General features: G+C 37.0%; 58 protein-coding genes, 1 tRNA gene and 1 pseudogene (1 of these 60 running past the window's edge). 34 read left to right on the top strand and 26 right to left on the bottom strand.

Translation table 11 applies throughout. The features are described from left to right. Window positions 1-236, bottom strand: partial view of a glycosyltransferase family 2 protein gene (locus CS842_RS00295; protein WP_103326668.1) — the start only. 598 nt of this gene lie to the left of the window's left edge; only the first 236 of its 834 coding nucleotides appear in the window; the start codon lies at window positions 234-236; its stop codon lies off the left edge, out of view. Window positions 237-492: 256 nt separating this feature from the next. On the opposite strand from CS842_RS00295, the gene CS842_RS00290 reads away from it, so the two are divergent. The 6 genes from CS842_RS00290 to CS842_RS07300 all read left to right on the top strand — a co-directional run bounded on the left by CS842_RS00290 (window position 493) and on the right by CS842_RS07300 (window position 5,256). Next, complete coding sequence (locus CS842_RS00290) at window positions 493-693, top strand: hypothetical protein (protein WP_103326641.1); 201 nt, start codon at window positions 493-495, stop codon at window positions 691-693. A 522-nt stretch (window positions 694-1,215) separates the two neighbouring features. Continuing rightward, window positions 1,216-1,791, top strand: coding sequence for an L-threonylcarbamoyladenylate synthase (locus CS842_RS00285; protein WP_103326639.1), 576 nt, complete (start codon window positions 1,216-1,218; stop codon window positions 1,789-1,791). A 5-nt stretch (window positions 1,792-1,796) separates the two neighbouring features. Further along, the gene (locus CS842_RS00280; RefSeq protein WP_103326637.1) at window positions 1,797-3,215 is read left to right on the top strand and encodes a CCA tRNA nucleotidyltransferase; all 1,419 of its coding nucleotides are present in this window, start codon (window positions 1,797-1,799) and stop codon (window positions 3,213-3,215) included. Window positions 3,216-3,267: 52 nt separating this feature from the next. Next, window positions 3,268-3,798: an IS1096 element passenger TnpR family protein gene (locus CS842_RS00275; protein WP_103326634.1), complete on the top strand. Its 531-nt coding sequence runs from the start codon at window positions 3,268-3,270 to the stop codon at window positions 3,796-3,798. Between the two features lie 53 nt (window positions 3,799-3,851). After that, a complete protein-coding gene (locus CS842_RS00270) occupies window positions 3,852-4,871 on the top strand; it encodes a DHH family phosphoesterase (RefSeq protein ID WP_103326631.1) in 1,020 nt (339 codons plus the stop codon). A gap of 253 nt (window positions 4,872-5,124) precedes the next feature. After that, on the top strand, window positions 5,125-5,256 hold the full coding sequence (locus tag CS842_RS07300; RefSeq protein WP_265614100.1) for a hypothetical protein: 132 nt from the start codon (window positions 5,125-5,127) through the stop codon (window positions 5,254-5,256). A gap of 196 nt (window positions 5,257-5,452) precedes the next feature. Here CS842_RS07300 and CS842_RS06720 read toward each other — a convergent pair whose 3' ends face one another. Next, window positions 5,453-5,590, bottom strand: coding sequence for a hypothetical protein (locus CS842_RS06720; protein WP_195909796.1), 138 nt, complete (start codon window positions 5,588-5,590; stop codon window positions 5,453-5,455). 39 nt (window positions 5,591-5,629) lie between these two features. Between CS842_RS06720 and CS842_RS00265 the strand changes: the two genes are divergently transcribed. From CS842_RS00265 to CS842_RS00260, 3 genes are read left to right on the top strand one after another with little or no spacing between them, the layout of a single operon-like run. Beyond that, window positions 5,630-5,866, top strand: coding sequence for a peptidylprolyl isomerase (locus CS842_RS00265; RefSeq protein ID WP_410468494.1), 237 nt, complete (start codon window positions 5,630-5,632; stop codon window positions 5,864-5,866). 8 nt (window positions 5,867-5,874) lie between these two features. Next, window positions 5,875-6,039, top strand: coding sequence for a hypothetical protein (locus CS842_RS06715; protein WP_195909795.1), 165 nt, complete (start codon window positions 5,875-5,877; stop codon window positions 6,037-6,039). Window positions 6,040-6,068: 29 nt separating this feature from the next. Next, a complete protein-coding gene (locus CS842_RS00260) occupies window positions 6,069-6,254 on the top strand; it encodes an FKBP-type peptidyl-prolyl cis-trans isomerase (RefSeq protein ID WP_103326625.1) in 186 nt (61 codons plus the stop codon). Between the two features lie 269 nt (window positions 6,255-6,523). Here the strand turns inward: CS842_RS00260 and CS842_RS00255 are convergent, their stop codons facing one another. The 6 genes from CS842_RS00255 to CS842_RS00235 form a co-directional block, all read right to left on the bottom strand. Beyond that, window positions 6,524-7,081, bottom strand: coding sequence for a thioredoxin family protein (locus tag CS842_RS00255; protein WP_103326622.1), 558 nt, complete (start codon window positions 7,079-7,081; stop codon window positions 6,524-6,526). A gap of 46 nt (window positions 7,082-7,127) precedes the next feature. After that, the gene (locus CS842_RS00250) at window positions 7,128-7,418 is read right to left on the bottom strand and encodes a CinA family protein (protein WP_103326619.1); all 291 of its coding nucleotides are present in this window, start codon (window positions 7,416-7,418) and stop codon (window positions 7,128-7,130) included. 2,137 nt (window positions 7,419-9,555) lie between these two features. Beyond that, a complete protein-coding gene (locus tag CS842_RS00245; RefSeq protein WP_146037407.1) occupies window positions 9,556-9,774 on the bottom strand; it encodes a hypothetical protein in 219 nt (72 codons plus the stop codon). 915 nt (window positions 9,775-10,689) lie between these two features. Next, complete coding sequence (locus CS842_RS06710) at window positions 10,690-10,866, bottom strand: hypothetical protein (RefSeq protein WP_195909794.1); 177 nt, start codon at window positions 10,864-10,866, stop codon at window positions 10,690-10,692. A gap of 575 nt (window positions 10,867-11,441) precedes the next feature. Continuing rightward, window positions 11,442-11,597 (bottom strand): ankyrin repeat domain-containing protein, encoded by a 156-nt coding sequence (locus CS842_RS00240; RefSeq protein WP_346962744.1) that lies wholly within the window; start codon window positions 11,595-11,597, stop codon window positions 11,442-11,444. A 138-nt stretch (window positions 11,598-11,735) separates the two neighbouring features. Next, window positions 11,736-12,008, bottom strand: coding sequence for a hypothetical protein (locus CS842_RS00235; RefSeq protein WP_103326613.1), 273 nt, complete (start codon window positions 12,006-12,008; stop codon window positions 11,736-11,738). Window positions 12,009-12,626: 618 nt separating this feature from the next. Between CS842_RS00235 and proS the strand changes: the two genes are divergently transcribed. After that, window positions 12,627-14,099, top strand: coding sequence for a proline--tRNA ligase (proS, locus tag CS842_RS00230; protein WP_103326611.1), 1,473 nt, complete (start codon window positions 12,627-12,629; stop codon window positions 14,097-14,099). 6 nt (window positions 14,100-14,105) lie between these two features. On the opposite strand, the gene CS842_RS00225 is transcribed toward proS, so the two are convergent. Continuing rightward, the gene (locus CS842_RS00225; RefSeq protein ID WP_103326609.1) at window positions 14,106-15,044 is read right to left on the bottom strand and encodes a dihydroorotate oxidase; all 939 of its coding nucleotides are present in this window, start codon (window positions 15,042-15,044) and stop codon (window positions 14,106-14,108) included. A 39-nt stretch (window positions 15,045-15,083) separates the two neighbouring features. Between CS842_RS00225 and pyrF the strand changes: the two genes are divergently transcribed. Genes pyrF through nadD form a run of 4 tightly spaced genes read left to right on the top strand, consistent with a single transcriptional unit; the run spans window position 15,084 to window position 18,629 of the window. Next, window positions 15,084-16,463 (top strand): orotidine-5'-phosphate decarboxylase, encoded by a 1,380-nt coding sequence (gene pyrF / locus CS842_RS00220; protein ID WP_241518386.1) that lies wholly within the window; start codon window positions 15,084-15,086, stop codon window positions 16,461-16,463. Next, window positions 16,444-17,034 (top strand): crossover junction endodeoxyribonuclease RuvC, encoded by a 591-nt coding sequence (gene ruvC, locus CS842_RS00215; RefSeq protein ID WP_103326607.1) that lies wholly within the window; start codon window positions 16,444-16,446, stop codon window positions 17,032-17,034. Before pyrF ends, ruvC begins: the two co-directional genes overlap by 20 nt. Before the next feature lie 3 nt (window positions 17,035-17,037). After that, window positions 17,038-18,054, top strand: coding sequence for an NAD-dependent epimerase/dehydratase family protein (locus CS842_RS00210; protein WP_103326605.1), 1,017 nt, complete (start codon window positions 17,038-17,040; stop codon window positions 18,052-18,054). A gap of 2 nt (window positions 18,055-18,056) precedes the next feature. Further along, the gene (gene nadD / locus CS842_RS00205; RefSeq protein ID WP_103326663.1) at window positions 18,057-18,629 is read left to right on the top strand and encodes a nicotinate (nicotinamide) nucleotide adenylyltransferase; all 573 of its coding nucleotides are present in this window, start codon (window positions 18,057-18,059) and stop codon (window positions 18,627-18,629) included. Between the two features lie 16 nt (window positions 18,630-18,645). On the opposite strand, the gene polA is transcribed toward nadD, so the two are convergent. Then, on the bottom strand, window positions 18,646-21,471 hold the full coding sequence (polA, locus tag CS842_RS00200; RefSeq protein ID WP_103326603.1) for a DNA polymerase I: 2,826 nt from the start codon (window positions 21,469-21,471) through the stop codon (window positions 18,646-18,648). Window positions 21,472-21,770: 299 nt separating this feature from the next. Here polA and CS842_RS00195 point away from each other — a divergent pair, with 299 nt between their 5' ends. From CS842_RS00195 to CS842_RS00170, 6 genes are all read left to right on the top strand, one after another. Next, window positions 21,771-22,016: a hypothetical protein gene (locus tag CS842_RS00195; protein WP_103326601.1), complete on the top strand. Its 246-nt coding sequence runs from the start codon at window positions 21,771-21,773 to the stop codon at window positions 22,014-22,016. Between the two features lie 35 nt (window positions 22,017-22,051). Next, on the top strand, window positions 22,052-22,408 hold the full coding sequence (locus CS842_RS00190) for a hypothetical protein (RefSeq protein ID WP_103326599.1): 357 nt from the start codon (window positions 22,052-22,054) through the stop codon (window positions 22,406-22,408). A 336-nt stretch (window positions 22,409-22,744) separates the two neighbouring features. Next, entirely contained in the window at window positions 22,745-22,951 is a 207-nt protein-coding gene (locus tag CS842_RS00185) for a hypothetical protein (RefSeq protein WP_146037405.1), read from the top strand. Between the two features lie 396 nt (window positions 22,952-23,347). Next, on the top strand, window positions 23,348-23,614 hold the full coding sequence (locus CS842_RS00180; RefSeq protein ID WP_146037404.1) for a hypothetical protein: 267 nt from the start codon (window positions 23,348-23,350) through the stop codon (window positions 23,612-23,614). 251 nt (window positions 23,615-23,865) lie between these two features. Next, on the top strand, window positions 23,866-24,648 hold the full coding sequence (locus tag CS842_RS00175) for a type III pantothenate kinase (protein ID WP_103326593.1): 783 nt from the start codon (window positions 23,866-23,868) through the stop codon (window positions 24,646-24,648). Window positions 24,649-24,721: 73 nt separating this feature from the next. Next, window positions 24,722-25,906 (top strand): sensor histidine kinase, encoded by a 1,185-nt coding sequence (locus tag CS842_RS00170; protein WP_103326591.1) that lies wholly within the window; start codon window positions 24,722-24,724, stop codon window positions 25,904-25,906. Here CS842_RS00170 and CS842_RS00165 read toward each other — a convergent pair whose 3' ends face one another. From CS842_RS00165 to CS842_RS00155, 3 genes are all read right to left on the bottom strand, one after another. Then, the gene (locus CS842_RS00165) at window positions 25,907-26,305 is read right to left on the bottom strand and encodes an HIT family protein (protein WP_103326589.1); all 399 of its coding nucleotides are present in this window, start codon (window positions 26,303-26,305) and stop codon (window positions 25,907-25,909) included. A 2-nt stretch (window positions 26,306-26,307) separates the two neighbouring features. After that, complete coding sequence (gene greA / locus CS842_RS00160; RefSeq protein WP_103326587.1) at window positions 26,308-26,784, bottom strand: transcription elongation factor GreA; 477 nt, start codon at window positions 26,782-26,784, stop codon at window positions 26,308-26,310. Between the two features lie 665 nt (window positions 26,785-27,449). Next, window positions 27,450-28,325: a NifU family protein gene (locus CS842_RS00155; protein ID WP_103326584.1), complete on the bottom strand. Its 876-nt coding sequence runs from the start codon at window positions 28,323-28,325 to the stop codon at window positions 27,450-27,452. 282 nt (window positions 28,326-28,607) lie between these two features. On the opposite strand from CS842_RS00155, the gene CS842_RS06705 reads away from it, so the two are divergent. Next, complete coding sequence (locus CS842_RS06705) at window positions 28,608-28,772, top strand: hypothetical protein (RefSeq protein WP_195909793.1); 165 nt, start codon at window positions 28,608-28,610, stop codon at window positions 28,770-28,772. A 321-nt stretch (window positions 28,773-29,093) separates the two neighbouring features. Here CS842_RS06705 and murI read toward each other — a convergent pair whose 3' ends face one another. The 3 genes from murI to CS842_RS06700 form a co-directional block, all read right to left on the bottom strand. Continuing rightward, complete coding sequence (murI, locus tag CS842_RS00150; protein WP_195909792.1) at window positions 29,094-29,906, bottom strand: glutamate racemase; 813 nt, start codon at window positions 29,904-29,906, stop codon at window positions 29,094-29,096. Beyond that, window positions 29,896-31,050 (bottom strand): radical SAM family heme chaperone HemW, encoded by a 1,155-nt coding sequence (gene hemW / locus CS842_RS00145; RefSeq protein ID WP_103326579.1) that lies wholly within the window; start codon window positions 31,048-31,050, stop codon window positions 29,896-29,898. Before hemW ends, murI begins: the two co-directional genes overlap by 11 nt. Window positions 31,051-32,303: 1,253 nt before the next feature. After that, window positions 32,304-32,450 carry a hypothetical protein gene (locus CS842_RS06700; RefSeq protein ID WP_195909791.1) on the bottom strand — a complete coding sequence of 49 codons (147 nt, stop codon included), beginning with the start codon at window positions 32,448-32,450 and terminating at the stop codon, window positions 32,304-32,306. A 312-nt stretch (window positions 32,451-32,762) separates the two neighbouring features. Here CS842_RS06700 and CS842_RS07645 point away from each other — a divergent pair, with 312 nt between their 5' ends. Both CS842_RS07645 and CS842_RS06695 read left to right on the top strand, forming a co-directional pair. Beyond that, on the top strand, window positions 32,763-32,960 hold the full coding sequence (locus tag CS842_RS07645) for a LysE family transporter (RefSeq protein ID WP_146037403.1): 198 nt from the start codon (window positions 32,763-32,765) through the stop codon (window positions 32,958-32,960). A gap of 2,251 nt (window positions 32,961-35,211) precedes the next feature. Further along, on the top strand, window positions 35,212-35,385 hold the full coding sequence (locus CS842_RS06695; RefSeq protein ID WP_195909790.1) for a hypothetical protein: 174 nt from the start codon (window positions 35,212-35,214) through the stop codon (window positions 35,383-35,385). A gap of 386 nt (window positions 35,386-35,771) precedes the next feature. On the opposite strand, the gene CS842_RS00130 is transcribed toward CS842_RS06695, so the two are convergent. The 5 genes and pseudogenes from CS842_RS00130 to CS842_RS07050 form a co-directional block, all read right to left on the bottom strand. Further along, window positions 35,772-36,080 carry a hypothetical protein gene (locus CS842_RS00130; protein ID WP_146037402.1) on the bottom strand — a complete coding sequence of 103 codons (309 nt, stop codon included), beginning with the start codon at window positions 36,078-36,080 and terminating at the stop codon, window positions 35,772-35,774. 251 nt (window positions 36,081-36,331) lie between these two features. After that, window positions 36,332-36,605, bottom strand: a pseudogene (gene rpsT / locus CS842_RS00125) (30S ribosomal protein S20). Between the two features lie 23 nt (window positions 36,606-36,628). After that, a tRNA-Glu gene (locus tag CS842_RS00120) sits at window positions 36,629-36,700 on the bottom strand. A 4-nt stretch (window positions 36,701-36,704) separates the two neighbouring features. Continuing rightward, on the bottom strand, window positions 36,705-36,977 hold the full coding sequence (rpsT, locus tag CS842_RS00115; protein WP_103326570.1) for a 30S ribosomal protein S20: 273 nt from the start codon (window positions 36,975-36,977) through the stop codon (window positions 36,705-36,707). A gap of 394 nt (window positions 36,978-37,371) precedes the next feature. Continuing rightward, complete coding sequence (locus CS842_RS07050) at window positions 37,372-37,449, bottom strand: hypothetical protein (protein WP_241518388.1); 78 nt, start codon at window positions 37,447-37,449, stop codon at window positions 37,372-37,374. A gap of 248 nt (window positions 37,450-37,697) precedes the next feature. Here CS842_RS07050 and CS842_RS00105 point away from each other — a divergent pair, with 248 nt between their 5' ends. Next, complete coding sequence (locus CS842_RS00105; protein WP_103326568.1) at window positions 37,698-38,384, top strand: C40 family peptidase; 687 nt, start codon at window positions 37,698-37,700, stop codon at window positions 38,382-38,384. A 1-nt stretch (window position 38,385) separates the two neighbouring features. On the opposite strand, the gene CS842_RS00100 is transcribed toward CS842_RS00105, so the two are convergent. Continuing rightward, window positions 38,386-39,627, bottom strand: a complete 1,242-nt coding sequence (locus CS842_RS00100; RefSeq protein ID WP_103326566.1) for a 3-phosphoshikimate 1-carboxyvinyltransferase — start codon at window positions 39,625-39,627, stop codon at window positions 38,386-38,388. 3 nt (window positions 39,628-39,630) lie between these two features. Further along, window positions 39,631-39,957, bottom strand: a complete 327-nt coding sequence (locus CS842_RS00095; protein ID WP_103326563.1) for a nucleotide pyrophosphohydrolase — start codon at window positions 39,955-39,957, stop codon at window positions 39,631-39,633. A 133-nt stretch (window positions 39,958-40,090) separates the two neighbouring features. Here CS842_RS00095 and CS842_RS00090 point away from each other — a divergent pair, with 133 nt between their 5' ends. The 7 genes from CS842_RS00090 (at window position 40,091) to CS842_RS00065 (ending at window position 47,346) form a co-directional block, all read left to right on the top strand. Continuing rightward, window positions 40,091-40,990, top strand: a complete 900-nt coding sequence (locus CS842_RS00090) for a carbohydrate kinase family protein (RefSeq protein WP_103326561.1) — start codon at window positions 40,091-40,093, stop codon at window positions 40,988-40,990. Window positions 40,991-41,005: 15 nt separating this feature from the next. After that, the gene (locus CS842_RS00085) at window positions 41,006-42,478 is read left to right on the top strand and encodes a mannitol dehydrogenase family protein (RefSeq protein WP_103326559.1); all 1,473 of its coding nucleotides are present in this window, start codon (window positions 41,006-41,008) and stop codon (window positions 42,476-42,478) included. A gap of 138 nt (window positions 42,479-42,616) precedes the next feature. Next, window positions 42,617-43,558 (top strand): substrate-binding domain-containing protein, encoded by a 942-nt coding sequence (locus CS842_RS00080; protein WP_195909789.1) that lies wholly within the window; start codon window positions 42,617-42,619, stop codon window positions 43,556-43,558. Window positions 43,559-43,570: 12 nt separating this feature from the next. Then, complete coding sequence (locus CS842_RS00075; RefSeq protein WP_103326555.1) at window positions 43,571-45,067, top strand: sugar ABC transporter ATP-binding protein; 1,497 nt, start codon at window positions 43,571-43,573, stop codon at window positions 45,065-45,067. Window positions 45,068-45,141: 74 nt separating this feature from the next. After that, the gene (locus CS842_RS00070; RefSeq protein WP_241518385.1) at window positions 45,142-46,047 is read left to right on the top strand and encodes an ABC transporter permease; all 906 of its coding nucleotides are present in this window, start codon (window positions 45,142-45,144) and stop codon (window positions 46,045-46,047) included. A gap of 693 nt (window positions 46,048-46,740) precedes the next feature. Next, window positions 46,741-46,863, top strand: a complete 123-nt coding sequence (locus CS842_RS07295) for a hypothetical protein (RefSeq protein WP_265614108.1) — start codon at window positions 46,741-46,743, stop codon at window positions 46,861-46,863. 159 nt (window positions 46,864-47,022) lie between these two features. After that, window positions 47,023-47,346, top strand: coding sequence for a hypothetical protein (locus CS842_RS00065; protein WP_195909788.1), 324 nt, complete (start codon window positions 47,023-47,025; stop codon window positions 47,344-47,346). Between the two features lie 895 nt (window positions 47,347-48,241). On the opposite strand, the gene CS842_RS07290 is transcribed toward CS842_RS00065, so the two are convergent. The 3 genes from CS842_RS07290 to CS842_RS00050 all read right to left on the bottom strand — a co-directional run bounded on the left by CS842_RS07290 (window position 48,242) and on the right by CS842_RS00050 (window position 52,660). Next, complete coding sequence (locus tag CS842_RS07290) at window positions 48,242-48,466, bottom strand: insulinase family protein (RefSeq protein WP_265614109.1); 225 nt, start codon at window positions 48,464-48,466, stop codon at window positions 48,242-48,244. 749 nt (window positions 48,467-49,215) lie between these two features. Next, window positions 49,216-51,867 (bottom strand): UvrD-helicase domain-containing protein, encoded by a 2,652-nt coding sequence (locus CS842_RS00055; protein WP_103326547.1) that lies wholly within the window; start codon window positions 51,865-51,867, stop codon window positions 49,216-49,218. Between the two features lie 37 nt (window positions 51,868-51,904). Next, on the bottom strand, window positions 51,905-52,660 hold the full coding sequence (locus tag CS842_RS00050; protein WP_103326545.1) for a TrmH family RNA methyltransferase: 756 nt from the start codon (window positions 52,658-52,660) through the stop codon (window positions 51,905-51,907). Window positions 52,661-52,728: 68 nt separating this feature from the next. On the opposite strand from CS842_RS00050, the gene tamL reads away from it, so the two are divergent. From tamL to accD, 3 genes are read left to right on the top strand one after another with little or no spacing between them, the layout of a single operon-like run. Continuing rightward, complete coding sequence (gene tamL / locus CS842_RS00045) at window positions 52,729-55,287, top strand: translocation and assembly module lipoprotein TamL (RefSeq protein ID WP_103326543.1); 2,559 nt, start codon at window positions 52,729-52,731, stop codon at window positions 55,285-55,287. Window positions 55,288-55,346: 59 nt separating this feature from the next. Then, window positions 55,347-56,417: a class II fructose-bisphosphate aldolase gene (gene fbaA / locus CS842_RS00040; protein WP_103326541.1), complete on the top strand. Its 1,071-nt coding sequence runs from the start codon at window positions 55,347-55,349 to the stop codon at window positions 56,415-56,417. A 39-nt stretch (window positions 56,418-56,456) separates the two neighbouring features. Next, window positions 56,457-57,299, top strand: a complete 843-nt coding sequence (accD, locus tag CS842_RS00035; RefSeq protein WP_103326539.1) for an acetyl-CoA carboxylase, carboxyltransferase subunit beta — start codon at window positions 56,457-56,459, stop codon at window positions 57,297-57,299. The last annotated feature ends 372 nt before the right edge of the window (window positions 57,300-57,671 follow it).

Genomic DNA, 57,671 nt, shown 5'->3' with positions numbered 1-57,671 from the left:
TTATTTAGAATGGTGGTTTTGCGAAAGCCTCTATCAGTTTGCCATAGATGTTGTATAGGATAAAGAACGATGCGTTTCATTTGCGCAATGCATAGCGCTGTATTTTCATCTGATCCGTCATCGGCGATAATGAGCTCAAAAGACCTAAAACTTTGTCTTTGATAACCCCATAATACCTTTTTTAGCCATCCTGTAGAATTGTAAGTGCTGATAATAACTGAAAGTAAAGGCGTCATAATATTAAGTGAAACATAAAAAAGCAAACGTATAACACAATCTTATTTTTAAAATACATACCTCCTTACGTGCTTTTTTAATTAACTTTGTCTCAAGTTTTATGGTTTTTTAGGCGTTTTAAATTCATTCATATCGTAAGAAATTGAAGAAAACTTCTATCAGCGCTTTGGTCATTACTTATAATGAAGAGTCAAATATTGCTGAATTTCTTAAGAGCGTTTCCTTTGCTGATGAAAATTATTATCCTCGATAGTTATGGCACAGATAAAACTTTGGAAAGTTCGATGGAGTGCCAGAAGGTACGTATTTTATCAGCGCTTGTTTGAAGATTTTTCTACTCAAAGAAATCATGCGCTTGATCTTGCTGCTCATCAATGGGTATTATTTATAGATGCCGATGAGCGTTTGAACAAAATCTTAAAGGATGAAAGTTTTAAAAGCTCTCCATATGCCTGATGCCTTTTAGGCTTATTATGTGTACAGGAGATTTTATCCCGTAGGGAAAGCGCTGCGCTATAGCGGATTTCAGAAAGATAAGTTACCTATATTATTTAAGGAAAATTATTGCTTTTATGGACTCTTCCAGGCGTGTACATGAAAAGCTTCATTGTCAGAGCACAATCGCTTATCTAAAAAATAAACTCGATCATTACACCTATTTATCCCGGGAGCAGTATGATGCAAAGCTCAGCTAATATGCTCGTATACAAACTGATAAACTCTTTGAAAAAAATGTTCAACCCCGCCTTCACCATTTTGTATTAAAGCCATTTTGACGATTTTTCAATTATTATTTGCTTAAAGGAGGTATTTTTAATAGCTAGTAAGGATTTTTCAAATCTTGGTTTTGTGACTATTATGTATTTAGACATTATGTTTTTTTGTGGATGAGACATAAAAATCTTCAGTGAGAGTTTTATTATTTAACGTCACTTACAATTTATATGTCTATAAACGTTTAAAAAGAAAAATCATCTGATGTCTGAAAAATTTTCTCAGGAGCTTTTTAGAAGCTTTGAGACTTTAAAGCAAGGAGGAATCCTTTTATATCCTACCGATACAGTATGGGGAATCGGCTGTGACCCCACAAATCTCAAAGCCGTTCAAAAACTTTATGAAATCAAGCGAAGGAGTACTCAGAAACCTATGATTTTATTAGTGAGCTGCGCTCAGATGCTCAGGTGTATAGTAAAAGTTCCTCGGAAAGCCTGGCATCTTATGGCAAAGACTTCTCGTCCGTTAACCATTATATATGACTATCCCACAGCCTTATTTTCTGCTCTCTCCGCAAGCGACGGTGCCTTAGCTGTACGTATTACCAGCGATACTTTTTGTCAAGAACTTATAAAATCCCTTGGAGGGCCTTTAATTTCTACTTCTGCTAATCTTTCAGGAGATCCTACGCCTTTATCTTTTTGTCAAATCAGCTCCGATATTTTGGAAGCGGTAGACTATATTGTAGATTTGCGCCGAAAAGATCAGGCGACTTATGCAAGCTCTTCTCTTATTGTAAGATGCAATGAAGATGAAAGCTGGCAGATATTGCGCAAATAAGAATTATGGATTTGACCCGGGCCATTGAGAAAAATATATTTCATACTATTGGCTGCTCAGCTTCGGAAATTCAACAAGATGTCTATGTTATCGGAGGATATGTTCGTGATTTTCTTCTTAATGAAAGATATTCGAAAGATATAGATGTGGTGACCACCGGCAGCGGTATAGCGCTGGCCAAGCAAGTTTCTCAAAACCTTAAACATCAACCTAGGATTACTGTATTTAAGAGTTTTGGAACGGCTATGCTCAAATACAGAGGTCGAGAGATCGAGTTTGTGGGCGCCCGTAAGGAATCTTATCGCAGCGAAAGCCGAAAACCACTCATCGAAGACGGCTCTATCGTAGAGGATCAGAACCGAAGAGATTTTACCATTAATGCTATGGCTATAAGCCTTAATTCATCTGACTATGGGCGATTGATCGATCCATTCGGTGGTTTGGTCGATCTTCACAAAAAACTTCTCCGTACCCCCTTAGATCCCTTAATCACTTATTCTGACGATCCACTTCGTATGTTACGCGCCGTACGTTTTGCTAGCGAGCTTGACTTTATTATTGAAGAAGCTTCTTTTCAGGCCATATGTAAAAATCGCGAGCGTCTTTCGATTGTTTCTATTGAGCGTATCATGGATGAATTTCAAAAAATTATGCGCTCTCCAAAACCTTCTATTGGTCTAGGACTTCTGTATGAAACAAGTTTGCTTTCTATGATTTTGCCGGAGCTTAATGCTTTAGAAGGTATAGAAGAAAAGGAAGGACATTCTCATAAAGATAATTTTTTTCATACACTTGAAGTGGTGGATAACGTAAGTGAGGTTTCAAATTCTCTATGGCTTCGCTGGGCGGCTTTGTTGCATGATATCGGTAAAGCTGTTACGAAAAAATATATAGCCCGTACAGGTTGGACTTTTCATGCCCACGAGTTTGTAGGCGCCCGTATGATTCCGGCGATATTTCGGCGCCTTAAATTGCCTATGGGATCTACTGTAAAATACGTTCAGAAAATCGTTCAGTATAGCTCCCGGCCTATAGCCTTGGTAAGTGATGAAGCTTCTGATTCGGCTTTGCGTCGGCTATTGTTTGATGTCGGTGAGGATATTGAGGATCTTATGGTGCTTTGCAAGGCAGATATTACTACAAAAAACCCGGAAAAACAGCGTCGTTACCGTAATAATTTTATCCTGGTTGAGAAAAAGCTTCATCAACTCGAAGAAAAAGACCGAATTCGAAACTGGCAGCCCCCAGTTTCAGGAGAAGAAATCATGAAAATATTTAATTTACAGCCTTCTCCAAAAGTTGGAATTATAAAAAATGCCATAAAAGAGGCGATATTGGATGGAGAAATATGCAATGATCGTGAATCTGTATATTGCTTTATGTTGAAAAAAGGTGAAGAGTTAGGTCTGGAGCGGAAAAGTTAAATGGAGCTGTCGTATATTTCCAGCCTCATATTTTTGAAAAAATTATAAATAAATGATTTATAGAATAAGAGTTGCACTGGATACCGAAGAAGAAATTTTTCGAGATATCGATATCAAAGCCAGCCAGACGCTATGGCATCTTCATAAAGGAATTAAAAATGCTTTTAATTTATCGGGTGAAGAATTTGCTTCTTTTTGTTATGTCGATAAAGACATGAATCAAATCAAGGAGATTCCTGTGGAAGATCCTACAGATGATCAATCAGGTATGAGTATGGCTGATGTAAATGTGAAAGAGGCTTTTTCAGACGAAGAAAAAGCGCAACTCGTTTATATTTATGATTTTCTTAATATGTGGCATTTCTTTCTCGAGGTGGTTGAAATTCAAAATAGACCTCCTGCGCTTAACTATCCGCTTACGGTAAATAGCAAGGGAAAAATCCCGTTAAAAAATCTTAAAAAAATATCTAAGATATCTCCTGTTGAAAAAAAACCTGTAATAGAAGATGAGGAAGATATCGATGAAATGTTCAATGATCTTCAAGTAGAAGATAATGAAAGCTATTCCGAGGAAGATTTGTAAACTACAAGCATTATCTTATTTATCTTAAAACTACTTATGTTTTATGAATTTTTATGAGTTATAAAGAAGCCTTGGCGAATTTTAAGAAAAAACTTCATGGGCCAACTGTAAAATTTCTTGTCTTGCCTCATAAAAACCCCGATGGGGATGCTATGGGCTCTTGTTTAGGTTTAGCTCTTTACTTGCGAAAATTTGGACATGAGGTAAATATAATTGCCCCGACGGATTTTCCTTATTTTTTACGTTGGTTACCTAATGTTGATCAGGTGCTGGTATTTTCTGAAAAACAGAATAGCAGGGTAAAGAAAAAAATTCATGAGGCCAATGTGCTTTTTTTTGTGGACTTTAATACCCTTTCAAGGGTTGAACCTTTAGATGTCTTTTTAAAATCCTCACCTGCATTTAAGATTCTTATTGATCATCATCTTGCTCCGGAAACTTTTGATCTGATGTTTTGTGATCCTTTGGCACCCGCTACGGCAGTGCTCGTATTTAGGTTGATAGAGCAAATGGGCCATTTAGATTGCATAGACCGTGATCTGGCTATGTGTTTATACACAGCCTTGGTAAGTGATACGGGTTCTTTTCGTTTTTCATCTGTCACTTCTGAAACTCATATCATAGCGGCGCACCTTATGGACAAAGGTATCAATGCAGGGGAAGTGCAAGATCGTTTATATGCTATCTATACTCAGGGGCGTATGCGATTATTGACAAAAACACTACAGGGAATGAAGATTCTAGCTGAGTATCGGACAGCTTATATGTATGTGACTTCACAAGATATGGAAGACTGTCATTATCAAAAAGGGGATACTGAAGGTTTCGTTAATTATGGGTTGAGTTTAAAAAATGTTCTTTTAGCGGCACTTTTCATTGAAGATTGCACTAAAGGAATTATTAAGATTTCCTTTCGTTCAAAAACTAATTTTGATGTTAATACCTTCGCTCGCGAGCATTTTCAGGGTGGAGGACACAAAAATGCGGCTGGTGGAGTTTCAAGAGAAGATTTGAAAGCTACGCTTGAACATTTCTTAGGGTTTTTACCTTTATATAAAGATCAACTTTCTTAATAAAGATGTTTTATCATGGTAAAACGAATTTCTGGTTTTATTCGTTATACTTTAATTCTTTAGGGATACTCCCTGTAAGCTTCTTTTAAGAAATTTTCAGAAAGGATTTTCATCGATATTTGACTGATTATTCTCAAATAAAATTACCACAAATAAATAATATATCAAAAATTACGTATGTCTTCATCCTAAAGAAAAATTATCAATTTTTTTTATTTCTAGATGGAAAGCATCCTTGGAAAAAAGTAAGTTTATGGAAATTTTCCGAAGCTTTCCTAAACATGCAGATATGGCACGTTTTACTCATGTGGTTTATATCTTTGAAGATCACGTTTACGGTAAAGAGGTCATTAGCATTCAAAATTTTCATATGGAGAAAGCGTAAATCATCAACTGACCTTGCCTTCGTTTTTCGTTTATGCCATTTCAGGAGATGGTAGCAGATCGGTTTGTACCAGCCAATTCTTATTTTCTTGCAATTCATAAAAATCCCATTAATATGATCAGATGATTCCTTACCTCTGCCACCGCTGTTTTTTCGGCAAAAATATATACATCTTCAAAAGTGGTAGATAAAAAATCTATACGATCAGATCGATAATTGCGTGTATGCCTATCTCGAGACGAATAAAGGCGCTATCTTTATTCCCTTTTATGACAGTCAAATCCCCTATGACAGTAGCCAATTTCATTGGCTTGGCTGAATGGAAGGGTTTCAATAGATTTGTTGCGCCTGGTCATCATTTTTATGATGGGCTGTGACTTTTCACCGTATTGTTAAAGACTTTATGATTCATGGAGGTGATCCGAAAGGAGATGGCTCAGGTGGTCTGGGTTATGAATTTCCCAATGAAACTGATCAAGTTCTAAAATATAACAAAAGTAGTGTTTTTTCTATGGTCAACTCTGGTCTTGATACCAATAGCAGTCAGTTTTTTATCACGCAAAAAGCTACCCCTGGATTGATGGGAAATACAGCATTTTTGCAGAGGTAGTCTATAGATTGAGAATTATATCGTTTGGCTTTTTAAAGACCGATACAGCCGATAAACCGCTTGAGAAAGTGCATTTACAAAAGGTAAGTATCCTTAGAAAAGGAAAAGACTATAGAGATTATGATCCCGCAAAAATATTTTATGAGAAAATGGATATCATAAAGAATTCCTAACAAGTTACTTAATCAATCATCAAAAAGAAATGAATGCCAGAGCCTCTGAAATTACTGATAGCCTTAAATATGTTCTTTTGAAGGAAGGCTCTCACAGGCGCCGCTATAAAATCGGGCGATCAGGTAGCTCTGTTCATTATACGCTTTGGCTTGAAAATGGCAGGAAGATAGGCTCTTCTTTGGACAAAAACGAATCTTTCACACACTTATTGTAGGTTCAGGTCACAAGTCATTAAGAGATGGGATAAAGGTGCTTGAGCAACTCAAGAAAGGGGTATATAGGCTTACACTATTCTTCCCTCACACATTGGGCGCTTATGGCACGCAAGGTTCCGGAGGCCGCCTTATCCTTACAAATGCTACGCTTTATTTTGAAATGGAAATATTGGAGTGAAATTCGAATGACTTTGCTTAATAAACTCTTATTTATACTTTTTAACTATAAATAAGAATTTTCAAATTTATCTCAGAAGCAAGCTCTTAATTAAGACTTCCATTTTATATTACATCCAATGCTTGGTTTTTGCTCTTGAAAAACTTTTTGTCCTTTAAGCAGTGTATCTAAGGCTTTTCTAAGATCTTTGCCTGTGACAGGAACTTCATTTCCCGGGCGCGAATCGTCCAGTTGACCTCTGTAAACTAGTTTTCCACGGCCATCGAAGAGAAAAAAATCCGGCGTACAAGCTGCTTTATAAGCCCTTGCCACTTTTTGATCTTCGTCAAATAAATAGGGAAAGGTATAGCCTAAGCTCTCAGCCATTTTTTTCATTTCTTCAGGGGAATCTTCCGGGAAATTTTCTACATCGTTTGAATTAATAGCAATCATCGATGCGCCTTTGGTTTGATAATCTTTACTTAAACGTAACAGTTCTTCATTGATGTTCTTAACAAAAGGACAATGGTTGCACATAAAAACAATCAATGTGGCTTTGTCAGATAATAGCTTCCATAATGATTTTTTACCTCCGGATACAGGATCCGGGAGTTCGAAATCTATAATTGGAGTGCCCAAAGGTATCATTGCAGAAGCAGTACGTGCCATATATCAGATTTTTAAACGGTTGAACTTCTAATAAATCGTTAGCAATTTAGCAAATATGTCGATATAAATATTCCAGCGCCTTTGCACTAGCTTTTTCTATCCAATGCGTGCGCTCGCTGGAGGCCAAATGCAGCTCTTGTGAGTAGATTGTATCACCAACAACCAATCCAATGCAAAGTGTGCCAACATCCTTTAACTCTTTTCCTTTTCCAAGGCTAGCTAATCCAATGGTAACTAATACTAAAGAGGTTTTTAGTTTTTCTTCTGTGCCAAAAGCCATTGCCTTTGCTACTTCTTTGCTTACCGTTCCATGTTTTTGAATAAATACAGGGTCAATACTTAAACACTATTGAAATCATAATAAATGTTATTCTAGTCTTAATTATAACAAATATTATTAAATTTTAATACTAATTAAGGTATTTAATATTAAAATTTACTATCCTGATAAATCCTTCATACGTTTTTTTTTATTATCTTATGTGAATATTGTCACAAAGACGTCGTTTCCAAAGACTAGGTTTGAAGCAAGGAATTCAAAGCACTTTAAGGTATAAGGCAAATGTTTTACCGAATGATAAACTATTTATATTATGAGAAATATTTGTTAAGTGTGAAACTTAGGATTTTTATTGACTATTTGTAGTTTGTCAATCAACATTCTAATGATAAATTAGAAGAGCTTTTTTAAGGATAAAGAAGGTAAAGCGTTCAAAGCTTATCCATACACGGCAAAATAGATAATGCCGGCAGAGCCGGAGCTCTTAAATCTTATTTCAAGCATAATCAAAAATGTGCCATAGATTTCCATAACTATGTTATGGAGAGATTTCCTTTCAGTATACATACGGTGCGCACTGATAACGCACATGAATTTCAAGTCTGGTTTCATTAGCGTCGTGAAGATCTTGGTATAAGAGCTTTCTATCAAAAAAGCTGGTCCCCATCTGGATGGAAAAGCGGAGTATTCGCATTTAAGGGATCAACGAAAATTTTATCAACTTCTCGAATATACTGATGCTATGAATATTGAGAAAAACTTAGATAGTGGGAAATATTCTACAATTATCAATAAACTAAAGGAGCTTTGAAGGGAAACACCCCCTTAGCAAGCGCTTAGGGAGAAACTTCTTCCAAAGGTTTTTTTTAATGAAATTTCCTGTTAATAAACAGGTCTGAAAATATTCATCTTTGTATCTAACTTAATATAAGTCGTGATAAACACATGCTTAAACATATTTAGAGGTAGATTAATTGACGATTTTTAATATATGAAAAAGCTACTTTAAGTTCATGTGAAATTTTACCTTCATTAGCCCTCGATTCATCAGATCCCGATAAATATTTTCTTTGATTAAACCATTTTTTGTCTTTTGAAGACAGATCTCACGAATATGCTCTATCTCCTTTTGGAGGTTTTTCTTATTATAGGCCATTAAGAACATGAAGGGTAAATACTTAAGTGATTATATCGATAGTGATTATATCGATAAAGACACTATATGTTCTGTACAATCTACTGATATACAGTAATCTATATTTCTCATATAAATTTATATCAAAACCTCAAAAAGGACTATAAAGTTCATTTTTTTCATGTAAAATTATCTTCTTAAAGACGAGGGTAGCTCTGAACCTGATAATTTTTACCGCCTTAGGATCCGATGATTTATAAGAGATTTCATCGAGGATGAAATAGTGAAAGGGAATATAAAAGCTTTTCGAGAGCTTTTGTAGTTGCTTAAAGTTAGGATAACGCTCTTTAGAGATCCAAAAGCGTTAATTTTAGGATACTACTTTCTACATCCGGTCAAAATCCAAATCCGTACGCATCTAACCCCTATGGAATGATATCAGGATTGTATTGCTCTACTCTGAGTCTCCTTATGATTTTTATCCATGGTCTTTTCTAAAGAACCTCTTTTTCATTCTATTATACGACATGGCATTACAGTCAAGCAGGATTTTATTCTCATTATTCTTAATTGCTTTATCGGTACGCTTATCCAAAAGAGCTTTGATATCTTACCATGCCGATGAGAGCCGAACCTGTGAGAGATGGGGTGTCGTTAACTCATCTTTTAGCTTCTTTATCAGCGTCTGCATTTATGAGAAGTATCTTATGATCTCTGTTCCGGGAAGCTTAGCAAGTGGCGTGGGTTACCACTGAGAACGGGGGATTTTTTAAGGATATCAACGCTAACCAGCATATATACACGATCTTTTAAAGCTGCGAAGCATTTATAAAATGCTAATATATATTTAAAAAGAACTAGGGCCGCTATATTTCGATCAAGCCATTTTTAGTTTTGTCGGATTTATCACGTGACATAAATAATACCTGCTACAGGTTTCTATAGATTAGAAAATCACATTCTCTGACATCAAATTTTCCAGCATTATGGGCTTGCTGGCGAATCATTTTATCGATATCATCTTTACCTGAACATTCAGACCATTTCTCCGATCCGGGATCAATCTGTCTCTGTAAGATACAAATACCTCAAGCACTGCTTGTTTTGATCAAACATCAAAGATCCCGGAGCAAATTTCCCACGCTGAATATTTTTCACGTTTTCCGATTTATCCGGCGCAGGAAGTGCCAGGGCGGATTGAATACTTTGCTCTTGAGTGTTTTTTGTTTGGGTTTTCATATGTAAAACCCCTTCGAGAGTTTTTGTGCCTATGCCCACTTGTGCCTGCGGGCTCCCATGGTCATGAGAAATGAAGATAAAAATGATTGTAGTTTCATATGTTTTTGATTAAATAAACGATTATACACGTATTACTATATATAATTAAAAATTAATATAAGTATAATTAAATAATATTTATACTATATAAACTATTATTGTTTAGTATATATTGATTTTTTTAATCATTGCTATAGCTAATACAAGAGCCGAAGCGGCTAACGAATCAGGCAAACCTCACCAAATAGATTTTAGCCGTCGTTATTAAATCGCCTTAGGCGTGCTGTTAGGCTTTGTATTTTGAAAAATAGCCCTCTTATCATTTTATAAAATTTCTCAATGTTTTCATCAAGGGAGACCGTTGTAAAAATGAAGTAAAAGGAATAAGAGGTCAAAAAATCCCCTAAACCCACTTATGCAAACCTAGGTCATTACATCTTATTTATTAAATCATTGATTATAAATTGATTTATCGTTTTTGTTCATTAACAAGAGCACATAATAATCCCAGAGGTGCAATAAGAGATAAATAAGTACTTCTCTGAGTTCATGGCAAAGAGAGGTGAAAGCAAGAGCAGACCGCAGGTGAGGAGCAAAAAGCCATATCGACTGCGTTTAAAAACAGTCGCTTCTGAATTTTAAATACTGGAACAAGCGTGAGCGGTAACGCAAGCAGTAGCATGGCTAGTGTAATAACCATAGACGACATTTCCAGCCGTACTGTAAATTATCTAGGGAGAAGACAAAAAGACACTCCAATAGATAATGGAAAAGATCACTGGAAGCAGCAATAAAGTGAGAAATGTCCCATTTTTTTAGCTCTGGAAGTCTTAAAGCTTCGTTCTGATAGCAAATGGAAAAGAACCAGTAATACACATAAAATGATCAAGATATTGACAGTTATCTTCCCATTTACTACCGGTATTCGTTCTTCTTATCTATCGCTACATTGTAATAAGCAATAGCAAGACCGCTGCAAGCAGAGTGCTTATCAGAGATTCCGACTAAACGCGCAGCTATCTGTGCCTTATCTGAGGGATTACCAATAAATGGGATTGTCACCAGTATTTCAAGAGGAATATTAATTAACATAATCCACTGCCATAAGTATAGGTAACAATAACGATTCCTAATGTTGAACTTAACGCAAAAATTAGTCCAAGAAAAAGGGACCAGTATTTAAATACTTTAGGTCTGTCGATCCACCGACAATAAGAGATTCAGCAATCCCATGGTCGCCGGTATTAAGAAATCAGCGGATATTTCTTGAAATAAACGTACTACGGTGAAAGCTTCCATGGAAATACAACAAGTAAAAATTGGAAGTAAGAACAAAAATCAATAACACCATAAATTAGAGTCAGACGAATTCCTGATTTGTCCGTGATAATACCTGCGGGCAATAAAACGCGGAAAACCCAGAAGTATAAGAGATGATTAACCAGGTTCCCTGCTTAATCCCAAAAGCCCAGTTTAGTTGCGATATAGGGGATAGCGACTCCCAGCCCTATGGTGTCGAATTCTATCATGATAGTATCTATCATGATTGATAGAAAAAGTAGTTGTTCCCTCTTATGCCGCAGAGCCTTTATTTTCATAGATCATATAATGTATATCCTAAACTTGGGGCTAAGAATCTACTTTGTTTTTGTATGGAGGAGTATTTTTTAATGAGATAATTTAAGCATCTCTTTAGTTTCTTTGGTTTTGGATAAATCGAAAGGAGTTCTACCATTTTTATCATTAGCGTTAGCATCGGCGCTCTTTTCTAAAAGAAACTTCATAACTTCTATATTGCTACAAAAAGCTGCCACATGAAGCAGATTATCATCTTTAACAATTTACATTTGCACCCTTTTCGATAAGATATTTTATCACTTCTGTACGTTCATTTCCGGACGCTCAATCAAGCGGTATGCTGTCAGAATTATTTATAAATAGAGTGGTGAAGCCTCCTTTGTTTAGTCAAAAGGTAATCTATAGCTCCGCTGCGGATCGCAAAAGCCGTCTAGTAAAAGCGGATTATAACCGAAGTCATCTTTAGCGTTGACATCAGCGCCTTTCTCCAAGCACCTTTCTCCAAAAGAAACTACAGCTGTACTGCTTCCTGCAAAAACTGTCACATGAAGTAGGGCTTGACCATTGAAACCATAAACCATCACCACAAATAGCAAAAGAAGAACAAAATCATAAATTATCGTTCTTATAAGTTCTTCTTGTAATTTAATATTCAAATCTTAATAATTATATACATAGCATTGATAATACCAAATTACTCGTTTCTGTTCTAAATCACTGTTAAATAAGGATTAATTATTACTCACTATTAAGACTGTTTAATACATAAGGCTCACTCTTTTTATTCTGAGAAAAGGGTTTTTGTATAGTAAGCTGATAATTTATTTCCATACCAAACCCTCAAAAATAAGGGGTTTTATAAATTCTCATGATTAAATTCGGAGAAATTTTAATACTTGATACATTAACTGACATCAAGCTTTATTTTTTATAATTTCAGAATTTCAAAAATTCCTCTGTACTGTTATCACGCGATAAATATCAAAATCGATTTCATCATTAGTATGAATCCTCTAAAAACTCATTTGCAACGGAATTGAAACAGATACCATCCTATTCTTTCATCAACTTCTTAGAGTAAACAAGTTGAATAGCTATAAAAGAGCCCTCTCAAATAAAAAATCTCTTTTACACTTCCTTTAAAATAATTCATGACCGTTTCATCTTTATTTAAAAAAAACTAAACTGAAATTTTTTGAGCCTTCCAAAAAGGATCTGTTTGTGATTTTTAATATAAATTTGGAGCCCTTGGTTTTTAACCATAACAACACCTCATGACTTCACTCACTTCACGAAAAGAAGACTACTCAAAATGGTATACCGAACTGGTAATAAAAGCCGATTTAACCGAAAGCTCCGGCGTTCGAGGATGTATGATCATCAAGCCTTACGGATTTGCCATATGGGAAAAAATGCAGGCGGCTCTTGATGAAATGTTTAAGGCTACGGGTCATGAAAACGCCTATTTTCCCCTTTTCATTCCTAAATCCTATCTCTCAAAAGAGGCCAAGCATGTCAAAGGATTTGCCAAAGAATGCGCTGTGGTGACTCATTATCGACTGATAAACACCCCTGACGGTAAGGGTATTATGGTGGATCCGCAGGCAAAACTCGAAGATGAGCTCATTATACGCCCAACCTCTGAGACCATTATCTGGGAGAGCTATCGCCGCTGGATTCAATCTTATCGGGATCTTCCCTTGCTACTCAACCAATGGGCCAATGTGGTACGTTGGGAAATGCGCACGCGCCTATTTCTTCGCACCTCTGAATTCCTATGGCAAGAAGGTCATACCGCTCATGCCAGCAAAGAAGAAGCCATAACCGAGGCTGAGAAAATGCTTGATGTATATGCCGATTTTACAGAAAACTTTATGGCCGTTCCGGTCATTAAGGGAATTAAAAGCCCGAGCGAGCGCTTTGCCGGGGCGGAAGAAACCTACTGTATTGAAGCAATGATGCAAGATGGAAAAGCCTTGCAGGTAGGTACTTCGCATTTTTTAGGGCAAAATTTCTCCAAAGCTTTCGATGTGAAATTCCTTGATAAATCAGGCAAACAACAATACGTATGGGCTACCTCATGGGGAACCTCTACCCGTTTAATGGGTGCCCTTGTCATGACGCATTCGGATGATTATGGTTTGGTACTACCTCCTAAACTCGCGCCTGTTCAGGTGGTGATCATCCCTATTTATAAAAACCAGGAACAACACAAAGTCATAGAGAAAGCCGCCCTGGAAATAAAATCATCCCTTGAATATCAAGGCATCGTCGTAAAATATGATGATAAGGAAAGCCAGACGGCCGGATGGAAATTTAATGAATATGAAATCAAAGGCGTACCGTTGCGCATTACTATCGGACCAAGAGATATCGAAAAACATCAGGCAGAGCTCTTCAGAAGAGATTTGATGGAGAAACAATCAGTTTTACAAAAAGATCTCGAAAGTCAGATCCCGAAACTTCTCGAGGCTATTCAGGAAAATCTTTACAAAAAAGCTCTGAAGCGAAAAAACGCGTGGATTACCCCTGTAGAAGATTATGAAGATTTCAAGAAAATCTTAGATGAAAAAGGCGGTTTTCTCTCCGCGCATTGGGACGGAACGACTCAAAGCGAAGAAAAGATAAAAGAGGAAACCAAAGCCACGATTCGCTGTATACCGCTAAATTCTCCAAAGGAAGAAGGAAAATGCATATACTCGGGTAAAGCCTCCTCTCAACGCGTGCTCTTTGCAAGAGCCTATTGAAAAAGATCACCCAAGAGATTTTAGCTTTCCCCTGAACTCTTCTATGGAAGTATATGATTTTCGATCTAATATTACGCATAATTCCTCTTGCAATCTTTCAAAGACCCCGGGACCTTCTTTCATCAGCTGGGTACCTACCTGTACCAAGGAAGCGCCGCAGAGGATATGCTCGAAAATATCCTGACCTGAGCTCACGCCTCCGCAACCGATCAACTGTATATCGGATTTGAGCAGCTTAAAAAACTTGTTCACATTAGCCAATGCGATAGGCTTAATACAAGGACCCCCTATTCCTCCAAAACCTTCTTTTGGTTTGATCACCACAGACTCGGTTTGAGGATCTACAAAAAGCGCGTTTCCTGGACTGTTAATGCAGGTGACGAATTTTAGAGGAAAGCAATTTAAAAGCTCCGCCATTTCTTCAAAATGTATCGTATCGAAATACGGAGGAAGCTTAACCCCAAGAGGAAACTCATAAAAGTCAAAAACCTTCTTTAAAATTTCCTCTACACAGGAAAAATCATAGGCCAATTGAGGTTTCCCGATGAGGTTAGGACAAGAAAGATTCAGCTCGGTCACCACTGGAAAATCAAGTTTTCTGAGACGTTGTAACAACTTGGAAAGTTCCTCAGGGTTCATGGCCGCGAGCGAAAGAAAAATGGGTTTTTTAGCGCCCTGTGATCGTATAAAATCCAGATAAAAATCTATGCCTAAATTCGGAAGACCCATAGAATTAATGCTACCATACGTCCACTGAAAATAACGCGGCTCTAAATTTCCCTTCCTTGGGTATAAGGTGGCGCTTTTGGTAAGCACAGCCCCCGATGTACTCTCTGTTAAATCCATAAGCTCTGCAAAGGTACTACACCAGGCTCCCGAGGCGTTTACTATACAGGATGATAAAGAAACACCCGCCCAGTGAGTAGAAAGATCAGCCTGCGTCATATAGGTTTTTTCGAGCTTCGAAAGTATAAAATTTTACCTTTGTCAAAAATTAGAGGCGTGCTGGAGAAAAATTCTTTCTTTCTGGAATTATATCAATTAGGGATCATAAAATTTGGCGATTTTACCCTTAAAAGTTCTCTTAAATCGCCTTTTTATATAGATTTCCGCCCTATCGCTTCGAGTCCGGAACTCCTGAAAAAACTCGCCAAAATTCTTCAAAAAGAAGCCCGAAAGAAGCCCACCGATCTCATCTGCGGCGTGCCTTACGCCGCCCTTCCCATGGCCACAGCCCTGTCTCTGGAGAGCGATATTCCGATGATCATCAAAAGAAAAGAAAACAAAGATTATGGCACTCAACGCCTTATCGAAGGTTTATATGACAAAGGCCAGAGCTGCCTGCTCATTGAAGATGTGATTACCAGCGGCGAGAGTCTGCTCGAGACCATAGAGAGCCTTGAAAAAGAAGAAATTCAGGTAAGCACCATTCTCGTGGTGCTCGACAGAGAGCAGGGAGGCATGGAACGATTGTGCGATAAAGGTTATCACATACAAGCCTTATTTCACATTCATGAAGTATTGGATTTACTCGATGAGAAAAAACTACTCGAATCACAAACTTTAGAGGATGTTCGCGCTTTTCTTAAAGAGACCCTACAGATGCAAAATCTGCAAAGGATATCTTACGAAAAGAAACGAGAAAAAATCACCCATCCCACAGGAAGAAAACTTCTTGATATCGCGCTGAAGAAAAAAAGCAATCTTATACTCTCGGCAGACTTAACTAAAAGTCAGTCTATTTTACAACTGGCAAGCTCCACCGGTTCGCATCTATGCGCACTTAAACTTCACGCGGATATCATCGAAGATTTTTCAGCAGAATTTATCGGCGAGCTCAAAACAATCGCACAAAAAAACCATTTCCTCTTAATAGAAGATCGCAAATTCGGTGATATTAGAAATAGCACGGCTTTGCAATTTTATAAAGGGATCTTTCGCATAGCCCACTGGGCCGATATGGTCACAGTGCACCTCATAGCCGGAAGCAAAAGCCTTAGCGCCTTTGAAAAATCCTCTTCGGGTTTGATTTCCATTGCTAAAATGTCTTCAGAGGGCCAGTTAATGGACGCTAACTATACTAAAAAAGTATTAAATATATCACGGAAGCATCCTCAAATCATCGGTTCGGTATGTCAGCAAAGGATCCCTGAGGATTTATTGCTTTTTACCCCAGGCGTACATCTTGAGGATATAAGCGATGGTAAGGGTCAGAAATATTTAACCCCTCAACGTGCTTTTAATGAACAACATACTGATTTTATTATAGTCGGCAGAGGCGTATACCAAGGGAATGATCCGGTAGCATCAGCCAAAGCTTATCGCAAACACAGCTGGATTGCTTATGAAGAATCTCTTAATTAAAGAACTCGATGCCCAAGAGCATATCATATTGGGAGTAGACCCGGGCACAAGAATTATGGGTTTCGGTCTGATCAAAAGCAAGAGATCCGATATGGAATTTATAGGAATGGATGAGCTACTTTTAGAGAAAACTTCCGGTCATAACCTCAGGTTAAAGAAAATCTTTAAAAAAACCCTCTCACTTATCGATGAGTTCCTGCCCGATGAGTTAGCTATAGAAGCGCCTTTTCTTGGCAAGAACGTGCAATCCATGCTTAAACTCGGACGCGCGCAAGGGGTAACCATGGCGGCAGGTCTTCACAGAGAAATACCCATTACCGAGTATTCAGCTCGAAAAATTAAAATGTCCATCACAGGAAATGGAAACGCCTCGAAAGAGCAAGTAGCGGGGATGTTAAGACATCTTTTAAGCTTGCAAAAGGAACCTTCTATACATCTAGACGCCAGCGACGGACTTGCCGCGGCGGTTTGTCATCATTTGAACAAAAGCATGGTAAAAGGTATGAAAAGATCCTCTTATCAGGGATGGACTTCTTTTGTTAAGGAAAATACTGAACGCCTTAGTGGATAATGTATGAAAAAAATCTTGGTAACTGGTGCTACAGGCTTATTAGGCAGTCATTTATTATTATATCTTTTGCAAGGAACTCAAGAAGTTCGCGCGCTGAAAAGGAAAGGCAGCATATTTGAAAATATCCAGTGTCTATTGCGCTATTATGAGCCTGAAAACTCAGAGGCTCTGTTTAAAAAAATAGAATGGGCGGAGGCGGATTTACTAGATATTCCAGCCCTAGATGAGGCGCTCAAGGGGGTTTGTGAGGTATACCACGCAGCTGGAATGGTCGATTTTAACAGAAAGAAAAAAAAAGCGCTCATGCGAACCAACGTTGAAGGCACGACGGCTCTGGTGAACGCTTGCCTTGAAGAGGGAGTGGAAAGATTTTGTCATATCAGCAGCATAGCTACTTTAGGGGAAGGAAAAAAACATGAGCAAATCACCGAAAAATCTGACTTCCAAAAACGCGCGAAACCTTCTGCCTATGCGCAATCGAAATATTTAGGAGAAATGGAAGTATACAGGGCGATTCAAGAGGGGCTAAAGGCAGTTATCGTCCATCCCGGCATAATTTTGGCTTCCACTTTTTGGGAGAGCAGCAGTGGAGCCCTCTTTAGAGAGATTCAAAAACGATGGTATTTCTATCCCACAGGATCGAGTGCTTATATAGACGCACGAGATCTCGCCAAATGCTGTATAGCACTTATGAGGGATGAATTTATGAACCAAAATTATATTCTTATCGATGAGAATTGCTCTCATAAAGAGATCATTACAAAAATACGAAAAGACTTAAACCTTTCCTCGCCCCGAGGGATTATCGAAAGAAATCTGCGTAATTTTTCTAAATTAAACGCATTATGGGCTTTTCTCAGCGGACGTGACCATCCTCTTTCATCAGGTATGGTCGAATCCTTAACCAGCTGTAATTATTATTCTAATGAAAAAATACGAAAAACCTTGGGTTATCAGTTTATGGGGATCGATTCAGCTTTAAATGAGCATCTTGAGCGTTATAAGAAAGCATTCTTATGATTATGAAAATCGGGCTTTTTTTTGGTTCATTCAATCCTTTTCATATAGGACACCTCATCATGGCAAACCATATACTCGAACATACCGATATACAAAAAATTTGGTTCATCGTATCACCTCAGAGTCCATTTAAAAATCCATCGGATCTTCTAGAGGGACAAGATCGACTGGCCATGACCAAACTCGCCATTGAAGGCTATAAAAACATGAGGGTATCCGATATTGAATTTCAGCTACCTCGACCTTCCTGTACCATAGATACGCTTAATATACTTCAGGAGAAGTATCCTAAAGAACGCTTCCGATTGATTATGGGAGAAGATTTGATGAGAGATTTCCACAAATGGAAAGAGGCAAATATACTGAGTGAGCGCTACAAACCTTATGTATATCCACGTCTTCCTTTTCGGCCCCTTAAGGAAAAGAGTTCAAAAATCCGCTACGTAAAAGCCCCCCTTGTGGGGATCTCCGCTTCCTTTATACGCTCTTGTATTAAAGAGGGCAAAAATATACGTCCACTTGTACCCATAAGGGTATGGGAGTATCTTATAAGTCATCATCTATACAAAAAATAGCCTATTTCATCTTTCATCAATGGGCTTCCAGCCAGTTGCAACCCGTACCTGTCTTCACTAAAAGTGGAATGCGCGTTTTTACGGCCGTTTGCATCTGCGCGCGCACGAGTGGCTCAACGGTATCTATCTCCTGTTTTGGCACGTCGAACACCAGTTCATCGTGCACCTGCAAAAGCATCCTGCTCTGAAGATTATTTTCTTTAAAACATTTATCGATACCGATCATGGCGAGCTTGATGATATCGGCGGCGCTTCCCTGTACGGGAGTGTTAATGGCATCGCGCTCAGCATGTCCGCGCACCAAGCTATTAGTTGAATTGATATCGGGAAGGTAACGACGGCGCCCTAAAATGGTTTCCACAAAACCGCGATCGCGAGCCTGAGTAATTTGCTCGGACATATAAGCTTTCAACACTGGATAGGTGTCATAATAAGCATCGATGAGTTTTTTAGCCTCGGAGCGAGAAAGACCGGTTTGCTCACTTAAACCAAAAGCGGATACCCCGTAGATAATTCCAAAATTAACCGTCTTGGCTTGACTGCGTTGCTCGCGTGTGACCGATTCTAAGGGAATATTGAATACCTTAGAAGCTGTGCAGGCGTGAATATCTTCTCCATTAGTGAAAGCCTTGCGCATTTTCGGATCACCGCTCAATTCAGCGATAATACGCAACTCAATTTGCGAATAGTCAGCCGATAAAATCAGATGATTCTCATCACGCGCTACAAAGGCCTTGCGCACTTGTTGTCCGCGCACGCTGCGCATGGGAATATTTTGAAGGTTCGGATTGGTAGAGTTTAAGCGACCGGTGACGGTAATGGTTTGCCCGAAAATGGTGTGGATACGGTTGCTTTGCCGATCAACTTGTTTAGGAAGCGCATCAACATAGGTAGATTTGAGTTTCTGGAGCGCTCTGTGTTCTAAAAGATCGTTCACTATAGCATGCTCATGGGCTAATTTTATTAAAACATCCTCTGAAGTGGCATATTGACCGGTTTTAGTTTTTTTAGGCCGGTTAACGATTTTGAGTTTTTCAAACAGAACCTCTCCCAGCTGTTTAGGCGAGTTGATATTAAAACTATCACCGGCGAAGCGGTAAATCTTTTGCTCGATAAGGGCCAAATCTTCCTCGAGCTCTTTGGAGAGCACACTCAAAACGGACTCATCTAAGCGAATGCCCTCGATTTCCATGGCAGCTAATACAGGCATTAAGAGCATTTCCACCTCATAAAAAAGCTTTTCAGATTTATAGCGGGTAATCTCAGGATCAAAAACTTCTTTAAGCTGAAAAGTGACATCGGCGTCTTCCGCGGCGTACTCGGTCTGTAGCGATAATTCCACCGCGCGCATGCTTAGTTGATTTCTTCCTTTTTTACCAATAAGCCTCTCAATGGAAATGGGTTTGTATTGCAGGAAATTCTCCGAGAGTGCATCTATATTATGACGCACGTCAGGTCGAAGAAGATAATGGGCAATCATCGTATCATAGAAAGGACCCTTGGGATAAAAACCATATTTATAAAGCACCTTAAGATCATACTTAAGATTATGGCCGACTTTTAAAATACGCTCGTCTTCAAAAAAAGGTCTGAATATTTCAAGAAGAGCAAGGCTCTGGTCAAAATCTTCCGGAAAGCTCACATAATAGCCCGTTCCCTTTTCATAGCTAAAAGCCATGCCCACAAGGAATGCATTAAGGGCATCTAATCCGGTGGCTTTAGTATCAAAAGCCACCGTTTTTCGTTTCATAAGCTTTTCAAGCAATATTTTACAGGCAGCTTGCGTATCGATAAGCTGGTAAAAATGATCGGTAGTATCCAGGGTGGCAAAGCTCGAGTGGGTGATGACGGGCTTGATCTGCTCCTGAGGAAAATGATCGAAAAGTTGGGTTTGTTGACCTGTGGAAAAAATCTCCAAAGAGGAAACCTCAGGGGTTTTCGATAGAGAGGGTTCAGAGAAAATTCGATGAAACTGATCCAAAAGCCTTCTGAATTCCAGATCTTCAAAGATTCGTTGGATTTCCTGCCTATCGGGCGCTTCTATCAGAAGTTTTTCTTCATCCCATTCCACCGGAGCGTCGGTAATAATGGTAGCTAACTTTTTAGAAAGCAAGCCCAATTCTTTATTTTCTTCTACTCGCTCTTTTAGTTTTCCACTGATTTCATGGCTATGATTCAATAGATTCTCTAAACTTCCATATTGCTGAATAAACTTTTTAGCGGTCTTCCCCCCTACACCGGGTAAACCCGGAATGTTATCCACCGCATCGCCCATCATTCCGAGAATATCGATCACTTGTTTGGGGGTTTGTACCTCATAACGCTGGCAAACCTCCTGAACACCAATAATCTCCGCGGTATTTCCTTTAGCGGCAGGCTTGTAGATTTTAATACGATCGGTTACCAGCTGCGCAAAGTCTTTATCAGGGGTAACCATATAAGTGGTATAGGAATTTTTCTCAGCTTTTTGAGCTAGAGTTCCGATAACATCATCCGCTTCATATCCTTCAGCGTAGAGAATAGGAATACGAAAGGCCTTTAAGATATCCTGAATATAAGGAACCGCAATGCGAATGGCCTCAGGAGTTTCCTCTCTATGGGCTTTATATTGAGGATACTTCTGTTTTCGAATGCTTGCCGGACCTACATCAAAAACAACAGCCATGTGTGTAGGTCGTTCTTTTATGATCAAGTCGATAAGAGAGTTGGTGAATCCCATGATAGCTGAGGTATTCAAGCCCCTAGAATTGATCCGAGGATTCTTGATAAAAGCATAGTATCCCCTGAAAATCAGAGCGTATGCATCGAGTAAAAAAAGTCTTTTGTCTATTGCGAGCTTCATTAAGCTGTATTCTTGACCATGAAATTAGCTTATTTATAAGAAAACCATAAGCTAAGCGAATTCGTAAAACTTATCTATAATATAATATTATGTTAATATAATATTTTTATATGATAAATAATTTAGTTATATTAGAAATATTAACTGTATTAAGAAATAATACTCCTCATATTTTATAAAAAATAGCCTTCCCGATGACCTTTTATTATTAAAAGAAGAAAACGGATAGGTTGTTCTTAGCAGCGTTCGTTTAAAAGATTATAAGACGACAAAACATCAAATATAAAGCATAAAGGCGCGTGATTTACTGCAACAAGAAATCAATCAGATCTCAGATCTTTAAAGATAAATCTTATGAGCTACCCAAAAACAGAGCTTTAAGCGTAGGCGGATTACCAAGCATTTTGCAAAGGATCTATCAAAAAGAACCGAACGCGAGTGGTAATGAATTCACCCCTAAAGATCCTACGGAAGTTGTCATTCAGATGGCTGTCGCTTTAAAGGCGGCTAAGAAAATTCCAACACAAGACAAGCAAACTTTATAGAGCGTAAAGGACAGGAGCTCTTTATAATAAATTGGATGACGCATCGTCTGAGCATAAAAGAGGTAAAAAATGTCCTTTCAGAGCTCAAAAAAGAGGTCGAGCGAAATAGTTTACGATTTATCGCTTCTATGGAAGAGAAACTAATGCAAGAGATGATCAACAACTTAGATCCGGTGATAAAACCTGTAATTCCTAAAGAAAATTCGCAGGAAGCTTTATTAAAAAACCCATCCGAAAAAGAAATTGGCAATGGAAATTATCCCCTGCTACATAACAATATGTACGGACGTCTCTTTGAGAGCAAGGTGGCAGAAGAGCTCATGAAAAATCCTCCCCGAGAAGTTAAAAAGACCATGGAAACCATAGGGAAAAGATTTTATAAGGTAAAGTGACGCCACTTTTGATTCAAAAATACCAAAGAGTTTTATTAATAATTTAAAAGTAAAGACTAAAGAAGAACCTGTAACCTGGCGCAATAAAATTTCCAGATTGGAAGGGTTATTAAAAAAAAACCTAATGGTTTTTTTTTAATAAAATAGATAAACGTCTGGTATTATGCAAAAAAGAAACCATAAAAGATCAAGAAATCTTTAAAAAATTAATATAAGAACCCGTTCAATCAACTGAACAAGGAATATTTATACCCTATATTTCCATAAATGCTCATTTAGCTTTGCAGAATGAGCGATAAAGACAAAAATCTCAAAATCAAAATCTATGAAAATCCGATGTATCCTAAATTTCAATGGATAGATACCGCAGATGAAAATTATTCATATTTTGACAGAAAAAAAGGTTATTTTCATTTTGAAAGACCGGATGGTTCCGCTAACTTTTTGTGCTCAAGGTTTACCCCAAAGAACCTAAAAACTGATGAAGCTTCCGATTCCGGCATCGATTTACAACATCATCCTGCCTTTATTAAAGATGACTAACTCGTTCAGCGAAAGCGACTCGATGTATTTAATATGCCCGATTTTGATTCTACCACAGGACTTCATAAAAAATGCATGGCGCGGGGCATTCCGTTTGTCAACACAATGGTATTTCAGGTACTACTAATATCATGATGCACCTTACTCATTATCTAAATAGAAGACAGAAAGATAGAAAATAGACCCTAAAGTAGTGCGCTGCTGGGAACTATGATGTTTCTTACCTACGTACGATGTGGACATTCTTTGCATGAGGCGATCTGAACAGCTAATCAGGTGGATAAGAAATTAAAACTTTAAATTCCATCTCTCTGAAAAAAACAGTCACCCGGTAAATATATAGCCGATTATAATCAATTTACGACTATGTATAAAGAGAAAATCCTCACAGAATACATGGCTAGGATCAATGACGCTTTTAAAAACGCTTGGAACCACACTCTGTCTGCTTATGAGCAAATAACTCCTCAGAGTTTATCTGCAAGTCGTCAAAAAAATTCCGCGCATAATAAAGTGGAGAGGCCAACTTTAACAAAGTTTCCAAAGATCTGTAAGATGAAAAAAAACATTGGCAAAAGAATAAGAAAATTGATCCTTCAACACAAAGAAGAGATTCCCATGCCTATTGATTTCACTGTAGAATATAAAGACGGGGAGTGCTGAACTTTATTATATTCCTCTTCGAATGATGCGAGGAGAAAAACCTAATTGAACAGTCGAATCTGAAAAGGACTACACTGGATGCTTGGGGATGGACCAAAAAAAACTATGAGCTTTATCTGCCTTATTCCATAGAACGCATCAAAAGCCTGCGCATTGACGCAAACAGGCGTTTAGCGGATATTGATGAAAAGGACAATATTTGGTCTGGATCTTAATAAACGCTTAATTTGGCTACCTTATCCATATTGTCTATGCTCTTGGTAGTTAACATAGGAAATTCCAGCTTGCGATTTGGAGTTTTTGAAGATGAGAGTCTTGAGTGTCAAAACTCTTGGATTATCAACAGCAAAACTTCTCGAAGCTCTGATGAATACGCTATTCTTTTCGAGAGTCTCTATCGTCGCTATGGCATCGACTGGAAAAAGATCAAAGCCATTGTTATAGGTTCTGTAGTGCCTGCTTTGACGGACTTTATAAGTAATTCATTGACCTCTATGCATAATTTTACTCCATTGGTAGTGAACAGATACTCGGAATCACCTGTAAGACATTATTCCCATCAGCTGGGAACTGATTTATACGCTAATGCCGTTGCAGCCTATAAACTCTATAATAAAACCTCTCTTATAGTAGATTTTGGAACAGCTCTTAGCTTAACTTGTGTAGATAGTAATGCACAATTCAAAGGCGTCATCATAGCACCGGGCGTCAATAGCTCGCTTGGTTCTCTGATACAAGATACAGCTAACCTATCGGGCGTAGAACTTAAAAAGCCGGCCCATGTATTAGGTTTACATACAGAAATTTGTATCCAAAGTGGTATGATTCATGGTTATCTTAGTATGGTAGAGGGATTGATTGAGCGCATTAATTCAGAACTTGGAGAAAAATGTCATGTCATTGCCACAGGTGGCATGGCTCACCTGTATGAGCCTTTAACAAAAAAAATTCATCAAATCGATAAACTTCACACCCTTAAAGGTCTTGCTCTTTTAGCAAGATTCAGTAAAGGGACTATTAAAAAATATAATTAGTCCTTTCTTAAAGAAGGCTATCCTATTACCAGATAGGTAATACGCAATAAGCGAAGACTTTATTTTTATCATTATGGAAGCTTTTTCTATACCTAAATCGTATAATCGCTGGGCAGGATTTTTCATTGCCTTTCTCATTGTAGTGATCATCATATTTACTTCCAAGCATTTAGTGGAGAAATTACGCATGGAAGAAAAAGAAAACGTAAAAATCTATGCGAGAGCTTTGGAGTTATTTATCAACTCCGATACGGATATGTTACCAAAGGCGCATTCTTTTGTTTTTGATATCATCATTTCTAACCACTTCATTCCGGTTGTAGTGGTGGATAAAAATAAAAATTTGATGTTATCGAGAAATATACCCTCCTTCAAAGTAAATCGAAAGAACCTTCCAAAGACGCTTCATCGTATGCAATCGCTCTACAAACCCATCGCTATAGAAGGAGACAGGTATGTCTACTACGAGCATTCTGCTTTTCTTGAACAGCTCAAATTATATCCTGCCATATTGATTTTCATACTGATTCTCATTAGTATTTATAGTTATTGGTATTTATGTTCATTAAAAAGCTCTGAGCAAAACTGCCTTTGGGCGGCTATGGCCAAAGAAACCGCTCATCAAATCGGCACACCACTCACCTCACTTATCGCCTGGATAGAATTGCTAAAAATTGAAAATACCGACCCTTTAGTAATTCAGGAATTAGAAAAAGACACCGAACGTCTCAAGCAGATCGCTGAACGTTTTTCAAAACTGGGATCTAAAACGGAGTTTTCCTTGGAAGATATAGTAAGTATAACCAGACAAAACTGTGAATATTTACAAGGACGAATTTCAAAAAGTATCCAAATTAACTTTCAAAGCAGCAGCGAGTCTATATTACTTCCAATCAACAAAATACTTTACAGCTGGGTAATCGACAATCTCATCAAGAATTCGGCATTCGCTATAGAAAAAAAATGGATACAACTCTTAACTAGTCCTTATGGAAAGGAAAATATAAGCGTTAGAATTAAGGAAAACAAAAATACGGTGGATATTAGTATTACCGATACAGGTTGCGGCATCCCGCCCTGGTTATTTAAGAAAATATTCTATACCGGTTTTTCAACAAAAAAAAGAGGCTGGGGTCTAGGGCTTTCTCTGGCCAAACGCATTATCAAAAAATCTCACAAAGGAAAGATATTCGTAATGCACTCAGAAAGGAATAAGGGAACAACGATAAAAATTTCACTTAGAAAAAATCTTGCGTAGTCAGCTTCTAAAAGCTCTCTGAATAGCTGAAGCCAGCTGCTTAAATTCCTCTATGCTCATGGAGATTCTTGGACGTGAAAAATCAAGATCTGATTCCTGATCTATAGGTATCAGATGAATATGCGCGTGAGGCACCTCAAAACCCAACACAGCCACACCCACCCTATGAGCAAGAATCACCTTCTCAAGAACCTTAGCTACCTGATAAGAAAAACTCATCAAAGCAGCAAACTCACTAGGGGAAAGATCAAAAATTTTATCTGTTTCTTTTTTTGGAATGACTAATACATGGCCTTTTTTAATCGGGGCAATATCTAAAAAAGCTAAATGAGACTCATCTTCAGCTACTTTATAAGCAGAAATCTTACCATGAACGATTTTAGTAAATACCGAGGCCATAGCTAAAAATCTATCTTGAGCACCTCTAAATCCAGTTCATTACCATTTGGTAAAGCAATTCTGGCGGTTTCTCCAATTTTCTTTCCAAGCAATCCCTGAGCAATAGGTGTATTGACAGAAATTTTTCCAGCTTTTAAATCCGCTTCGCTTTCAGGTACCAACGTATAGGATTGATCTAAGCCGTGCGTGATATTTTTAATCTGAACCGTGGAGAGAATTGAAACCTTGGAATGATCCACCTGAGAGCTGTCTATGACACGCGCGTTAATAATTTTTTCCTTCAAACGCGCAATACGCATTTCCATAAGTCCCTGAGCTTCTTTCGCAGCATCATATTCCGCATTCTCCGAGAGATCTCCTTTATCTCTAGCCTCGGCAATTTGCCGCGATATTTTAGGACGCTCTAAAGTCTCCAATTGTTCGAGTTCTTCACGAAGTTTTTTCAATCCTTCTCCGGTAACGTATTGGGCTTTTGCCATAGCGTTGAGTTTTTATATAAATAAAAACAACCCAAGAGCGAGGTACTTAAACCGCTCAGGATTGTTGAACAAATATACTTTTTTTAAACAAACTAAAAAGATTTTTTGCTGGCGCAAATGAGAAATCCTGGAATTTAAACTCTTTTATTTACTCAATTTTTTGCTACAAATAAAGGGGGTGATTATAAATTTATAATAACGATAAATGATATTTTTATTAAAATATTCATTAATAAAAGGAAGGTTTCATTTTCTAATGATGTTTTTAGGTTTATTAATAAGTTGAGATGATCAAAGAAACGTTCCTACGTGTATAGGTCGATCGATAATTCATAAATACCTTGACTTTGCCATCCCTTTATATAATGATATATACAAAGGGATGGATTTAATTAAATGAAATTTGGCGCAGGCATATCAGAGCTGATTATCGTCTCGGATCTAACAACAATAAAGATCTTTGACAGAAACGCTCCCCACATAAATGCCCGGATAAAAACGGGATTTACCTGCTTGAGGTTCGTAATGATAAGATCGTCTCACCCTCTGACGGTTCGAAGTGGTGGTTTACAGGCTATCCTATAAATCATGGTACACCTCTAATAGAATATAATATTTATACATCACTAACAGGAACATGTATCTTGATAACAAGATAAAATAATTTAAGCGTTGTGTGCCTGCACATGTTCTACTTTACCCGGCAGCATGTTTTTCAATAAATTTTCTATGCCATCTTTAAGGGTAACCATAGAAGAAGGACAATCACTACAGGCACCCTGAAGCAACATATTAGCTGTTTTGTGAGCAGGGTCAAAAGAAATTAGTTGAATATGACCTCCGTCCCGAGCTACCATAGGTTCTACGTATTCTTTTAAGATCGATAATATTTCCTCTTCTATAGCTGAGCGAGATTCGTTATGTTTTTGATTAAGGCGAGCTTTTAACATCAGATCGTGAACCACGGGCTTATCCTGTTGAAGATATTTCGCGATATAATCTCTAAGTTGTAGAGATATGTCATCCCAGGGCGTATCTTTATCTTTAGTAACGGAAATATAATTTTCCATAAAAAATAACTGCCTGACAAAGGAGAAACTGAAGAGCTCTTCAGCCAATGGAGATAGATAGGAATCCTTCTTATTTCTGATTTCAAGCATTTCGGAAACCAAAGGATAATTGGTTATAAATTTGATAACTTGTGGATTAGGTGTAAGCTCAATATATACCGATACAGGTTCTTTTTTGGAATTCTCACTTAGAATTGCCGTATGGCCACTACTAAGATAGCGTTCTATAATACCTCTAAGTTCCTCAATAAGATCCGATTCCCAATGAGAATTTTCTATCCTTTCTAGGGCAATAAAATTAGCAGTGATAAATATTTTTTTAACAAAATGGTATTCAAGCAATTGCGTTGAAAGTGGAGAGTCACGGGCAGAGGTTATATCCTCAAACTCATAACTTCCTTGAGTAAGCATCTCATCAGAAACGAACTTTATAATATTAGGTAATGGCGTATTTTCCACATGTATGTTCATCGTAGGTAGATCTGTTGCGGCGGCGAAGGTACATTTTTACATGCCGTAATCCAATAAATATTATTTATTTAAGTTATCATATACCAAAGTGGTATTATGTATGCTTAATAACTCCTCAGAGTTAACATTAAATCTATTAAATGCAGCTTGCATTGTCATTTAGCTTGCATCGTCATATTTCTTTTATAAGAAGATTTTATCTATAGGGTTTATGATAATAAGTTTTCTTTTGAGTGCTTGTAAAAAATATTCAACGATTAAAAAACATGAAAAAATCCAGGTGTGGCAGAACAACACGAACAAGAAGCGGTGGTTAAAAAATATATACTAATTGACTCAAAAAACGGACTGGGTCTAGTTAATAAAGAAACTTTAATTAAGCTGGATGAACCTTTGAAAGCTTTATTAGATTATTATAGCGCCAGCTACGGAAGTATATTGTTTTAATAATCATTAATGTACCTCACCGAAAGGCTTAATTTTTGGGGAGCAAGGTTCTCAAGAGCAAAAGGCGCTTATAGAAAAATGGTTTCCCCAGGGCACGAAACTCGGCAGAAATCCAAATGAACTATATACCTTTAACTCTACCGGTTTTGTAATTTTTGACAATTACCATACGTTATCTTTTGAGTGTTCAGGCGAATTTGTAAAAGTAGAATTTTCCGTACTTTCTTATCTTTACAAATGGGAAAATGGATTATAAAGTAACTCCATCAGGAATTCAAATTATTCAGCAGTAAAAAGAGCCTAAAGAGTATAAGATAGTCCTCAAAACTTTAAATGATGCTCTTTTAGAAAAATTTTACTGCTAAAAAACAACTTAGCGTTATGATTAAAAGTCTCTGTAAGAGCAGAGGCATAAAAAATATCCTCTGTAAGGATATTTGTGTTTGCTAAACATTTTTCTTCTTTCAATGTAGAATGCAATTTCTTAGCCAACAAATCCGGAGCCTGTATTATATCTATTTTTCCATTATAAAAACGATCGATTTCTTCAAAAATAATCGGATAATGGGTACAACCTAATAACAAAGCCTCTATACCATAAAGCGTTTCTTGGTTTAAATAGTACCTTAAAACAGCAGTTGAAATTTTATCATTTACAAAACCCTCTTCCACCATGGGTGCTAGTAAAGGAGTAGCCAAGGAGCATAACTGTACCTCAGGGCGATTGTTTTTAATTACTTTCTCGTACACCTGAGATTTTATCGTAGCTCGCGTAGCGATGAGACCGATCTTCGTATAATTTTTCTCAGAAATATAACTCACTACAGGGTCGATAACATTAAGTACCGGAATCTTATCTCCAAAAGCCTCCTTGAGTGATAAAAAAGTATTAGACGATGCTGAGTTACAAGCGATCACAATGGCTTTACAGCCTTCTTTTATCAAAAAACGACTTATATCTAAGGAATATTTTTCAAGAATCTCGCGAGATTTGTCTCCGTAAGGAAAATGAAGAGTATCGCCAAAATAGATCAAACGCTCATAAGGCATATAGTTTTTAATAGCTTTAGCAATAGTAAGTCCTCCCACTCCTGAATCGAAAATACCTATGGGTGCAGAGCTGTCATTTATCATTATCAATAGTTTTTTGAGTAAAAAACAGATCGGAAGTAATACCGTCTGCATAGAACCAATATTTTTTGGAAAGCAAAAATTGCATTTTCCTACGTTTAAGGATGTCCTGTTGAATAAAATTTTTAGCTTCTTTACAAAGATAGTCATGGTACCTTTGACCACAATTTCGTTTAATTTCAAGTATATTCACTCCCCATAAAGTACGCAAGCCTCTCAAGAGATACTCGTTATAGCGATCCGCGAGGCTAAGCTGTTCCTTCCGAGAAGGAATAAGCCCATCCCCTATAGAATCTATATAGAGTCGATTATTGCGTACATTCCAGCGTCTTTTTTTAAACCCGTCAAAAGAGTGGGCCGATGGACCGATACCTAAATAAGGCAATCCTTTCCAGTAACTCGTGTTGTGTCGGGAAAAACAGCCCTTTCGTCCAAAATTAGAGACTTCATAGTGTATAAAACCTGCATGTTCCAAATATTCTACCAAAAGCTCATACTGCCTCGCCTGAGTTTCCTCCTGAATAATAGGAGCTTTGCGCAAGCGAATCCTGTTAAAAAGGATAGTTTTAGGCTCAATGGTCAAAGCATAGGAGGAGATATGTGAAACACCCGTTTTGAGCGCTATATCTAAATTTTTCAACCACATCCTATCAGTAGTGGTAGGAGATCCGTATATCAAATCCATGCTGATATTTAAAAAACCCACATTCTGAGCCCTCTCAATTGAACCAAGGGCTTCTAAGGCGGTATGGGAACGATTCATAAAATACAGATCCTCATCAAAAAAAGATTGCACCCCTATACTCAGACGGCGAATTCCCAAGGCGTAAAAATCCTTTAATTTTTCTATGGATAAATCATCGGGATTGGCCTCAAGGGTGATTTCAGCTTCTGAGGAAATCGAATAATTTTTATAAATTGTTTTTAAGATTATATTGAGCTCATGGGCACTTAACAATGAAGGAGTACCCCCACCGAAATAAAGCGTTTTTATAGATTCTTCGATAAAATCTTCCCGGGCTAATACTAATTCCTGACACAAAGCGACGATCATCTCTTTCCTATCGTTTAAACGCGTAGAAAAATGAAAATCACAATAATGGCATTTTTTTTTGCAAAATGGAATATGAAGATAAATGCCTGCCATGATTTTTTTGAAGTGTCTGCAAAATTACGGTGATCTTATCAATAGAATAAATATATGATAAACAAGCATATTTTTAAGTTCAATAAATCATTAAAAATATCAAAAATTGGAAACGAAAGGTTTCTGTCAAAAATCCGAAAATATTCTTTAAAAAACTCATTGATAGGCATATAAATTCTACGATTTATCGCCATTCTTCAGGTGATATTTTGGTGGAGTATTTTGATTTTAAGTCTGATAAGAAAAAATATTTTAAAAAAAATTAGATTTTAAGTATAAATTTTCATGAATTTAACGCAAAAAGCGCGCTAAGAGGAATTAGTATTGTTAAGTTTTTAGGAAGATACCCTGACATTCATTTTGAATAATTACATCCCTATTGTTCACACTTGACTTGGATCTTATTTATTGCAATAGAACCTAACTTTCTTCTGATTTAAGAAGCTTAACAGGAAACTATGAGCAAAAAAAATCTTCTTTATATGGGGGAGTATAATTGAAAAATAGAGATTATCAGGATGAGATAGAGAAATTTAGAAGTCGCTCTATCGTCGCTGTGCGCGCTGTGCTTAAAGAAGTTGAGATGAGAGCAAACAAGATCAAGTTTATTTACTTGATGAACTAACACCTACCTGAATTACCAGTGTCAAATTTTTTAAATAGCTTTGATGGCGTACCAAACCGACTGTTACTGGGTGATAGTTTTGATATTGCTAGAAACTTACCAACAAAAAAACGTTCTCAGTAGTATGAGTTATTTTACCGGAAGTTACGAAGGTGTTGACAACATAAATTATATTAAGCAACAGAAATACCTAACTAATATTTAAAGCTTTTCCTGACTTTTCGTATTACATTCCTTTCTTTAAGAGCGAGAATATAAGATAATTTTTGGTGAAATAATAAAAATTTCAAAAAGTTTCTCCGAATGCTCCTATAGGGATGCAGAGAGAAAGTTGTTTAACTAAGCGTAGTTCTTTAAGAGAAACTGAAGAATCTATCGATTCACCCCGATTGCAAAACTATTAGATCCTATGATATTTGATTTTAAGTTTTCTATGAAACTTAAAGTATCTCCATCTTTTAGATAAATATACAGTATTTCGTCCAGACACCACTTTCTGGTATTTCTATTAACCTTTTAAAAGAGTTATTCAGGTATACCGTTATTAAAAGGGTTTTGTTCGTCTTTTTTGTAAACCCCATTTTTAAGGAAACTTTTAATAAGTCTGATAAATATCCTTTACAACCTTTTAGCGCGGCGATCTCCTCATAATTACCGTAGATAAAGGTGTGGTGAGCGCCATTTTTGAAGGTTGTGTAGGGGAATTGTTTGCGCCCTGAGACATTCCTTCTAAAGAATCGCTACGAGAAATAGTAGATAACAGTAAAAATATCATTGAAACGAAGTTTTTCCTCATAATAAATTTGAAATTAAGTTAATAAATAATATATAATTTAATCAATGTGTTAGTTAGGTTTTTTGTCTAAAAAATTTGTCAAATATATGTTAATATTTAACATATAAGTAACTAATTAATAAGTATATATTATTTTTATATGCTAATATTATTTTTACGAAGCTTTTTCATGAACATCTCTTTTTTAGTGATTATTGACAAGTGAAAAAACAAATTTTTATGAGTGAGATGTCTTATTTATAGAATACCATGAATTAATTTTGTTCCATTAAGATAGAATTTTTATCCCCTATGGAAAATATCACTGATTTATCACTTTTTCTGATTTCATCGCTTCTACTAATAATTTCACCCGACCCTGACTTTGTCTATGTGATTAATTCGGGAATTGAACAAGGAAAAATCGGCATATCATCTGTCTTGGGTGTTGCTTTAGGATTATGGATTCATAGTCTATTAACGACCTTTGGTCTTTCGAGTCTTTTATAAACCTCAAAGAACCTTTATTTAATTGTTAAATATATTGGGGCAGCTTACTTGATATATATATCGAACTAAACGCTTTATTAAAATGTCCGAAACATTTTTTAAAAATTAGGTCCTCGAGCAAAAAAAACCAAATCCTTTTTTGGCAAGGCATTTTAGTGAACGTATTTAACCCTAAAGCCATCATTACCTTTATGTTTTTTTGCCACAATTCATTTATCCCTAAAGTTCGCATGACAAGGGAGCTTTTTATTATTTAAGTGGAATATTAGTCTTGCTAGGGACGCTATGATCCGTTTTAGATTGGCCGTTTTTCCGGAACCTTTGGAATAAGCCTGCAAAAATACTCGTGTAAAAAATCCTACACTATGTAAGCGGCACTGTAATGGTAATTTTAGGTTTGAAAATGGCTTTTAAAAATGATTAAATTGATTTTTAATCATTTTCATTCCTAGTAACTTACATTTTAAAGACTAATAGATTAAAGGCGATTCATTATCTACAAATAAAAAAAACATCCTGGGATAATCTCTTGGTTCTTTAGGCTAAAAACAAAAGGATTTCTCCCTGAAATACTACATCTATACGTCAGAGAAAGAGGGCTTTTTTATCAGGTAAAATATAAAATAATCCCTGCTATAAATTTTACCTAAGTCGATGAAATAAATCTCTGTTTAAAAAAATTAATTTTTCTATAGGATTAAAGATTTTTAGATAAAAAGACTTATTAAGTTCATTCTTTTTTTTGCGCCGGAGATCAAATAAAAAATTATGAGTTTATATATTTTTAGAAAATTCGTACAGTGTATTTTCTATAATATGCAAATAAACGGCGCTCAAAAGCTTTCGATAAATAATAAGACCTAAGTTCTGTATAATAAAATTTGGCCAATACATAGCGCAAATATTTGAAGAAAACACAAGCAACTTTGTTAAGTTTTTTGACTTTAAAGGGGTTTGAAATTTCGCTTTGGTTTTTCATTTTAACATAATATTTTTCGTATTTAATAAAAAGATCTATTGCACACATCTCCGAGGGAGCCCGTGTAAAAACAGGCTGAGAGATTATAACCCATAGAACCTGGGAAGGGGGAGTTTATGCGCTAATTAATATAAGCGGAAACGACCCTTTTATTCGTGTTTAATTTCTTTAAACATGAGTATATGTGTCCTTCTTTTTTCGATTTTCTTTTATTTTTTTCTCAAATCCATCCTTAAATGAATAAAACCCTCTACAGGGTAGCGTGAATGATCAAAATGGAACGCCACTGCAAGGCGCGTCGGTCGGTGTAGATGGACACATCGTTTTAAAAGGTGACGCTCAGGGGCTATCTATTATCGATTCTTTAAATAAGGGTCAACTATACTATCAGTTAAGTACAACTATAGTGAACAAGTTCGTAAAATTTTTGTAGAAAAAAAAGAAAGTACAATTGAGTTTCTATTTAAAATAGAAAAACCACTCGATGAGGTTATTATTACCGGAGTGCGCATCGGAGATCGATTTCCTACGGCCAAAATCTATATCTCCTAAAAAGATTTTCAAAAATTCAATAGCTGGAACGTGACCATCAACGGAATTCCTGTAAATGATAGTGAATCTCAGGGAGTGTTTTAGGACAATATGCCGGATCTTTCTTCTTCGGTGCATAACGTACAGATTTAAAGCAGATCAGGAATTTTCACCAACGGAACGGGAGCTTTTGGAGCGAGTTATTCATTTTATAACAGAAACAGAGAAAGACTGGCTTTACAAAAAAGAATTTTGGAAAATACAATTTAGCACAGCCTATAATCAGTATACAGGAAATCATTTTGAAAAGATCATTTTGGTTCGATTTGCCTCTGATTCAGATTAATAACAAAAAATACTATCTTTCCATAGGAAAAAAGAAGAATTTTTAACTTATACGAAAGTCACTTATGGCTTTACAAAGCAAATCTACGGTTTTGCAGATATATAATATAGGTATATAAATTACAAAGCATTTGATATCGATAACCTACATATTCCCCATGCAGGCTATGGCCTGATAAATATTTTCGAGCGATTTTGTTTTCTCAACTCCAAGACAGGTCTGAGCTATCTGTTCAGCAACATAAAGCCTCTATATCTTACGCTTTAGCGTAACGCAAGCCTCAAAGAGATGATCATTATAAAATTAATAAATCTAAAACAGAACGTCTTTATGATTTTGAACTGGGTTAAGAATACAAAAACAACAAATGGTCATGGCAAACAAACACTTATTATATGTTGTATAAAGACCAAATGGTCTTAAGTGGAGCGGTATATATAAGCGGAGTGCCCATTCAAAAAAACTCCGGCAAAAGCTATCGTCTGGGACTAGAATTATATTCTAAATACAATGCCACGGCCAACTGTTCATGGCAAAGTAACATCCCGCTAATTATCAATAAAAATTAAGCTTATTATACAAGCAGGCCTGATGGAAATTTAGGCTATTTGGATATAAGCGATATTTCTTATCCCTCCTTCCGTTATAGCCTTTAATAGTATCTTCTGGCAGATGTTTAAAAAAATTGAAGTCATCTTTGCAATCAAAATATACAGGAAGGCAAAATATGACCAACGAAAATCGACCCGAGGCAAATCTAAAAGCTTTCTTACTGCATGATATTTTTATGAAGTATGACATTTTTTAAAAAAAACCAGAAAAATAGAAAGCTATTTACAAATCAAAAACTTACTTAATACACCCTACGAGAACAATGGTTATTTTTCTAAAAAAGCTTACTATTTTCCACAAGCCGGAACACATTTTCTTGTGGGTATGAGCATATCTGTAAAGATTAAGCAAAAATCTTAGCAAGAGGAACACGTCCGAGCATACATACAAAAGCGATCAAGAGTAAAAAAGCTGCCTTTTTATTATGAGCGCTCTTTTTTAAATAAACATGTGCAATTGTAGATAACGCTATGGCGATGAGCATCATCACCGGATGTTCCAAGGCTTGATAGCGCACCGCCGCGTTTCCCATGACTTCTTTAAAGGAAAAACCCGCATCTGAAAGAGAGAAAAGATATCTAATGGTTAATAAAAGTCCGAAAATCAATTGAAGATGTAAAAGAGAGATCATAACAAGGATAAAATTTCTCATCTTTTCTGTTTTTTGATGTCTATTTAGAGCTATGTAAAAAACATACAAAACTGTAAACACCATAAGGAAAAGTAAGACGAAGGCTATATAGCGATGAATCATCAGGATAAAATTCATAATGTAAAAGATTTAAATTTCAGTTACAAAACTAGAAAAAGATTATCAAAATAAAGCTATAGCCCATAGGGCATCCAACCCCTCTTTTCAGGATGAAAACCTGATGTCCTAAGCGATAGACGAATGGGCCGCTTTTATATCGAAGCTATAGCACGAGCCAGACGACTCTTTAGATGGGCGGCTTTGTTCTTATGGATGATGTTTTTCTTAGCCAATTTGTCAAGCTTCGAACTTAAAACTCCTTGATTTGCCATGAGAGCCTTTTTTTTCTGTCTCTTCCTGAGCTTTGCTCAGTTCCTGACGAAATTGTTTTAAAGCGGTTCGAGCGCTTTTGTGATCATAGCGGTTACACAAGCGACATTCTTCGTCCTGGCGTAGCCTCTTTATCGCTGATGCATGGTTTGCCATTAAATGATTTTAATCCTGTTCCGTAGCCCATAGGGGAATCGAACCCCTCTTTTCAGGATGAAAACCTGATGTCCTAACCGATAGACGAATGGGCCGCTTTTATATCGAAGCTATAGCACGAGCCAGACGACTCTTTAGATGGGCGGCTTTGTTCTTATGGATGATGTTTTTCTTAGCCAATTTGTCAAGCTTCGAACTTAAAACTCCTTGATTTGCCATGAGAGCCTTTTTTTCTGTCTCTTCCTGAGCTTTGCTCAGTTCCTGACGAAATTGTTTTAAAGCGGTTCGAGCGCTTTTGTGATCATAGCGGTTACGCAAGCGACGTTCTTTGTCCTGGCGTAGCCTCTTTATCGCTGATGCATGGTTTGCCATTAAATGATTTTAATCCTGTTCCGTAGCCCATAGGGGCTGTGACTTTCCAGTGCAAAATAAACAAAGAAAGCGGGGAAATCCAAATTTTCATCGCAATAAAGTAAAATAAATAAATAAAAAGTTCGGGATCTGTAAATCTTTGGCTCCTCATCATGTCTTTCGTCAGTACTTTTCTTGAGAATTATCTTGTAAAACAGATTTAGAAGAACTCTTAGTTGAAGTATATTTTCTTCTGGCAGATAATTTCTCTTTACCAACAGTCGCCGGGACTAATTTTGCTTCTTGCATATCGAGATTTACATTCTCTTCAAAAGAAAAAGAACGACAAGCCGAAAGACCTTTGTTATATTTCTTATTAAACTGCTTATCAGACGTTCCTAAAAGGAAAAGCCCTTCAAAAAAAAGCTATGATTCCAAGGATCAAACTCCAGCAAAAGATAAGGTATAAAACGCCTATTTTTGAACATCCCAGGTAAAACTTATGTGCTCCGAAACCTCCAAGAAATATAGTTAGTAAGGTTAGCTACTATTTTATGTTTCATAACATTTAATTAATTACAAATTAATATAAATATTAGAATTTATTCTATATTTATATTAATATTTATTTTTTATTATTATGAAACGAATAGTCCTGGTGCAAAATAAAAATATATTTTTCATATTTTTGTCTTAAGTGCTTTATATTATTCTTGTATAATCTCCAAAACAAGCAAAAGAATGAGAAAATACATCAAACTTCCCTGCCGGACAACGATTGCTTTTACAGTATCGATTATCTTAACTTCATGTGCCGGCAGCTGTAGAATTGATTATCCCCGATTCATCGCCAAAAAGAAATATCGAGAAGCGCTTTCTTATGAAAAAATTAAAAGCATCGAATCCAACGAACTTCCCCCTACTCTTACAGATTTAAACCACAACTGGAGGTTTCCTCTTATTTATATCACAAATAATGTATTGACAGATCATGTCATTGAAAATGCTAAAGAATATCTTGGAACTCCCTACCGATATGGAGGGGAGTCACCAAGTGGAATGGATTGTTCCGCGCTTGTAAAACAAGCTTTTGAGCCTTATGAATTTTTACCGCGTGTCTCTGCTATGCAAGCTAAATCAGGGATACACATAACTAAAGATGAGATGAGAAAAGGTGATTTGGTATTTTTCTCTATAAATCGAAGTTGCTCTCGTAGGCGAGGGATTACCCATGTGGGTATAGTGTTAGAGATAAAAAACCACAAAGTTTCTTTTATACATGCCTCCCGGTCGCATGGTGTAATGGTATCTGATTTGGAAGATCCTTATTGGAATAAGAGATTTGTTACGGCTCGACGTATTTTTAAAGAGACGCGATTAGAGGCAACTAAAGTTAAAGAGATGCCTTCTTTATTAATCGTTAATTAGTTCATATAGTATAATTTTCTAAACAAAACCCCAGACTTTTAAGGTCTCTCCAAAAATTTGGGTAGGATTTTTCCACGACCTTCGGATCTTGTATAACTAATGGACGATATAAGGCTAAAGGCGCAAAGGCCATTGCCATACGATGGTCATGATAAGTATAAATTAAAGGTATATCGCTCACCTCTTCAAACCGGAGAATTTCCAAAGAATTTTCTGTAATACATGTTCGAACTCCTATTTTAATCAACTCGTTTTGCAACGCACGCAAACGGTCCGTTTCTTTAATTTTTAAGGTTTCAAGACCCTTGAGCAAACATCTGATTTTTAAACCGGCACAAGTTACAGCAATGGTCTGGGCAATGTCGGGACATTGGTTAAGATCACATTCAAAATAAGCAGGTAGAGTTTGTAAGGGATCTTTGCTCAGGTGAATGCCATGTTTTTTAAAAACAGTTTGGACTCCAAAATAACGTTTATAAATATTTTTTAACGCTCGATCGCCTTGCAAACTTTTCCTTTTATAAACGTTTAAATGAATATCGCTTTTTTCCGAAAACGCGACCAAAGAATAATAATAGGAAGCGGAACTCCAATCAGATTCGACGAAAAATTTTGTTTTAGAAGGAGTTGTAGTGAGTGGTTCTATAAAAATTTCACGGTCTTTCCAAAGAACGGAAATACCGACTTTACGCAATAACTCTAACGTCATAGAAATATAAGGAGCAGAGGTGATCTTTTTAGATAGTTTAAGGTGTAAACCCTCTTTAAAAATAGCTCCTGTCAACATCAAAGCACTGATATACTGGCTACTCACGTCAGCCTCAATAGACAAACTTCCTCCGATGATTTGCTTCCCATAAATTCTCAGAGGAGGATAACCTTCATTTTCGAGATAATCAATCTTAGCGCTAAGTTTTCTCAAAGCTTTTACCAGAGTTGCTATCGGGCGCTCATGCATACGTTTAGATCCCTTTATTATAAAGACTTTATTGAGTTGAGCGGCGCAATAAGCCGTTAAAAACCGCATAGCGGTTCCAGCATGATGAACATCCAAAGTCCCTTCTGTAGAAAGAGCACTCTGTAATACACATGTATCAACTGAGGTAGAGAGGTTTTCAATAAAGATGCTATCAGGGAAAAGCGCTTTAAGGATAAGTAAGCGATTCGATTCACTTTTGGAGCCTGCTATCGAAACTTCTCCTTTTAAAAAAGCATCGGCCTTATACAATTTTAAATAAGCCATTAACTACTTCAGTTTCTCATTGTTGTGATGTCGGTTATGATCGCGCTTAGCTTTAGCTTGAAGTCTTTCATAAAAATCTTTGGAAAGATCAATATTTGTTTGATTTGCCAAACATAGCAAAACAAAAAGTACATCGGAGAGTTCTTCTCCGAGATTTTTTCTCTTATCGCTTTCCTTTTCAGATTGCTCTCCGTAGCGCCGGGCAATGATTCGGGCTACCTCGCCTACTTCTTCAGTAAGCTGTACCATATTGGTAAGTACATCGAAATAGCGAAAACCGTGGGTAATGATCCAATCATCAACCGATTTTTGCACGTCTTTAATATTCATAACAGATTTAATGACAGGAAAATTAATAAGATATTTTCTAATCCTTAATAAAATTAAGATAAATTATTTTCTATTTTAGGCACTAAATAAAAGATACAAAGCAATAAACTAAAATTCCGCGAAAAAAATCAATATGTCGGCTAAAAAAATCATATGCTACGGAGAAATTCTATGGGATAGATTCCCTTCGGGATTAAAACCAGGAGGTGCTCCGTTAAATGTAGCTTATCATTTAAAAAAAATGGGCATTGACAGTCATATTATTAGTCGTGTGGGTAAGGATATGCTCGGGAAAAAACTTTTAAAAATCATCGACGAGTGGGGGATAAGTCATGAGTTTTGCAGAGTCGATGAGAATTACCCTACAGGAGAAGTTATTTCTAAGGTAGATACGATCAATAATGAGGTAAATTATGAAATTATAGCGCCGGTAGCTTGGGATTTTATAACTAAAGAAAAAGCGCAGGAAATCTATGTTCAAAGAGCTGATGCTTTTGTATTTCAAAGTCTTACAGGTCGTAATGATTGCTCAAAAAAAACCCTCTATGCATTGCTTGAGCAGGCGTCTTATAAAGTATTTGACGTTAACCTTCGTCCTCCTTTTTATACGCAAACTCTTATTAAAGATTTGATGAAAAATGCTGACTTGGTTAAAATGAATCTTGCAGAACTTCAGGAAGTTATATCTTGGATAAAATCTGAATCATCTGTCGAGAACGATGCGGTAAGCTATATTAAAGAGCATTTCAAAATTGACAAAATACTTATTACCAAAGGAAATAATGGTGCAACTTATTATGCTATGGACGCCACCTACGATAGATCAGGTATAGCTGTTAAGGTAAAGGACACTGTAGGTAGTGGAGATGCTTTTCTGGCAGGCTTTCTTTCTAAAATCATCGAGGGAAAATTCGCTGACGAGGCTATGGATCAAGGTACTTTACTAGGAGCTTTTATAACCACGAAAGAAGGGGCCTGTCCAGATTACAGCTTTGAGGATTTAAAAACGTTCCGGCATAAACATCAAATTTAGCTCCATATATTGACTATGCGTAAGATCTCAGAAGATCTCTCTCAGTCCCATTTGATCTCGGAGCTTAAAACACCGGATTATAGACGCTCCGCTCTAGGTGTGGGTATTGCGCATTTAGGGGTAGGTAATTTTCACAGGGCGCATCAGGCTTTTTACACCCATAAATGCCTTTCTTTGGAAGAACATCAGAATTGGGGTATATGTGGCATAGGAATCTTACCAAAAGACAGAGATTTTTCTGAAGCCTTCATAAAACAACAACAACTCTATACACTCACCGAGTGCGCACCCGACGGCTATAAAAGCACATCTGTCATAGGAAGTATACTTGAATACTTATTTATGCCCGATGATCCAGAAAAAGCCATAGAGCGTCTTGCAGATTCCTCGATTAAAATCGTGTCTTTAACTATTACCGAAGGAGGATACAATATAGACCGTTCAGGGTTTTTTAATCTTTTGAATCCTGATATTCAGCATGATTTAAAATATCCTCATCAGCCCAAAACGGTTTTTGGACTGGTGATCGAAGCGTTAAAAAGACGACGACAAAGCGGTGTGGGCCCTTTTACCTTACTCTCTTGCGATAATCTTCAATGCAACGGTGAGATAACGCAAAAAGCTTTTCTTTCCTTTGCTCAAGCTAAGGATGAGGCGCTTGCCGATTGGATGAAAAAAAATTTAAGCTTTCCCAGCTGTATGGTCGACAGAATCACGCCAGCTACTCGTGAAAAAGATCGTCGATACATAGAAGGAAATTATGGAATTGAGGATAAAACGGCCGTTTTCTGTGAAGATTTTATTCAATGGGTTCTTGAAGATCGTTTTTGTGCCGGACGTCCTCAATGGGAAAAATCCGGTGCGCTATTTACTGAAGATGTAACTCCTTACGAGCTGGCCAAGTTAAGATTGCTGAATGCCGCGCACAGCATGCTTGCTTATCCGGCTACGTTAGGAGGTTTTAAGTATGTTCACCAAGCCATGCAAGAAGCAAAGCTTAGAGAGTATTTAAGAGGTTTCATGAGAGAAAAAGCTGCTCCTTTGCTCGAGAGTCCACGGGGACTCAATCTTAAAGAATATATAGAAAAAATATTGGAACGATTTAGCAATCCTCAATTAGAGGATCAACTCGAAAGGATCTGTTTTGACGGAGCTTCTAAATTACCTGTATTTGTATTTCCTACATTATCAGGATGTCTGAAGACAAAATCTAACACAAATAATATGGCCTATCTTTTGGCTTGCTATAAACATTTTTTATTAAGAAATAAATCATTAGATTCAACTTTTATAAAATCTGAACCGCATCTTCAGAAAGAAGATATAAGAAAGCTTATGCAAGCTGAAGCGAAAGAGTTTTTAAAGGGAGGAATATTTGAAAATATTCAGCTTACAATGTATCCGGATTTTATAAAAAAATATATTGAATATGAAAAAGCGCTTTATAAATGCGATAGCATCGAACTTTTAGAAAAAATCACCTTATGAAAAATTTGAACTTATGAAACTTATATTCTCGCGCAATACTTCTTTTTTATGAAATTTCACAAATTCATTCAGCTATTATTTATAGGCTTTTTACTATCGTTTTTTATAAGCTGTCAAAATAAATATAAAGAAAAAACTATGGATACAACAACTAGCGAAAACACCTCATCTTCGTCAGCTAAAGACCTTAACGGATTTAAAATAGGCTATTGCTCTCCTTTATTAAACGGACCGTTTTATGTTGTGCTCTCTGAGGTAATTCAAAAAAAGACCGAGGCTATGGGGATGCGCTTTTTTTCAGCTGACGGGCAAGGAGATATTACTAAGCAGATAGCTGCCGTAGAAGACCTTCTTTCAAAGGGTATAGACGCGCTTATCATCAATCCACTGGATTACAAAGCTTTGATTCCTGCTATAAATGACGCATCCAAATCAGGTATTCCGGTATTTGTGGTAGATAGCTATATCGATGAGAAAGCTCAATATATTACTTCAGTGCAAGCGGATAATCAAAAAAACGGAGAGCTTATTGGTAATTGGATTGCTAAAAAAATGTATAATAAGCCCATCAAAGCTGTAGTGATCAGCGGCGCACAGGGGAATAAAATCGGAAAGGAAAAACGCCAGGGAGTTTTTCGCGGCATCACTGAACAACAATTACGATCACAAGGAAAAGCCTCGCTTGAGATCCTGGGTCAAGGCTGGGGAAATTGGTCTAACAATGGTGGTTTAAAAGCTATGGAAGATTTACTAGTGTCACATCCGGATCTTAATGTACTTATTGCCGAAAACGACGCTATGGCCATGGGCGCAATCAAAGCTATCGAAGAGGCAAGAAAAACCGATAAAATTCTTACCATAGGCTTTGACGGGCAAAAAGAGGCTTATCAGATGATTCAGCAAGGAAAATTAGGAATTACATCTGTCAATAGCCCCAAGGCTCTTAGGGAGATTATTTTAGACCTGACCGTAAAGTATCTAAAGGGGGAAAGAGATTTACCCAAACTCATCCACAGCCCGGCGATTGCGGTCACAAAAGAGAATGTTAACAAATACTATGATCCGAAGGCTGCTTTTTAAAGTTTGTATCTCATGGATAAATTCAAAAATTACTGTGTAGAGCTGCTAAATATATCCAAGAGCTTTGGAGGAACACGTGCGCTAAAAAAGGTTACGCTTAAGGTAAAATCCGAAGAAATTCATGCGCTCGTAGGGGAGAATGGAGCAGGTAAATCAACCTTGATGAAGATTCTCTCGGGAGCTCATCAGAAGGATAGCGGGAGAATCCTACTCCATGGGCGTGAGGTGTCGATCAAAAATCCTCATCAAAGTAAAGCTTTAGGTATTGGTATTATTTACCAAGAATTTTCTTTAGTTCCTGCGCTTTCGGTGGCTGAAAATATCTATTTGCACGATCTGGGAAGGGAAAGCGGTTATATTCAATGGAGAGAGTTAAGAATGAAGTCCAAAGCGCTGATTCAAAAGATAGGTTTTGACATAAATCCCGGAGAAAAAATTCACCGATTAAGCATTGCAGAACAGCAAATCGTAGAAATTGCCAAAGCGCTGTGCCAGCCCTTGAAAGTCCTTATTCTTGATGAACCATCAGCAGTACTCGGACCAAAAGAAACCGAGAAACTTTTTCAGATTCTTAGAGAGCTCAAAAAAGAAGGCTTGGCTATAATCTACATCTCCCATCACCTGGATGAAGTCTTAAGATTATCGGATAATATCACTGTATTGAAAGATGGGCTCTCGAGCGAAGCCTTGCCTTCGGGTAAAACCAATAAAGACGATATTATACAACGTATGTTGGGCCGATCCATGAAACAGATGTATCCGCAAAGAACGCCTAAAATAGGACGGGAAGTGCTAAAGGTAAAAGAGCTTAGCTCAAAAAACAGAGTGCATAAGGTTTCATTTTCAGTAAAATCAGGAGAAATCGTCGGGTTATCCGGATTGGTAGGAAGCGGACGCACCGAAACGCTTCGGGCAATATTCGGAGCTGACAAAAAATCAAGCGGACATGTTTTTTTACAAGACAAAAAAATTTCTTTCAGTTCGCTCAGGAAAGCCGTTAAATCAGGATTAGGTCTTGTGCCTGAAGATCGAAAACAACAAGGGGTACTGCTCAATCTTTCGATTAAAAATAATATTAGCTTAACTTCTTTGGATGAGTTGAGTCACCGGTCAGGTTTTATAAAAGCCGCCGAAGAAAAAGAAAATACCAAAGCTCTCATACAAAAACTTTCCATTAAAACAAAGCACGAAAACTTAAAAGTAGAGGCACTGAGCGGTGGAAATCAACAAAAAGTAGCCCTGGCCAAATGGCTCACACCTCATGTAAAAGTGCTGCTTATCGACGAACCTACCCGGGGGGTAGATATCGGAGCCAAGACGGAAATTTATCAGCTCCTTAATGAAATGGCCCAAACAGGAGTAGCTCTGCTAATAGTCTCATCGGAAATAGCTGAGCTCATGGAAATCTGCGATCGCATACTCGTTATGTACGAAGGAAAAATACAGGCTGCTTTCGAGCAAAAAGATTTTTCAGAAGAAAATCTTCTTAGAAAGGCAATGGGACAATGAAATATAGTGAACATCTGAAATTGATGAGAAAATTCTTAAAAAGAACAACAATGTTCTTTATAGAACACAACACCATGATTATTTTTTTCTTGATACTTATCATTTCGGCAAATGTATCGGAAGTTTTTTTTACTCAAACTAATCTATCAAATCTTACGCGACAAGTAGCAGGTATAGGCTTGGCGAGTATAGGTATGCTTTTAGTAATTATTACTGGGGGAATCGATCTCTCGGTAGGTTCTATAGCGGCAATGGCTGGCGTGCTGTGTGCGGTTTTTTCTTCAACAACACCTTTATCTATAGTGCTCTTGATTTCTGTAGCATCAGGTATTGCGGTAGGCTCTTTTTCAGGATACCTGGTAGCGATTCATAAAATGGCGCCTTTTATTGCTACTTTGGCGATGATGACCATCGCGCGCGGACTTGGTTTCATATTTTCTAATGGCGCTCCGATATTATTAGCCGACGAGGCTTCCGCTTTTATAGAGTTTGGCAGCGGGTATTGGCTCGGAATTGCTTATCCGGTGTGGATTTTTCTGGTAATCTCTGTAATATGCGCTCTATTGTTACGCCATCACATCTTTGGACGTATCATCACCGCCATAGGCAGCAATGAAGAAGCTGTACGACTATCAGGAATTCGGGTGGGAATTCATAAGCTTAGCGTCTATGCCATCTCCGGAGGACTTGCAGCCCTAAGCGGACTTATAACTACCTTTCGAACAGGTGTAGGATCGCCTATCGTCGGAGTAGGCATGGAACTAGACGCTATCGCGGCTGTGGTTATCGGAGGAGCTAGTTTACAAGGAGGAAAAGGAACAGCGATCAATACACTGCTCGGGGTGCTCATCTTAGGAATGATCGGAAATATTATGAATCTTATAAGTATTCCGGCCTATCCACAGCAAGTAATCAAGGGAGTCATTATTATTTTCGCTGTATTGTTGCAAAAATTTCAATCAAAAAGTAATCACAATTAATAATAAGTTAACTATAAAAACAAGGTACAATTTCGATCTAAAAAATAAATAGAAGATTGAAACGGGATCCCTTTCTACTCACGAAACTAGTTAATGTCATGCAACATGCACTACCTATTATACATATTAAAAATTAATCATACTATTATTAATATATCAGATTCATTTAAAAAACTTAACAACTAAAATTGTAAAAAAAATAAGATAAGATCATTAGAATAAAGACATATTAAACTGAAAAAAAAGATGTTGTATTTTGTATTGCATAAGGAAAAATTACCAAAATATTTTCCTATCGATCGATACTTGAGGGGTAAAAAATATCTCGATATTGTTGAAAAGACAAAGTACTGTTTTCGCTGGCAGGATAAATGTCATACGATTTTTAATAAAAGTCCCTTAACTTTCATTTCTCTCTTAGTTAGATATTGTGACAGAAAGTAGATATATCATAGAAGTGTCCGCCCCTACAGACTTAGGAATTATAAATGTATATCCTAGCTTAAATTCCGATGATGTTGTGACATTGAGGACTAAAAAAAATTATCGTACTGAAAGAGGATCGTTTAGTTCTAACCATAGAAAATTCTATTTCGGAAATTTCAGGAGATGCGCTGGAAGCCTTAAAAGTAACACCGAATATCATGGTTCAAAATGATAACATTACCATGATAGGTAAAAGCAATGTGATGTTTGATAGTTGGCGATCGTCCACTGAACCCTTCTAAAGAAGACCTAAGCAACCATCTCAAAAGCATTTCCGCTGATGATATGCAAAGCATAGAGGTCATTACCACACCTCTGGCAAGAGGATGAAGCCGAAGGCAATAGCGGAATAATCAATATCAAACATAAGAAAGGATAAAAAACGAATAGAATAATAGATTCAGGGCTATCGTCTTATATTATACTCAAGCCACATATCCAATGTATACTCTAGGCAATATTTTTTCTTATCAAAAAGGGAAAATACGCTTGTTATTAAACGCTGATGCACAAATGGGAAATGAAGCGGTTGTTGAGAAATCTAATATTTTTTATCCCATGGAAACTTGGATACAGAAAATAAGAAAAAATAAGAAAGATTACTTCTCCGGCAAGGTTTCTTTTGATTATGAGCTTACCGATAAGATCTCTATGATTACTACAAGCAGGTATGAAATTCACAGTACGCCTCCGAATAGGTATGAGATAAATGCAACCCCTGTAAATAGCCTTTATAATATTTGTAAAGACCTTAAGGTAGAAGCTTTCCAAGCTCCAGGTTGCGTAGAAGAGTATTTTGTGGTGCCTCAATAGCGTGTAATGGTTACACCTGAGTATATCAATTACAAGTAAGCGGCGCTGGTAGAACCTTTATCCGTTGCCGCACGCGCTACAGAGGGTGAACCCGTTAAAGGAAAACGTAATGATCTCTGGAGCCAAACCTATTTGAAATCTTATGGCGCAATGTGAACGAATACGATGATGGGTTAAAGAAGTGATGATCACTTATTTTAACGATTTCAGGCTTGAGATAGCCGTACGATGTGGTATTGAAGAGGGCGTTAATTAAAAATTAAGCTTTGAATAAGCCATTCAAAAAGAATTTGAAAAAGAAGACTTCCAAGTGGCCTTTTGAAGCAGTAAGCGCGGAAAATGCTCTGAGTGCGCTTATAAGCAAGATAGAAAAAGGAGGAGAGATAGTATTATAAGGAGTATATGAACGGGCTTCAAGAGTAAATATGACCCATAGTAGGTAAACACGAGATTAAGCTTACAGGAAGTTGATATATAGAGATGAAGATTATGAAGAAGCCGTCTGATTCTTATCGGAAGAGAAAAATTCATACCGAATCTTTTATCACATATCGTTTCCCATTTGAAGAATATTTGCAAGCCTATCAGTTCATATCATAGAGCTTCTGACATTATATTTAATAATAAAATACAAGAGAGAGTTACCCGATTTGTTATAAAAAACAAAGGTACATTACGTCGTAATATTTCCTTATTTTTTGACTTATTTTAAATCAGACTATTAAGAATAATAATGAGAGATTATTAGGATTTATCTACGAATAAACCATCCAGAAGCTTTTTGTCATACTTAAGTTTTGAGAGCAAACCAAGAGTATTTGGACGCTTCTTGAGAGAGCGAGTCTCTCTTGCGATAGAATTTCTCTTTTTTTTAAGATTCAACTCTTTTTGCCTGTTAAGCCTGAGGGATTTTCTCCAATAAAGACGCCTGATTTTCATAATGTCTAGTTCCGAATTGATCAGTACCTTTAAAAAGCATGTGTTCGAGACAATCCGCTAGACCTGTATGATCATGAGGATCATCAGCTGAATCCACGTTTATTTTTATACACGCGCAAATCTGAGATTGACCAGGGTTTTTCGAGAGATAAACCTTTAATTCATTTTTGAGCAAATACACCCTTATATGTGTGGGGGTCCCCTTTTACATAATCATAAGCATAGCCGTTTTTATCTGTTTGTCGTTCGAGATCAAGATGATTCTGAGCCTCTTGCATTGAAAAGCAAAGGATAAATACTAAAAATGACGTGCAAAACCTCTTTATGGCGCTCATGAAACATGATATTTAAATGGAATACTAATTTAATTATTTATTATAAGTTATTTATTATATTCATAACACATAGTGATTTCAATGATGTAAATATTAGCTATATGTTTATATAAGTATATCACTTGTTAATTTTTTTAAGGTAGTAAAAAAGCGAATATTTTTTTGAACTAACGTATGGCACTTTATTAATAGTAATTGAGGTATACATTTTCAATAGTTTTTATATTCCATAAAAGCCTTTACAAAGTAGCCACGGACTTTTGATTTTTTAAGCGTACTAAATATAAGGTTTTGAATATTACGAAAGACTCAGATCAAATACTACTGATAGATGTTATTGTTTTAATAACAAGAAGAAAAAAGGCCTTTTAGTACCATATATCAGAGAAAGCGCTTGATTTTTGGTCAGGAGAATTAACCAAATATCCGTTTATGATCTAAGTGTTTTTAAAAGAAATCAAAGTAGAAAAATTACGGATTTTATCTCATCAGAAATAAAAATGAAGTCTTTATTTTATAAAGGTTTAAGTGATCTAAAAAAGATACTTAGTTATATAGAATATGCTTATTGTGACAGTGCTATCAGTTGATTCTTTTAAATCGTCTTACGAGCACATATCAAAGGCAAGGTCTCTTGATTAATTATCGATGATGTTTTTTCTGAACTTCTCACTGATGAACCTATCTTGTAAATCTCCTTAGAGGGTTCCCAGAAAGATTTTGTTTTCAAGTAATGTTCCAGATAAAATGTTACGGTAGAGCTTTGGGACTTTGATTGGCGAGAAAAAATAAATAATTGTTCTATAGCGCGCGTGGTAGCTACATATAAAAGGTTTAAATGGTCGAACTGCACCTGAGATAAATAAGCTTCATAAGCTTGTTTAAGCTTCCCTTTAAAAGATTTCATCGAAGCGTTTGTATTAGCATACAGAAGATCAAACCCTTCATATCCGTTCGGATCCACCTCCAGCCATAAACCTCCTTTTTTTTCTTCAAGAGCTTCCCAATCGGCAAAAGGTAAAAGCACCACCGGAAATTGCAATCCTTTTGCTTGATGAATAGTCATAATACTTATAGCGTTAAGCGATTCAGGAAAAATAACACGCTCTTTATCTTGCCTTTGATGCCACCATTCAAGAAATTCTAAGAGCGTAAAAAGTCCTTTGTTCATAGCACGATATACCACATCGAGAAAAAAATGAAGCGCGGCCGCACCCTCTGAAACATTAAGTTGACCTATCCTTATAACTTCCTCACACAATTCATATAGCGAATATCCACAGCCCAAATAGCCTTGAAAATAGAGCCCTTCTCTGTTAAGTTCTTTAAAAAAGTCTTCAAAAGACAATGTTGTAAGAGTCTGAAGAAAGAGATGAGAATCCCCCTGAGGTTTGAGTAAGTTGTATTGCAAAAGCAACAATAACCAGTCAACACGCAAGTCACTGTCCTCAGGACGTGAAAGTACTTGAAGATAGCCCAGAGCAATCTTTACTGTCCATGCATTCTTTAAAAGCAAAGATTCAGAAGAGATCACCGGCCATTGACAACCCATAAGAGATTCTGCTAAGAAGGCGCCTTGTTTTTTTTTACGAACCAGCAAACAAATATCGCGACATTCATATCCTTGCATTAACAAACCTTTTATACGCTGTTGTATTTCATCAAAGGTCATGGCATAATATGACTTATTATCAGCGGAATGGAGAAAATTGAGCTCGACATAACCCTCGTCTTTCTCTACAGATTCCTGAGGGCATTGCCGGTAAATTTCTTGATAAAGCGCTTCAGAAAGAAGTTCCGAAGCGCTAGAATAGAGTTCATTATTAAAACAGATGATATTTCGTAAGCTACGAAAATTTTTTTTAAGACAGTGTACTTCCTTACGATAAGACTCTTGATTCTCTTGAGAGAGGAAAAGAAACTGTTCAGGATAAGCGCCGCGCCAACGGTAGATGGACTGTTTAACATCACCTACGATCATAGCCGTTCCGTTTTCAGACAACACATTTTCAATCAGGGGTTTAAAATTTTCCCACTGCATTAAAGAGGTATCTTGAAATTCATCAATAAAATAATGAGTATAGCGCTCGCCTAAGCGTTCATATATATAAGGGATCGATTCGCGCTTAATCCATTGAGCTATATGTAGATTAAGTTCTTCTATAAACACTAAATCCTTTTCTTTTTTTAAAAGACTGAGTTCCTTATCTATCTCGCAAAGCAAAGCTAAAGCAGAGATATTTCTTAAAAAAACACGAGCGCTCAAATATTCTGAGAAGTTTTTCTTATAAAAATTTAAAAGGGAGTTATAATATTCCAAAATCTCTTGCGCATAACTATCGACCAACTGTTTTTGAGAGACGTCATTACAAGATTTGGAATAAAGCCTCCCTAAAAGCATGCTTTCCTTTAAGCGCTTGCCAAAAGGACTTACCATAAACTTGCCATTAATAAGTTTTTTAAGAGCATTGGGCCAATCGGAATGGTAAAAAGAATGAGGTGAAATATTTTTTTCTTCAAGAAAATTAAGCGCGTTTTTCGCTTGCCGGGTAATATTTTTTTCAAAAAGCTCCACCTTATAAGTAAGATGCTTTTTTAGACGAATAAAATCTGAAAGCGTGTGTCTTTTGAGCTTTTGCACAGGCACAACGCTTTCCTCCATTAGCAACAAGGAAGTGGTTTCTAAAAGTGCGGCGCTGGGATCCCAAATCCTCCCTTGCTGAAGGTTTTCAAAAGAAAATTCAACTAAAAAAATGCTTACCGGACACTCAGGAGACATTTTTGAAAGAAACCTCTCGATAGCCTCTTGAAGTAAAAAATGACTGTCTATTTCCAATTCAAAGTTGCGAGCCAAATTAAGATCTGCCGCAAAGGCGCGAACGATCTTATGAGTGAACTTATCTATTGTACTTATAGAAAAATCAGAAAATGTATGTAAAATGGCCTTAAGCGCCGCCGCGGCCCTACTAATCAATTGCATGGGAGAGCAATTAAATTCTTTTAAAAAATCTTCAAAAAATGGATGATAGGGCGCCATCGCGGGCTCTGAAATCTCTCGTAAACTTTCCAAAATGCGCACTCTTATCTCAAAAGCTGCTTTATTGGTAAAGGTAATAGCGAGTAAATTCTTGAAAGTGTATGAATCTTGCGAGGCCAAAACCAAAGCAAGGTATTCTCTAACTAAGGAATAGGTTTTTCCTGCTCCAGCTGACGCTTCGTAAACACTTAATGTAGCATGCGATAACATCTAAAAAAATAAATAATTATCCTTAAGATAAGAGGTTTTATCTTGTAAAAATACAGCGACGAAGTTCACTTAGAAATACAGATGTAGCCATGGCGACGTTCAAGCTCTCAACAGTCGATTTCGGATGAAACCTGGGAATGCTTACCCTTTTGGAAATATACCTCTGCAGACCTGGAGAAATACCGCGAGACTCATTGCCCATAATGAGCCAACCCGACTCAGGAAAAGACTGGTGGTAAATATTATCTCCTTCTAAAGAGGCCCCCCAAATAGGCAAATGAGTTTGACTCAAAACCTTATCTAAATCGGTGTAAAAAACTCGCACACGTGAAAAAGAACCCATAGAAGATTGGATAACTTTAGGATTGTAAACATCGACTGTATTTTTCGAAATCCACAGAGTAGGCAGAGCAAACCAGTCGGCAAGTCGAAGAATACTTCCAAGATTGCCGGGATCTGAGATTTCATCAAGTACTAAATTCCAATGCTTTGGTTCGCCCGAAATCGGAATAGGTAGGGAGTCCGACAAACGACAAAGCGCGAGAGCGCCCGAAAAATGCGTCAGAAAGCTAATCTGCTCCATTTCTTTTTCGCTGATAAAAACAGTAAGTTCAGTTTGTTTTTTGAAGTAATCGAAAAATTTATCCGTACAAAAAATCTGTGTGAGAGGAAGATCATTTTTAATCGCCTCTTGAACGCACTTAAGCCCTTCTATAACAAATAAGCCATTGAGCTCCCTATATTTTTTATGTCTGAGCGATTTTATAAGTTGTTTTTGGGATTTAGTGATCATATACTGAAAATCAGGCGATGAAATTACACATCTATATACATTATAAAAAAAATGACACAAACAAATAAATGAAAAGCGGCAATCGAAAAATATATATTTGTGCAGACTTTTATCCTATGATGAAAAGAAAGCTCTGTAAAAATTCATTCATAGTTAGCATTTGCCTGCTTTTGGCCGCTTGCAATCTTACCAAAAGAGTACCTCAAGGAAAGTATTTACTCACAGGAAATATTTTTAAAGAAAATGGAAAACGACGGTACTTTTCCAATCTTAACGAATATGTACAGCTTCGGCCTAATAAAACATTTGGATTTTTACCATTGGGTCTGATGTTCTATAATATTTCCAATCCAAAATTGGAAAATGTCTTTGATAATCTCTACAATAATATTCCTGAGGCCCTGCGCAAAAAAGACGAATCTAAACTACTAGATAGTCTCTTGCAAGAATATGGACTGGGTCAGTATGCAGGAAAAAGTTTATGGTGGGATAAGTTTGTATTCAGAAACTCAAACAAACCTATTCTTATAGATTCAGCCCTTGTGGAAGCTTCATCCAAGGCTATTGAGACCGCCTATTTTTCAAAGGGATTTTTTGATGTGCGCACAAAAACCACGCTTGATTTAAAAGATAAAAAAGGGAAAGTTATTTATAACACGCAAAGAGGTCAAGTTTATACCTTAGGAGATATACAATATCGATTTAAAGAGTCAGAATTGGAAAAAATTTATCTTCAATACAAAAAAGAAAGCGAAGTTAAGATAGGAAAAATATACAACACAAAGGATTTCGAAAAAGAGCTCAATCGGATGAAAAATATTTATGAGAATTATGGATACTATAACTTTAATTATTCAAAGGATGAGGTGGAATTTGAAATCGACTCCACTTTTAGCAAGCATAAAGCACAAGTGATCATGCACGTAAAGGAAAAAAGCCTTGCTAAAAAAGATGACGATTCAATAAAAACAGCTCCACATCTCCCCTATCACTTTAATCAGATCAAAATCATTATTCAGAACGAATTACACAAGGCTTCAGAAGCCCTTAGCTATAAGGGCTATGATATGATCTTACCTGGGACTTTAAAATATAAGCCCGACGCAATTTCAAGGGCTTTGGTAATTGAACCTAAGGGGTTATATAAACTACAAGATGTTCTTATCGCTAGGGATAATCTTTATAACCTTAAGAATTTTAATATCGGAGCGTTTTCTATAAAAGAAAGTGAAGAATCTACTCAGCAGAATCCTGCCTTAGATGTAAATATAGAGCTAAACCCAAATAAGAAATATGAACTACAGCTCTCTTTCGAGGGAAATTTTTCACGAACGAATAATTTGGGTATTACACCTGGGATCGCCTTGCTTACGCGCAATATCTTCGGAGGAGCGGAAAATCTTGAATTATCCTTAAAAGGCAATCTCGCCTCTATGAAAAAGACCTCGGCAAAAAACCAAGACTATTTCAATTCCTTGGAAGCGGCAGCACAGGCTAAACTTAGCTTTCCCCGGTTTCTTCTTCCCTTGAATAGTGAATTTATCGTGCCCAAAAACTATAGTCCACACTCGTGGATACTTATAAACCTAACCCGGCAGAAAAATATCGGCATAGGAAGGATGAATATCTTGGGAAGAATTGAATATGAATGGAAAAGCTCCGCTAACTATCGGCACCGATTCAGTCTGTTAAATGCTGAGTTTATTCAAAATCTTGAAAAAAAGTATTACTTTGATTTTTATGATAACGACAAGGCCATAAAAAATCGTTACGATTTAGAGAAAGAAAATGACAATCTCAGTGATCAGACTCGCATAGAATACGAGAGAATGCAAAGTCGACAAAGACGGATTACCAGCGATTATCTTATTCATTCACTCAGTTACAATTATGAATACGGAAATGATGGAAATAAATATATCATTCATCCGATTTTTTTCTCCGGAAAAATAGAAACCGGAGGCAATTTGCTTACATGGCTTAAAAAACGCTTTTCGCTGAAGAAAATAAATACGAACGGCGAACAAGCCTACACCTTATTTAAAGTGCCCTATTCACAATTTGTAAAAGTTGATCTGGAATTTCGAAAACACTGGCAACTTGCCCCGGCGCAAACCTTAGCTTCGCGTATCTTTCTTGGCGTTGCGGTTCCTTACGGGAATTCCCGTGAGCTTCCTTTTGACCGGAGTTATTTTGCAGGCGGCTCTAATGATGTCCGCGCCTGGCGCGCTTATGAACTGGGACCTGGAGGAACGCATGATGATTCAAGAGATCTAGCCTTTTCAGATTTCAAAATAACCATGAACGCAGAGTATCGTCTTAATATATTTTCAAAGATTTATGGGGCATTTTTTCTGGATGCAGGTAATATATGGTCATTAAAAGAAGAAGGGAGTAATGTCAATTCCACTGTAGATCCAGGCAGGTTTAGATGGAATAGTTTTTATAAGCAACTGGCTTTAGGAGCGGGTTTAGGGCTTCGTTATGATTTGAGATTCGTTATCGCACGTTTGGATTTTGCTTATAAACTGCGTGATCCATCAGATTCTGAGGAAAACAGATGGGTTTTTAACAAATTAAATCTATTAAATCCTGTCATCAATTTCGGTATAAGCTATCCTTTTTAAGGATGCGAAGGGGTTTTTGCTATATTTGCCACATCCTTTAAAAAGTAAACTACAAAGCCATGTCCAAGAAATTTCCTGCAGGGGTAGCTACCGGAACTTTAGTAAAAGAACTGTTTGGATACGCTAAAGAAGCTCAATTTGCGCTTCCGGCGATAAATGTCACTGGATCCAATACAATTAACGCAGTTTTAGAAACCGCCGCAGAGCTTAAAGCTCCTGTTATTCTCCAATTTTCTAACGGAGGAGCGATTTTTAATGCAGGAAAGTCATTGAGCAATGAAGGTCAACGCGCCGCAATTCTCGGAGCCATCGTTGGGGCTAAGCATATACATGAATTGGCTAGAGCTTATGGTGCTACGGTGATTTTACATACCGATCATTGCGCTAAAAAGCTCTTACCCTGGATAGATGGCTTGCTAAAAGCGAGTGAAGAATATTATAAATGTAATAAGAAAACGCTTTTTAGCTCTCATATGCTTGACCTTTCAGAAGAACCTCTTGAGGAAAATTTAGATATATGCCGTGACTATTTAAAACGCATGCGCGCATTAAATATGACGCTAGAAATAGAATTAGGTATCACAGGAGGTGAAGAAGATGGTGTGGATAACATGGATGTAGATAATAATAAGCTCTATACCCAACCTGAGGAAGTAGCCTACGCTTATGAAAAATTATTAGAAATCAGTCCAAACTTCACCATAGCGGCGGCCTTTGGGAATGTTCATGGTGTTTACAGACCTGGAAATGTGAGCTTGCGTCCAAAGATCTTACTGCATTCTCAGACTTATGTTCAAAAGAAATACAAGACGGCTGAAAAACCGATTTACTTCGTGTTTCATGGGGGCTCAGGATCTTCAGAACAAGAAATCAGAGAAGCTATTAACTATGGGGTGGTAAAAATGAATCTTGATACCGACTTACAGTATGCTTTTATGAGTGGTATACGCGACTATATGAATGAAAAAAAAGACTATCTAAAAGGACAAATCGGGAATCCTCAAGGAAAAGAGCAACCCAACAAAAAGTTTTATGACCCTCGCATATGGCTTCGTGAAGGAGAAAAAAGCTTTAAAGCGCGTTTAAAAAAAGCCTTCAAAAATCTCAACAATATTCATACGCTTGAGTAGTTACCCAGTGCGTAACGATTTCTGCTTGAATCATCAATTATGGCTTGGTTTCTAAGGAAGAAGAAAAATATTCTGACCCCCAGCGAAGATCGCAAAAACCTTCCCAAAGGCCTTTGGTATAAAACTCCCAGCGGGGAGATTATAGATACTCAGGAACTAAAGAAAAATCTTTATGTAAGTTTAGAAGATGGTTACCATGTCAAAATAGGCAGCCGCGAGTATTTTGATATATTCTTTGATGAGGGTGAATTTGAAGAATTTGATACCGATCTATCCTCAGAAGATCCTCTTAAATGGATCGATTCTAAAAAATATAGCGAACGACTTCAGGAGGCTAAGAAGAAAACCGGTCTTAAGGAAGCTCTGCGTTCAGCCTTTGGAAAGCTTGATGGCCGAACAATAGTAATTGCTTGCATGGACTTTACTTTTATAGGGGGATCTATGGGATCTGCTGTGGGCGAAAAAATCAAAAGAGCTATTGAAAAGGCTATCAAAAAGAAATGTCCTTTTTTATTGATTTCAAAATCCGGAGGAGCACGTATGATGGAAGCTCCTTATTCCCTTATGCAAATGGCTAAAACTGTAGCAATGCTTAGTCGTCTTTCTCAGGCTAAGCTACCTTATATCTCATTATTAACCGATCCTACCACCGGAGGAGTAACTGCATCTTATGCCTTGCTGGGAGATATTAATATTTCTGAGCCAGGAGCTTTGATTGGCTTTGCAGGGCCTCGTGTGATCAAAGAAACTATAGGAAAAGACTTACCTGTGGGCTTTCAAACCGCCGAATTTTTACTTGAGCATGGCTTCATAGATATTATCTGCAATCGAAACGAATTAAAGAAAAGTATCTCCGAATTTATATCAATGACCTCTAAATAATCTTTCTAAGAGGAAAGCTTTTATATATTTTTCTCATCGGGTTTTTTCGGATAAGCAATGCGCGAATTAATCGAGTAGCGTTTCGAGGATCTCCCGTTCAACCAAGCGCCTATAGGCTAATAACACATAAGACATACCTACTATACTGGATCAACAAAAACAAAGAAGAATCGCAGGAAGGAAAATCAGTGCTTCATCTTTAATAGAAAATAATGAAAGTAACCCCATATCCCCGAGAAATAAACAAATAGCGTGGATCATCTTTTGGTTATATTTTTTAGCTAAATCCGCCCCTGGGCGGGGGCGGAAATAAAAGCTACAAAATTATAAAAATCGCCTAGCTTTCCAAACGAGAGCGTTCCTTTTGAAGAC

The organism is Bacteroidetes bacterium endosymbiont of Geopemphigus sp. (genome assembly GCF_002904345.1).
In the GTDB taxonomy this organism is placed as follows: Bacteria; Bacteroidota; Bacteroidia; order Flavobacteriales; family Blattabacteriaceae; genus GSPS2-BC2016.
This window is presented reverse-complemented; position numbering and strand designations above follow the sequence as displayed.

Excerpts from the sequence above, each read along its gene's own strand:
- CS842_RS00275 (WP_103326634.1), top strand. The coding sequence starts at position 3,268 with ATGATTTATAGAATAAGAGTTGCACTGGATACCGAAGAAGAAATTTTT.
- greA (WP_103326587.1), bottom strand. The coding sequence starts at position 26,784 with ATGGCAAAAGCCCAATACGTTACCGGAGAAGGATTGAAAAAACTTCGT.
- CS842_RS00070 (WP_241518385.1), top strand. The coding sequence starts at position 45,142 with ATGATTATTTTTTTCTTGATACTTATCATTTCGGCAAATGTATCGGAA.
- CS842_RS00165 (WP_103326589.1), bottom strand. The coding sequence starts at position 26,305 with ATGGCCTCGGTATTTACTAAAATCGTTCATGGTAAGATTTCTGCTTAT.
- ruvC (WP_103326607.1), top strand. The coding sequence starts at position 16,444 with ATGAAGAATCTCTTAATTAAAGAACTCGATGCCCAAGAGCATATCATA.
- CS842_RS00180 (WP_146037404.1), top strand. The coding sequence starts at position 23,348 with ATGGCTAGGATCAATGACGCTTTTAAAAACGCTTGGAACCACACTCTG.
- polA (WP_103326603.1), bottom strand. The coding sequence starts at position 21,471 with ATGAAGCTCGCAATAGACAAAAGACTTTTTTTACTCGATGCATACGCT.
- CS842_RS07645 (WP_146037403.1), top strand. The coding sequence starts at position 32,763 with ATGGAAAATATCACTGATTTATCACTTTTTCTGATTTCATCGCTTCTA.
- CS842_RS00185 (WP_146037405.1), top strand. The coding sequence starts at position 22,745 with ATGTATCCTAAATTTCAATGGATAGATACCGCAGATGAAAATTATTCA.
- CS842_RS00280 (WP_103326637.1), top strand. The coding sequence starts at position 1,797 with ATGGATTTGACCCGGGCCATTGAGAAAAATATATTTCATACTATTGGC.
- accD (WP_103326539.1), top strand. The coding sequence starts at position 56,457 with ATGGCTTGGTTTCTAAGGAAGAAGAAAAATATTCTGACCCCCAGCGAA.
- CS842_RS06695 (WP_195909790.1), top strand. The coding sequence starts at position 35,212 with ATGTTGTATAAAGACCAAATGGTCTTAAGTGGAGCGGTATATATAAGC.
- proS (WP_103326611.1), top strand. The coding sequence starts at position 12,627 with ATGACTTCACTCACTTCACGAAAAGAAGACTACTCAAAATGGTATACC.
- CS842_RS00100 (WP_103326566.1), bottom strand. The coding sequence starts at position 39,627 with ATGGCTTATTTAAAATTGTATAAGGCCGATGCTTTTTTAAAAGGAGAA.
- CS842_RS00290 (WP_103326641.1), top strand. The coding sequence starts at position 493 with ATGGCACAGATAAAACTTTGGAAAGTTCGATGGAGTGCCAGAAGGTAC.
- CS842_RS00085 (WP_103326559.1), top strand. The coding sequence starts at position 41,006 with ATGCGTAAGATCTCAGAAGATCTCTCTCAGTCCCATTTGATCTCGGAG.
- CS842_RS00190 (WP_103326599.1), top strand. The coding sequence starts at position 22,052 with ATGACGCATCGTCTGAGCATAAAAGAGGTAAAAAATGTCCTTTCAGAG.
- tamL (WP_103326543.1), top strand. The coding sequence starts at position 52,729 with ATGAAAAGCGGCAATCGAAAAATATATATTTGTGCAGACTTTTATCCT.
- CS842_RS06700 (WP_195909791.1), bottom strand. The coding sequence starts at position 32,450 with ATGATATTTTTACTGTTATCTACTATTTCTCGTAGCGATTCTTTAGAA.
- CS842_RS00260 (WP_103326625.1), top strand. The coding sequence starts at position 6,069 with ATGAATGCCAGAGCCTCTGAAATTACTGATAGCCTTAAATATGTTCTT.
- CS842_RS00090 (WP_103326561.1), top strand. The coding sequence starts at position 40,091 with ATGTCGGCTAAAAAAATCATATGCTACGGAGAAATTCTATGGGATAGA.
- CS842_RS00050 (WP_103326545.1), bottom strand. The coding sequence starts at position 52,660 with ATGATCACTAAATCCCAAAAACAACTTATAAAATCGCTCAGACATAAA.
- murI (WP_195909792.1), bottom strand. The coding sequence starts at position 29,906 with ATGATAAATGACAGCTCTGCACCCATAGGTATTTTCGATTCAGGAGTG.
- fbaA (WP_103326541.1), top strand. The coding sequence starts at position 55,347 with ATGTCCAAGAAATTTCCTGCAGGGGTAGCTACCGGAACTTTAGTAAAA.
- CS842_RS00080 (WP_195909789.1), top strand. The coding sequence starts at position 42,617 with ATGGATACAACAACTAGCGAAAACACCTCATCTTCGTCAGCTAAAGAC.
- CS842_RS00155 (WP_103326584.1), bottom strand. The coding sequence starts at position 28,325 with ATGAACATACATGTGGAAAATACGCCATTACCTAATATTATAAAGTTC.
- CS842_RS00170 (WP_103326591.1), top strand. The coding sequence starts at position 24,722 with ATGGAAGCTTTTTCTATACCTAAATCGTATAATCGCTGGGCAGGATTT.
- CS842_RS00225 (WP_103326609.1), bottom strand. The coding sequence starts at position 15,044 with ATGACGCAGGCTGATCTTTCTACTCACTGGGCGGGTGTTTCTTTATCA.
- CS842_RS00175 (WP_103326593.1), top strand. The coding sequence starts at position 23,866 with ATGCTCTTGGTAGTTAACATAGGAAATTCCAGCTTGCGATTTGGAGTT.
- CS842_RS00285 (WP_103326639.1), top strand. The coding sequence starts at position 1,216 with ATGTCTGAAAAATTTTCTCAGGAGCTTTTTAGAAGCTTTGAGACTTTA.
- CS842_RS00105 (WP_103326568.1), top strand. The coding sequence starts at position 37,698 with ATGAGAAAATACATCAAACTTCCCTGCCGGACAACGATTGCTTTTACA.
- rpsT (WP_103326570.1), bottom strand. The coding sequence starts at position 36,977 with ATGGCAAACCATGCATCAGCGATAAAGAGGCTACGCCAGGACAAAGAA.
- nadD (WP_103326663.1), top strand. The coding sequence starts at position 18,057 with ATGAAAATCGGGCTTTTTTTTGGTTCATTCAATCCTTTTCATATAGGA.
- CS842_RS00270 (WP_103326631.1), top strand. The coding sequence starts at position 3,852 with ATGAGTTATAAAGAAGCCTTGGCGAATTTTAAGAAAAAACTTCATGGG.
- CS842_RS00095 (WP_103326563.1), bottom strand. The coding sequence starts at position 39,957 with ATGAATATTAAAGACGTGCAAAAATCGGTTGATGATTGGATCATTACC.
- CS842_RS06710 (WP_195909794.1), bottom strand. The coding sequence starts at position 10,866 with ATGTTAATTAATATTCCTCTTGAAATACTGGTGACAATCCCATTTATT.
- hemW (WP_103326579.1), bottom strand. The coding sequence starts at position 31,050 with ATGGCAGGCATTTATCTTCATATTCCATTTTGCAAAAAAAAATGCCAT.
- CS842_RS00255 (WP_103326622.1), bottom strand. The coding sequence starts at position 7,081 with ATGGCACGTACTGCTTCTGCAATGATACCTTTGGGCACTCCAATTATA.
- CS842_RS07300 (WP_265614100.1), top strand. The coding sequence starts at position 5,125 with ATGGAAATTTTCCGAAGCTTTCCTAAACATGCAGATATGGCACGTTTT.
- CS842_RS00075 (WP_103326555.1), top strand. The coding sequence starts at position 43,571 with ATGGATAAATTCAAAAATTACTGTGTAGAGCTGCTAAATATATCCAAG.
- CS842_RS00130 (WP_146037402.1), bottom strand. The coding sequence starts at position 36,080 with ATGAGAAATTTTATCCTTGTTATGATCTCTCTTTTACATCTTCAATTG.
- CS842_RS00210 (WP_103326605.1), top strand. The coding sequence starts at position 17,038 with ATGAAAAAAATCTTGGTAACTGGTGCTACAGGCTTATTAGGCAGTCAT.
- CS842_RS00055 (WP_103326547.1), bottom strand. The coding sequence starts at position 51,867 with ATGTTATCGCATGCTACATTAAGTGTTTACGAAGCGTCAGCTGGAGCA.